Origin of the sequence: Streptomyces sp. NPDC085900 (genome assembly GCF_044540925.1) — a bacterium.
Taxonomy (GTDB): Bacteria; Actinomycetota; Actinomycetes; order Streptomycetales; family Streptomycetaceae; genus Streptomyces; species Streptomyces gilvifuscus.
Genome location: NZ_JBITSP010000015.1, coordinates 1 through 57,671, shown reverse-complemented (window position 1 = coordinate 57,671; position 57,671 = coordinate 1). Strand labels below are relative to the sequence as shown.

Below are 57,671 nucleotides of genomic sequence, written 5' to 3'. Positions count from 1 at the left end.
CGTGCGCGGCGTGGGCACCCCAGCCGAGGAGCTTCTCCACGAAGAACGACGGCGACAGCGACACGACGGCGCAGTATCCGCCCTGCCGTCGGATCGACGCCCAGACCTCCCTGATCCGCTCCAGCCACGGGGCCCCGTCGAAAGCGGCCGTCACATGGGCCTCGGTCAGTCCCGACCAGAGCGCGTGGACCTGGGCCGCGTACTCCGGTGGCCCTATCAGCCCCGCCGAGATCGCTTCGTCGAGCGCCCGGGCCTCGGCTTCCAGTCCCAGTTGCCGTGAGATCTCCACAGGCGACGTCGTGCCACGCAGCAACGTGCCGTCCAGGTCGAAGAGATGAAGTCTCGCCATGAGGCATGAGGCTAATCGCCGGGGTTGGTACGCCCGATGGCCGCGGCCCGATCCGCCGAGCGGGGGTTTCACGTGAAACGAACAGCAGCTGTCGACCTCCTGTGCAGTTGGCCACGACATGGCCAAAAGCTTCCTCGTCCCACCGGAAAGAGGTGGACGGCGAGGGCAGCGGTCGGACAGCCTGACCTGCGTGCCGACGCCTTCCCTCACCGCCCTGCCCATCCGCCGTCTGACGCTCCGCGATCTCGCCGCCTGCGCCGACCTGTCCGAGGACCGGGGGTGGCCACGCGAGGAACACAAATGGAGCCTCCTCCTGACGGCCGGGAAGGGGTACGGCATCGACGACCCCGACGGCGGCCTCGTCAGCGCCTGCGTCGTCACCGAGTACGGACGGCCGGACCGCCCCGACCTCGCGGCCATCGGCATGGTGCTGGTCGCCGAACGGCATGCCCGTCAGGGTGTCGGACGGCATCTGATGCGGCACATCGTCTCGGCCACGGGCACCACCCCGCTCACCCTGCACGCGACGCCGAACGGCCGTCCGCTGTACGAGGAGCTCGGCTTCAAGGTGACGGGCCGAGCCGAGATGCTGCGCGGACGGTTCGTTCCCGACGGGACCGAGCCCGATACCGTCACCCGCGCCGCGACCGCGGAGGACCTCACGGCCGTCCTCAGGCTGGACGAGGAGGTCTTCGGCACCGACCGCACCCACGTCATCGCCCGGCTTCCCGCCTTCGCCGACCATCTGCGGGTCGCCGAGGAGAACGGCCGGCTCATCGGACACGCGGCCGTGTGGCCCAACATGGACACCCATGTCGTCGGTCCGCTGATCGCGCGCGACACGGCGACGGCGAAGGCCCTCATCACCTCACTCGCGGCGCTCACCGACCGCCCCCTGCGAACCGACATCGACGTACGCCACGAAGAGCTGCTGTCCTGGGCGAAGGAACGGGGGCTGGCCTCCGTCGCCTTCAACTCGGTCATGACCCACCGGGTCCCGGACCTCCCCGGTGACTGGACCAGGCGCTTCGCTCCTCTGACGGTCGCGGCGGGCTGAGGTCTCCCGCCGGTCGGCATAGGGTGCCTGCCATGGGAGATCTTGAGATACGGCCCGCCACGGCCGACGACGTCCCCGAGATCGTCGCGATGCTCGCCGACGACCCGCTCGGTGCCCAACGCGAGTCACCGGACGATCTGGCTCCCTACCTCGCCGCGCTGGAACGGCTGACGTCCGATCCGAACCAGCACCTGGTCGTCGCCGTACGCGAGCACCGTGTCGTCGGCACCCTTCAGCTCACGATCATCCCCGGGCTCTCCCGGCACGGCGCCACCCGGTCGATCATCGAAGCCGTTCGCGTCCACGCGGACGAGCGGGGCAGCGGGCTGGGCACGCAGCTCATCGAGTGGGCGATCGACGCATCCCGTCGGGAGGGCTCCCAGTTGGTGCAGCTGACCTCAGACAACACCCGCACCGACGCCCACCGCTTCTACGAGCGACTCGGCTTCACGGCCTCACACGTGGGCTTCAAACTCCCCCTGTGAAGCCCTTGGTGAGGCCGAGCGGCGACGGGACGGAACGCGTGGGGAGAAGGCCCTGTTTCACGTGAAACAGGGCACGACACCACGCCGCCGCACTATCCGATCCCCCGCCATCCGTCCGGGTCCACCCCACCCGGCACGGAAGTCTCCTCGTCGTACGGCTGACGGGTGAACACGAAGGAGCCGAGGTCCAGGTGGCTCACGGTCCCGTCCGGCCGCCGTACGGCCTTCAGGGGCTCTCCGGCGTAGTAGCCCTCCAGGCCGGTCCAGGTGCCGTCGCCGTTCGGCCGGAAGCGTGAGCGGCGGCCGGTGCCGGACAGCGGCTCCAGCGAGACGAGCCCGTCGGCCGTGAGCCGCAGGGCGAAGCCGTATGTGCCCCAGTACCACTGGCCGGCCAACTCCAGTACGTCCGGGTCGACTTCACGCATCGGCCGCCACGGCTCGGGGATACGCGGTTCCGCCTCGGCGACGATGCGCACGAGATCGGCGCCCACGGTGGACACCAGCGGACCGGAGGTGCAGTTGGCCAGCACGACGGCCGCGACGTCGTCTTCGACGCTGATGGTGAGATTCGCGAGGAAGCCCGGCAGCGAGCCCGAGTGGCCCACGAGCAGCCGGCCGTGCCGCCCCTGGATCTGCATCCCGAGGCCGTACGACGTCCCGTCCATGACGTCCGCGGCCTCCGCCGGTGCCGCGGGCGTCCGCATCTCGCGCACGCTCCCGGCGTTCAGCACCCGGTCGTCCCCCTGCGTCAGGAACACCGCGAACTTCGCCAAGTCTCCGGTGGTGGACCAGAGTTGGCCGGCCGCCGCCATGCGTCCCAGGTCCTCGCTGGGCTCGGGCAACATGACGTCGGCCCAGGGGTGCACCGCCCAGCCGCCCGCGTGGGGCGCCCGGGGGTGGACGGTCGTACGGTCCAGCCCCAGGGGTTCCAGCACCTCGCGCCGGAGGACCTCTTCCCAAGGTGCCCCGCGCAGCTTCTCGACGAGTGCCCCCAGCAGGGTGTAGCCGGGGTTGGAGTAGTGGAAGCGGCGGCCCACCGGATGCGGCAGCGGGCCTTCGCCCAGCACATCGGCGAGTTCCGGCCGCAGGGATCCCGGTGTGCGCTCCCACCATGGCCCGGGCGACTCGGCGGCCAGCCCGCCCGTGTGGGCCAGCAGATCGGCGACGGTCGCCTCCCCCGCGCCGGTGCCGGGCAGATGCTTCTCCAGCGGGTCACCGAGGTCGAGAAGCCCCTCGTCGCGCAGGCGCAGCACCAGAACGGCGGTGAAGGTCTTGGTGATCGAGCCGATGCGGTACTGCACGTTCTCGTCCGGCCCGTGCCCGTCCACCGACGTTCGCGCACCGTGCCACACGGGCCGCCCGCCCCGCACCACCGTCGCCACGAGCGACGGCGCACGTCCTTCGGCCTGGGCCACGGCGATGCGGTGCAGCAGCGCCCTGCGCGTGCCGGGGAGCAGCTCTTCCTGGGGTGTCGTCATGGCCCCAGTCCATCCCGCGGGACGCCTGGTAGTCGAGTTCATTTGCGCCCGGGCGGCGCCGGTCAGGTCTGCGCCATGTCCACGAACCGCGAGTAGTGACCCTGGAAGGCGACGGTGATCGTAGCCGTGGGACCGTTTCGGTGCTTGCCCACGATGATGTCGGCCTCGCCCGCGCGCGGCGACTCCTTCTCGTAGGCGTCCTCGCGGTGCAGCAGGATCACCATGTCGGCGTCCTGCTCGATGGAGCCGGACTCACGCAGGTCGGAGACCATCGGCTTCTTGTCGGTGCGCTGCTCGGGGCCACGGTTGAGCTGCGAGAGCGCGATCACCGGGACCTCCAGCTCCTTGGCCAGGAGCTTGAGGTTACGGGACATGTCCGAGACCTCCTGCTGACGGCTCTCCGAGCGCTTGGAACCGCCGGACTGCATCAGCTGCAGGTAGTCGATGATCACGAGCTTGATGTCGTTGCGCTGCTTGAGCCGGCGGCACTTGGCGCGGATCTCCATCATCGACAGGTTCGGGGAGTCGTCGATGTAGAGCGGCGCGGAGGACACCTCGGGCATCCGGCGGGCCAGGCGCGTCCAGTCCTCGTCGGTCATGGTGCCGGACCGCATGTGGTGCAGGGCCACGCGCGCCTCGGCCGACAGCAGACGCATCGCGATCTCGTTGCGCCCCATTTCGAGGGAGAAGATGACGCTGGCCAGGTTGTGCTTGATCGAGGCCGCGCGCGCGAAGTCCAGTGCGAGCGTGGACTTACCCATCGCGGGACGGGCCGCGATGACGATCATCTGGCCGGGGTGCAGACCGTTGGTGAGCGAGTCGAGGTCCGTGAAGCCGGTGGGCACACCGGTCATCTCGCCGCTGCGGGAACCGATCGCCTCGATCTCGTCGAGGGCGCCCTCCATGATGTCGCCGAGCGGCAGATAGTCCTCGCTGGTGCGCTGCTCGGTGACCGCGTAGATCTCGGCCTGGGCGCGGTTGACGATCTCGTCGACGTCGTCGTCGGCCGCGTATCCCATCTGCGTGATGCGCGTGCCGGCCTCCACCAGCCGGCGCAGGACCGCGCGCTCGTGCACGATCTCCGCGTAGTACTCGGCGTTGGCCGCCGTCGGCACCGTCTGGACGAGGGTGTGCAGATACGATGCGCCGCCGACCTTGTTGATCTCGCCGCGCTTGGTGAGCTCGGCGGCGATCGTGATGGGGTCGGCGGGCTCGCCCTTGGCGTAGACGTCGAGGATCGCCTGGAAGATCGTCTCGTGGGCGGGCTTGTAGAAGTCGTGGCCCTTGATGATCTCGACGACGTCGGCGATGGCGTCCTTGGACAGCAGCATGCCGCCGAGCACGGACTGCTCGGCGTCGAGGTCCTGCGGCGGGACGCGCTCGAAGGCCGTGCCCCCGCCGTCCCAGCCGCTCTCGTCCCGGCCGTGGTCGTGCTGTTCGCCGCGACTCCGGCCGCCGTCACCGCGTCGGCGGGAGGCGGGCAGACGATCGCTGGGACCGCTGTCGGCCCACGGGTCGTCCAAGGGCTCGGAAATACTCACCGAGCCACCTCCTCCCGTCCGCCGAGCGGACCTAGCCGTGCCCATAGTTCTACGGCACGGCACTGACAAATGAGAGGCCCAACTCCGGTTCTGGCGCGTCGGTTTTGTGCTGCTTTCCCGGCCGACGCACGGAGTGGGCGCCGGACCACGGTAGGCCCGCGGGCACCGTCAGCCAATCTGGTTATCCACAGGCCATGTGGACGACGGCCCGGATGCTGTGGAGAACTCCGCGAAACCTGTGCACGACACGGTGGACAGCCCTGTGAACAAGCTCGCGCCCCGTCCGCCGTAACCCTTCTGACCTGCCCATTTGCCGTCCACCGGCTGTGCAGAAGAAAAACTTCCCCAGTCGGGCCAAGATCGTGTCGAACGGCGCGCGAATGAGCGCACGAAGAGACGGGAGGTAATGGTCACTCACGCTTTGCATCTCTTACCTGTGGACGATTACATTGGTGCACATGACACAGGCTCCCGCGACCTCCAGGGGCACCCGGCGACAGCACGACCGAGAGATCGTCGCCCTGGCCGTCCCGGCCTTCGGCGCACTCGTCGCCGAGCCTCTCTTCGTCATGGTCGACAGCGCGATCGTCGGCCACCTCGGCACGGCCCAGCTCGCCGGCCTGGGGGTCGCCTCGGCCCTCCTCACCACCGCGGTCAGCGTCTTCGTCTTCCTCGCCTACGCCACCACGGCGGCGGTCGCGCGACGCGTCGGCGCCGGTGATCTCCCAGCGGCCATCCGCCAGGGCATGGACGGAATCTGGCTGGCGATCCTTCTCGGTGCCCTCGTGATCGCCGTCATCCTTCCCACCGCACCGGCCATCGTGGACCTCTTCGGCGCCTCCCACACAGCGGCCCCCTACGCGACCACATACCTGAGGATCTCGGCCCTCGGCATCCCGGCCATGCTCGTCGTCCTCGCCTCGACCGGCGTCCTGCGTGGACTGCAGGACACGAAGACCCCGCTCTATGTCGCCGTCGCGGGCTTCGTCACCAACGCCGTCCTCAACGCGGGCCTCGTCTACGGCGCCGGCCTCGGTATCGCCGGCTCCGCCTGGGGCACGGTGATCGCACAGTGCGGCATGGCGGCCGTCTACTTGGCGGTGGTCGTCCGCGGAGCCCGCAGGCACGGAGCCTCCCTGCGACCAGACACGTCCGGCATCAGGGCTTCGGCTCAGGCCGGCGCACCTCTCCTGGTCCGCACGCTCTCCCTCCGGGCGATCCTGATGATCGCCACCGCCGTCGCCGCTCGTCTAGGGGACGCCGACATCGCGGCACATCAGATCGTGCTCTCCCTGTGGAGTCTGCTCGCCTTCGCTCTGGACGCCATCGCCATCGCCGGCCAGGCGATCATCGGGCGCTATCTCGGCGCGGACGATGCCGTGGGCGCCCGTCAGGCGTGCCGTCGCATGGTGGAGTGGGGCCTCGCGGTCGGCGTCATCCTCGGAGCGCTGGTCGTGCTGGCCAGGCCGGTGTTCCTGCCGCTGTTCACCAGCGATTCCACCGTGAAGGACGTGGCGCTGCCCGCTCTGGTGATCGTGGCGCTCTCGCAGCCCATCTGCGGGGTCGTCTTCGTCCTCGACGGCGTCCTGATGGGCGCGGGAGACGGACCGTACCTGGCGAAGGCCATGCTGGTCACGCTGGCGATCTTCGCACCGGTCGCGCTGCTCGTCCCCGTAATGGGCGGTGGACTGACCGCGCTGTGGGCCGCCATGACGCTGATGATGACGGTGCGGATGCTGACCTTGTGGCTGCGAGCCCGCTCCGGGCGCTGGCTGGTGACCGGGGCGACTCGGTGACGGTTTCACGTGAAACATCGCAGGGTCTGCCTCACTGACCGTTTCACGTGAAACATCACGCCCATGCAGAAGGGGCCGTACCCCACGGGTACGGCCCCTTCCCAGCTCTACAGCCGAAGCTGCTCAAGCCGAGCGCAGCGTCACGCCGCGACGACCTCGATGTTGACCTTGGCGGCAACCTCGGGGTGCAGACGCACGGACGTCTCGTGTGCGCCCAGGGTCTTGATGGGAGCGGTCAGCTCGATGCGGCGCTTGTCGACCTCGGGGCCACCGGAAGCCTTGATCGCGGAAGCGATGTCGGCCGGGGTGACGGAACCGAAGAGACGACCGGCGTCGCCGGAGCGGACGGCCAGACGGACCTTGACGGCCTCGAGCTGGCCCTTGACCTGGTTGGCCTGCTCGATGGTCTGGATCTCGTGGATCTTGCGAGCGCGACGGATCTGCTCGACGTCCTTCTCGCCACCCTTGGTCCAGCGGATAGCGAACTTCCGCGGGATCAGGTAGTTGCGAGCGTAACCGTCCTTGACGTCGACGACGTCGCCCGCGGCACCGAGGCCGGAGACCTCGTGGGTCAGGATGATCTTCATGCGTAAGTCACCCTTTCCTTAACGCGCGGTGGACGTGTAGGGCAGCAGCGCCATCTCACGGCTGTTCTTGACGGCCGTGGCGACGTCACGCTGGTGCTGCGTGCAGTTGCCGGTCACGCGGCGGGCACGGATCTTGCCGCGGTCGGAAATGAACTTCCGCAGCATGTTCGTGTCCTTGTAGTCCACGTACGTGACCTTGTCCTTGCAGAAAGCGCAGACCTTCTTCTTCGGCTTGCGCACAGGCGGCTTCGCCATGGTGTATCTCCTGTGTGATCAAGAAGTTTGGGTAACGACCCGCCCTCGACCCAACAGGCCCGGAGATCCGGACCCGAAGGGCTAGAAGGGGGGCTCGTCCGAGTAGCCGCCGCCACCGCCGCCGGAGTTTCCACCCCAGCCACCGCCGCCGCCCTGGTTGCCACCGGCGGGAGCGCCGGTCGCCCACGGGTCGTCGGCGGGAGCGCCGCCGCCCTGCTGGCCGCCACCGGAGCCGCCGCCCCAGCCGCCGCCACCCTGGCCGCCGCCACCGCCGCTGTAACCGCCCTGGCCCTGCCCACCGCGACCGGCGGTCTTGGTGACCTTGGCCGTGGCGTTGCGCAGGCTGGCGCCGACTTCCTCGACGTCCAGCTCGTAGACCGTGCGCTTGACACCCTCACGGTCCTCGTAGGACCGCTGCTTCAGCCGGCCCTGCACGATGACGCGCATGCCTCGCTGGAGCGACTCGGCGACGTTCTCCGCCGCCTGACGCCAGACCGAGCAGGTCAGAAAGAGGCTCTCGCCGTCCTTCCACTCGTTCGTCTGACGGTCGAAGGTGCGGGGGGTGGACGCGACACGGAACTTCGCGACCGCCGCACCGGAAGGGGTGAAGCGCAGCTCGGGGTCATCGACAAGATTGCCGACGACCGTGATGACGGTCTCGCCTGCCATGGGGGAACCTCTCGGCGGGTTTGCTGCTGGCTGCTTGTGCTGCTACTCGAATCCCGAGATCGGCTGAGCGGAAGCTCAGTGGGTCTCGGGGCGGAGGACCTTGGTCCGGAGGACCGACTCGTTCAGGTTCATCTGGCGGTCGAGCTCCTTGACGACCGCAGGCTCGGCCTGCAGGTCGATGACCGAGTAGATGCCCTCAGGCTTCTTCTTGATCTCGTACGAGAGACGACGACGGCCCCAGGTGTCGACCTTCTCGACCTTGCCGTTGCCCTCACGGACGACGGAGAGGAAGTTCTCGATCAGGGGGGCGACAGCGCGCTCCTCCAGATCGGGGTCGAGGATGACCATCACCTCGTAGTGACGCATGTGGAACCCACCTCCTTTGGACTCAGCGGCCACGGTCGTTCCGTGGCAGGAGGGTCGTGATGCGTACGCAACGGTATCGGCCGCCACTGACAATCGGGGTGACCTCGCGGTTTACCCGATCGGGGCTGGGCAGACACCAATGCAGACGGTACAGACTACCCGTACACCGGCTTCCGGTTGAAATCCGGCCCGGGAGCCCGTCAGTCTGTACACATCGGGTGTGTATGGCGCTACGATGCGCCGCCTTTCGCAGGAGGTGCCCCATGGCACAGGCATTGCGACCCAACACCGCCGGAGGCCTCTTCGCCACGGACGGAAAGCCCCACCCCATCCAGGACACGCTGACGGCGGTCACCCTGGTGCTCGGTGTGACGGCGTTCGTGACGGGCTTCTTCGACCAGCTGCACCTGCTGGCCTCCTGGGCCGGCCTGGTGGGCATCCTCACCGGTGCGTACGGCCAGTGGATCTCGGAGACGACACGCGAGCGCTTCGGACTGATCCTGGGTCTCGGCGCCTCCGGCGTGGGCTTCTTCCTCGGCATGGCGCACGGTGGCCTCTTCGGCGGACTCATCGGCGGCTGACGCCAGGGACACCGGCTCCCCAACTCGACACAAAGCACCACGCAACGCCCCGGCGGCCCATGAGCCGGGGCGTGGGTTCCGTACGCCCAGCCGGGGCGCGCGCAAGGCGCAGTAGGCTTCGGCCCCAGAGCCGGAGCCCCTGTACCCATGGGGACACACCAGCCCGAGGAGCGCCCCGACATGAGCCTGACCCTGAGGACGATCAGCCGCGAGCAGCATCTGGCGTACATCCAGAGCCTGCCGGCGGCGAGCCACATGCAGGTCCCGGCCTGGGCCGATGTCAAGGCCGAGTGGCGGTCCGAGAGCCTGGGTTGGTTCGACGAGCGGACCGGTGAGATGGTCGGCGCGGGTCTCGTCCTCTACCGCCAGCTGCCGAAGATCAAGCGCTACCTCGCCTACCTGCCCGAGGGCCCGGTCATCAACTGGTTCGCGCCGAATCTGACCGAGTGGCTGGAACCGATGCTCGCCCACCTCAAGCACCAGGGCGCCTTCTCGGTGAAGATGGGCCCGCCGGTGATCATCCGCCGCTGGGACGCCAACTCCATCAAGCAGGGCATCCAGAGCCCGGACGTGAAGCGGCTGCGGGACATCGAGGCCGACTTCATCGAGCCGCGGGCCTTCGAGGTGGCCGACAAGCTGCGCCGCATGGGCTGGCAGCAGGGCGAGGACGGCGGCGCCGGCTTCGGTGACGTGCAGCCCCGTTACGTCTTCCAGGTACCGCTGGCCAACCGCTCCCTGGAAGAGGTCCACAAGAACTTCAACCAGCTGTGGCGCCGCAACATCAAGAAGGCCGAGAAGGCCGGCGTCGAGGTCGTCCAGGGCGGCTACCAGGACCTCGAGGAATGGCAGCGGCTGTACGAGATCACGGCCGTGCGCGACCACTTCCGGCCGCGCCCGCTGTCGTACTTCCAGCGCATGTGGACGGCCCTCAACACCGAGGACCCCAACCGCATGCGGCTGTACTTCGCCCGGCACAACGGCGTGAACCTGTCGGCGGCGACCATGCTGATCGTCGGCGGGCACGTCTGGTACTCCTACGGCGCCTCCGACAACATCGGCCGCGAGGTCCGGCCCTCCAACGCGATGCAGTGGCGGATGCTCCGCGACGCCTACGCGCTCGGCGCGACGGTGTACGACCTGCGCGGCATCTCCGACTCGCTGGACGAGACCGACCACCTCTTCGGCCTGATCCAGTTCAAGGTGGGCACGGGCGGCCAGGCCGCCGAGTACCTCGGCGAGTGGGACTTCCCGCTCAACAAGCTGCTCCACAAGGCGCTCGACATCTACATGTCACGCCGCTGAATCCCCGTGTCGCGCCGCTGAGGCCGCGTCCTTCGCTTCAATAGCTCTCATACCTCTGCTACACCGCAGCCACCAGAAAGGTTCCAGGTCCGGCCATGGCGCTCACGCTCTACGTCGACACCGCGCGCTGGCGGGCGCACCACAAGCAGGTGCAGGAGCAGTTCCCGGGCCTCGTCCCGGTCTGCAAGGGCAACGGCTACGGCTTCGGGCACGAGCGCCTGGCGGAGGAGGCCACGCGGCTGGGCTCGGACGTCCTCGCCGTCGGCACGACGTACGAGGCCGCGCGCATCAAGGACTTCTTCGGCGGAGACCTGCTGGTGCTGACGCCGTACCGGCGTGGCGAGGAGCCCGTGCCGCTGCCGGACCGGGTCATCCGCTCGGTGTCGTCCATCGACGGCGTGTACGGCCTCGTGGGCGCCCGGGTGGTCATCGAGGTGATGTCCTCGATGAAGCGCCACGGCATCAGCGCCCAAGACCTCCCGCAGCTGCACGCCGCCATAGAGAACGTGCGCCTCGAAGGCTTCGCCATCCACCTGCCGCTGGACCGCACGGACGGCTCGGACGCCGTCGAGGAGGTCATCGGCTGGATGGACCATCTGCGCGCGGCCCGGCTGCCGTTGCACACGATGTTCGTCAGCCACCTCAAGGCCGACGAACTGCACCGGCTGCAGCAGCAGTTCCCGCAGACCCGCTTCCGCGCCCGGATCGGCACCCGGCTGTGGCTGGGGGACCACGACGCCACCGAGTACCGCGGGGCGGTCCTGGACGTCACGCGCGTCGCCAAGGGCGACCGCTTCGGCTACCGCCAGCAGAAGGCGGCCTCGGACGGCTTCCTGGTGGTCGTGGCGGGCGGTACGTCGCACGGGGTGGGCCTGGAGGCCCCCAAGGCGCTGCACGGCGTCATGCCGCGCGCCAAGGGCGTCGCCAGGGCCGGCCTGGCCACGGTGAACCGGAACCTTTCTCCGTTCGTCTGGGCGGGCAAGCAGCGCTGGTTCGCCGAGCCGCCGCACATGCAGGTCTCCATCCTGTTCGTGCCGGCGGACGCGCCCGAGCCGAAGGTCGGCGAGGAACTGGTGGCCCATCTGCGGCACACCACCACGCAGTTCGACCGGATCGTCGACCGCTGACCGGCATACGGCGGTCGGGAGACCGCTGAGCAACAGACCCGGAGCAGCCGAAAGGCCGTACACGAGCACTTCGTGTACGGCCTTTCGTGTGGCCCTTCTACGACGTGTTCGCTCAGAGCGAACCGTCCGTCGGGGACGCCGTCCCCTGGCCGCCCCACTCCACCTGCTGTCCCTCGAAGTGGGCCGCGTGCCGCGGGGGATGGGCCGCCGCGCCGACCACGAACACGTCCTCGGCACCGTCCAGCACGCCCCCTGAGGGGTCGTCGTCGCCCGCCCTGCGCACGGGGTCCCGCTCCGGCATGAGGATGTCGCGTACGACGACGGCGCACAGGTAGAGCGTCCCCAGCAGGTGTACGCCGACCGCCCACTGGTAGCCGACCTCCGGCAGGCCCTTGTGGGCGTCCCCGCTGGTCGTGTACGCGAGGTACATCCAGATCCCGAGGTAGTACACGACCTCGCACGCCTGCCAGATCAGGAAGTCCCGCCACTTGGGGCGGGCCAGGACGGCCAGCGGGACGAGCCACAGGACGTACTGGGGCGAGTAGACCTTGTTGGTGACGATGAACACCGCGACGATCAGGAACGCGAGCTGGGCGAAGCGCGGTCGACGGGGGGCCGTCATGGTGAGCACCGCGATGCCGACGCAGCAGAGCACCACCAGTGACGTGGCGATGTTGTTGACCGTGTCGGTGGACAGCGGGTCGGTGGAGTGCTGGGCCAGGATCAGCCAGAAGGATCCGAAGTCCACGCCCCGGTCGTGGCTGAACTTGTAGAACTGCACCCAGCCGTCCCAGGCGAAGAACATCACCGGCAGGTTCACCACGAGCCAGGAGACGACCGCGCCGCCCAGCGCTCTGCCGAAGTCCCGCCACTTGCCCGCTCGCCAGCACAGCAGGAACAGCGGGCCCAGCAGGAAGACGGGATACAGCTTGGCGGCCGTGGCAAGGCCCAGGAGGACGCCGAAGGCGAGGGAGCGGCCCCGGGACCACATCAGCATCGCCGCGGCCGTCAGAGCGACCGCCAGCAGGTCCCAGTTGATGGTGGCGGTCAGCGCGAAGGCGGGCGCCAGGGCGACCAGCAGGCCGTCCCAGGGCCGACGGGCCTGCGTACGGGCCACACAGACCGCGATGACCGCCGCGCACACCATCAGCATCCCGGCGTTGACCATCCAGTACCACTGTTCCTGGTCCTGGATGCTGCCGCTGCCCGGCGTGAGCCATGCGGCGACCTCCATGAACACACCGGTCAGCACCGGGTATTCGAGGTACGGCATGTCGCCGGAGAGCTTGTCGAAGTACGGCACGAGCCCGTCGGCGAAGCCGCGTCCCTGGTAGAGGTGCGGAATGTCCGAGTAGCAGGCCTTCGTGTACTGCGAACTGGCACCGAAAAACCAGGCGCTGTTGTAGCAGGGCGCCTTCTGGATCATTCCGAGGGCGAACATGCCGATCGCGACGAGCGCGACGACCCGGACGGGGGTCCACCAGGACATTCCGAGCAGGGCCCGTCGGCCGAGGGGGCCGCCGATCAGCTCACTGCCGGACCGGGCGACCGGGTCCTCCCTGGTCGGACGCACCGTGTCCGGCTCGTGCACGCTCGCTTGCGTCGATTCTGCGCTGGGCATGTCGCACATCCTGCCGTACATGTCTGGGAATACGCCGAGGGCCGCCTCACCCTCTCAGGTGCGGCGGCCCTTGTTTCACGTGAAACACATTTGCGTGTTTCACGTGAAACACCCGTGCTGGGCGTTTTGGCGGCTAGCCGCCCGAGCCCCCGAAGAGGCCTCCGTTGCCGTTCCCTCTCGTGTTCCCGGTCCCTGAGGTGTCCGTGGCCGTCGGTGTCGGGGTCACGCCTCCGTCCGTCCCGCCGGTGTCCGTGCCGCCGTTGGTGCTGCACTGCCAGCTGAACTTGCAGGACTCGCTCGGCGAGGGCGAGGGGCTGGTCAGCGTCTCGCTGGGCGTCGGACTCGGCGTCGGGCTCGTCGCCGTCTCGCTCGGCGTGATGCTCGGCGTCGGGCTGGGCACGTCGTTGACGATCTCACCGATGGGCTCCGGCGTCGGGAAGTCCTTCGCCGGCCGGCCCTTCAGCGCCTGCTCCATGTAGTCGTGCCAGATCTCGGCCGGGAACGAGGCACCGTGGATCTTCTCCTGGCCGCCGGTCCCGTACATCTCCAGGAACTCGCGCTGCTTGTTCTTCTCGTTGTCGTCCAGCCGGAACATGGTGATCGCCGTGGACAGCTGCGGGGTGTAGCCCACGAACCAGGCGGACTTGTTGCCGTCGGTGGTACCGGTCTTGCCGGCCACCTGCCGACCCGTAAGCCGAGCGCTGGTACCCGTTCCCTTGTCGACCACGGTCTTCAGGACGTCCGTGACGTTGTCGGCGACCTGCGGCGTGAACGCCTCCTTGCTCACGACCTTGTGGCTGTAGACCGTCCCGTCTCTGCTCGTGACCCTTTGCACGGAGTACGGATCACGCTGCTCGCCACTGGACGCGAACGTGGCGTACGCGCCCGCCATCCGGATCGCGCTGGGATCGGAGATACCGATGGAGAACGACGGGAAGCTGGTACCGGCGAGGCTGCCCGGCAGGATGCCCGCGTCCTCCGCGGACTCCTTGACCTTGTCCAGGCCGACGTCCATGCCCAGCTGGACATAGGCGGAGTTCACCGAGAACTGCATCGCCTCGCGGAGGTCGATCCGGTAGTCCGGCGGGTTGCCCAGCGACTCGTTGCCGTCATTGGTCTGGAGCCACTCCTTGCCCTTGTCGTCCTTCCAGAAGTCGCCGTTGTACTCCTTGATCTTGAGCTTGTTCTTGCCGCTGTAGAGGCTCTTGGGCGAGACCTGGGTGCGCTCGTCCTGCGGCTGCTCCTCCGGGCCCTCAGGGTCGCGCACGCCCCACTTCATGGCCGCCGCGAGCACGAACGGCTTGAAGGTCGACCCGACCTGGGCACCGGTCGAGTCGGCGTTGTTCGTGAAGTGCTTGGTCGCGTCCCCACCGCCGTAGATGGCCTCGATGGCCCCGCTCGTCGGATCCACGGAGGCTCCGCCGAACTGGACGTGCGTGTCCGTCTTCGGGCGCTGCTTGGGCTTGATGTTGGCCTTCTGGATGTTCGTGACCGCGGTCTGGAGCTGCTTGACCTTCTTCTTGTCGAAGGTCGTGTAGATCGAGTAGCCGCCCGTCTCCAGTTGGTCGGAGGTGAGGATCTTCTTGTTGACGAGATACGCCTTGGCGAGGTCGACGAGGTAGCCGACCTGACCGCTCAGCTTGTTGTTGGAGCGAGGGTTCTGCCACTTGGGGAGCGTGGTGAACTTGGCCCGTTCCGACGCACTCAGATGGCCGTACTGGACCATCTTGTCCAGGGTGTTCTGCATCTGTGCCAGGGCCCGCTTCTGGTTGGCCTGGGGAGTGGCGGCCTCGTCGAAGGACGTCGCACCCGCCGGGTCGTAGTACGTGGCACCCTTCAGCATCGCCGCCAGGAAGGCGCACTGGCCGGCATCCAGGTCGACGGCGTCCTTGTTGAAGTACGCGCGCGCGGCCGCCTGAATGCCGTAGGCCCCGCGCCCGTAGTACGCGGAGTTCAGGTAGCCCTGCATGATCTCGTCCTTCTTCATGGTGGAGCCCACCTTGATCGAGACGAGGATCTCCTTGAACTTCCGCGAGACCGTCTGGGACTGGTCGGCCAGCATCGCGTTCTTCACATACTGCTGGGTGATGGTCGAGCCGCCCTGCGTCTCACCGCCACGGGCCATGTTGAACAGGGCGCGGGCGATGCCCTTGGGGTCGATGCCGCTGTCCGTGTAGAAGGTCTTGTTCTCCTGGGAGATGACGGCGTACTGCATCTCCTTCGGAATTTGCGAGAGGTTGACGATCTGACGGTTGGTCTCGCCACCCGTGGCGACCATCTCGCTGCCGTCGGACCAGTAGAAGACGTTGTTCTGGGCCGTGGCGGTCTTGGCGAGGTCCGGGACGCCCACCATGGCGTAGGCGATGCCCGCCGCGGCCACCATGCTGCCGAAGAACCCGATGAAGAGCCCGGTGACGAGCTTCCACGACGGCACCCAGCGCGCCGCCCCGTACTTGCCCGCGCGCGGATAGTCGATGATCCGCTTCTTGCCGGGAGGAGCCGCGCGGCCCCTGCCCGGCCCGCCGGGCGGCGCACCGCGTCGACCTCCGCGGGCGGGCTCGGGCGCCCTGCGGCGACTTCCTGTACTTCTCTGTGCCGCGCGCCGGGCCTCGGCGCGGCCGCTGTACGACCGCTCCTCCTCAACCGGCTGCTGTCCCAGCCCGTAATCGGCCGGGGACCCGGTGGCGCCTCGCGGTGCCGCGCGGCGGCCGGAGGACGAGCCGGACTGGCCGCGTCGGGCCGCGGCACGTCCGCCTCCCTGCGGCTGCGGCGGTTTGCGACGGTGCTCGCTCATCGAACGACTACTCCTCGGGCAGGCGCACCCTTGCGCGCCTGGAAACGGCGGCTGGTTTCCGGTCCCCCCGAAGTACGGATGTGGTCGATCCCGCATTCATCCGTACCGACCCCGGAAAGCCGACGCCCCCATTCGTCACTCGGCTCCCGGTGGTGTCCATGGCGCACAGACTACGCACCGTCAAAACCCGCCGAGCACACAAGTTCACCCCAAATCAGGCAACTTGCCCCTGATGAATAAGTGATGTGATCCCGTTCACCGTCTCCCCACTTGTCGCATCCGGAAGGCCGTTCTATCGTCTTGATGTATCGAGTCGATACATCGGAGCGAGATAAAGCGAGGAGGCGAGCGGATGAGCCGGCGTTCCGGCATCCTCGAGTTCGCCGTCCTCGGCCTGCTCCGCGAGTCCCCGATGCACGGCTACGAGCTGCGCAAACGGCTCAACACCTCGCTGGGTGTGTTCCGTGCGTTCAGCTACGGAACCCTTTACCCCTGCCTCAAGACGCTGGTCGCCAACGGCTGGTTGATCGAGGAGCCGGGGACCTCTCCGGAGGACGCCCTCGCCGCAACACTCGCAGGGCGTCGCGCCAAGATCGTCTATCGGTTGACGGCGGAAGGTAAGGAGCACTTCGAGGAGCTGCTCTCGCAGACCGGTCCGGACGCGTACGAGGACGAGCACTTCGCCGCCCGGTTCGCCTTCTTCGGACAGACGTCGCGCGACGTACGCGTGCGGGTGCTGGAAGGCCGCCGCAGCCGGCTGGAGGAGCGGCTGGAGAAGATGCGCACCTCCTTCGCACGCACCCGGGAGCGACTCGACGACTACACGCTTGAGCTCCAGCGCCACGGGATGGAGTCCGTGGAGCGCGAAGTGCGCTGGCTGAACGAGCTCATCGAGAGCGAGCGGGCCGGACGGGACCTTCGTGGTTCCGACTCCGGGGGGCCCGCTCAGCAGGACACCACACATGGATCGACGGGCGGCCTGCCCCGTTCCGGGGACAACCCCGGCGCGGATACGCCCGACGACACCGCCACGTGAGCGCCCAGTCAGGGCCTCACTCGTACACACAGGGAGCAGCCGGAATGGGTTCGGTTCGCGTAGCCGTCGTCGGCGTGGGCAACTGCGCCGCGTCGCTGGTTCAGGGAGTCGAGTACTACAAGGACGCCGACCCGGCGTCGAAGGTTCCCGGCCTGATGCACGTGCAGTTCGGTGACTACCACGTGCGCGACGTGGAGTTCGTCGCCGCGTTCGACGTCGACGCCAAGAAGGTCGGCCTCGACCTCGCGGACGCGATCGGCGCCTCCGAGAACAACACCATCAAGATCTGCGACGTGCCGAACACCGGCGTGACCGTCCAGCGCGGCCACACCCTCGACGGCCTCGGCAAGTACTACCGCGAGACCATCGAGGAGTCCGAGGCCGAGCCGGTCGACGTCGTCCAGATCCTCAAGGACAAGCAGGTCGACGTACTCGTCTGCTACCTCCCGGTGGGTTCGGAGGACGCGGCGAAGTTCTACGCCCAGTGCGCCATCGACGCCAAGGTCGCCTTCGTCAACGCCCTTCCGGTCTTCATCGCCGGCACCAAGGAGTGGGCCGACAAGTTCACCGAGGCGGGCGTCCCGATCGTCGGTGACGACATCAAGTCCCAGGTCGGCGCCACCATCACGCACCGCGTCATGGCGAAGCTGTTCGAGGACCGCGGTGTCATCCTCGACCGCACCATGCAGCTGAACGTCGGCGGCAACATGGACTTCAAGAACATGCTCGAGCGCGAGCGCCTGGAGTCCAAGAAGATCTCCAAGACGCAGGCCGTCACCTCCCAGATCCCCGACCGGGACCTCGGCGAGAAGAACGTCCACATCGGCCCGTCCGACTACGTGGCCTGGCTGGACGACCGCAAGTGGGCCTACGTCCGCCTCGAGGGCCGCGCCTTCGGTGACGTCCCGCTGAACCTGGAGTACAAGCTCGAGGTCTGGGACTCCCCGAACTCGGCCGGCGTCATCATCGACGCGCTGCGCGCCGCGAAGATCGCCAAGGACCGCGGCATCGGCGGCCCCATCCTGTCGGCGTCCTCGTACTTCATGAAGTCCCCGCCGGTGCAGTACTTCGACGACGAGGCCCGTGAGAACGTCGAGAAGTTCATCAGGGGAGAGGTCGAGCGCTAACCACGCGCCCCCGCACTGAAAACGCTCCTGCCAGGGCTCCGAGGGTCCCCGGGTACTCCACCCGGGGACCCTCGCCTGTGTGAGGCTGTGCTCCATGGCCGTCGTCCGTGACCTGCGCGTCCTGCTCCGCTTCCGGTACTTCCGGCGCCTGCTCGCCGTACGGCTGCTCTCCCAGGGCGCGGACGGCGTCTACCAGGTCGCGCTCGCCGCCTACGTCGTCTTCTCGCCAGAGAAGCAGACCTCGGCCGCCGCCATCGCCTCCGCCATGGCGGTCCTGCTCCTGCCGTACTCCCTCGTGGGCCCTTTCGCCGGCGTCCTCCTGGACCGCTGGCGCCGCCGCCAGGTCTTCCTCTACGGCAACCTGCTGCGGGCCCTGATGGCCTCCGCGACGGCCCTGCTGATCCTCGGTCACGCCCCGGACTGGCTCTTCTACGTCTCCGCCCTGTCCGTCACCGCCGTCAACCGCTTCGTCCTGGCGGGCCTGTCCGCCGCCCTGCCACGTGTCGTGGACGCCGAACGGCTCGTGCTGGCGAACTCCCTCTCCCCGACCGCCGGCACCCTCGCCGCGGCCGCCGGTGGCGGACTCGCCTTCGTCGTACGGCTTGTGGTGGCCGACTCCGACGCCGCCGTGGTCCTGCTGGGCGCGCTTCTGTACCTGTGCGGGGCGCTCGCGGCCCTGCGCCTCGGGGCCGAACAGCTAGGCCCTGATCCGGAGTTGATCCAGCCCCGCCTGGCCGCGGCGCTCACCGGCACCGCACGCGACCTGGCCGGGGCGATACGCCACCTCGCCGCCCCGCCCCGCCGGGAGGCGGCCTGGGCTCTCGTCGCGATGACCCTGATGCGGTTCTGCTACGGGGCCCTGCTGGTGATGCTGCTGATGCTGTGCCGGTACGCCTTCTCCTCGACCACCGAGGAGGGACTGCGCCTGCTGGGGCTGGCGCTGGGGACGTCCGCCGCCGGCTTCTTCGCGGCGGCCGTGCTGACGCCCTGGGCGGCGGGGCGCCTCGGCCCGGGCCGCTGGATCGTCGTCTGCGCCGCCACGGCGGCGCTCCTGGAACCCGCTCTCGGCCTGCCGTTCGCCATCGGTCCGATGCTGGTCGCGACGTTCGTCCTCGGAGTGACCACGCAGGGAGCGAAGATCGCGACCGACACCGTGGTGCAGTCCTCGGTCGACGACGGCTTCCGCGGCCGGGTCTTCTCCGTCTACGACGTCCTGTTCAACGTCGCCTTCGTGGGCGCCGCCGCGGTGGCCGCCCTGATGCTGCCGCCGGACGGCCGCTCAGCCCCGCTGGTGATCACGGTCGCCGTCATCTACACGGCGGTTGCGGCGGCTATGGCCCGCTTTGGCCTTCGGTAAGTGTCACATCAAGGCCACAGAGTCCCTCCCGGTGACAGGAGTGTCAGTGGTGGCCGGTAACTTACCTGCGTCTTACGCCGCTCTTATACAGAGCATTCACCAACTCTCCAGGGGGAACCCACCGTGTCCACTCCGCCCCAGGGTCAGAACCCGTTCGCACAGGGACAGCAGCCGCAGGGACAGGCTCCGTACCCGCCCCAGGGCGGCTACCCGCAGCAGCCGGGTCAGCCTGGGTTCCCCCCGCAGGGCACCGCGCCGTACGCGCCGATTCCCCCGCAGCGGAGCCGCAAGCTCAGCTTCAAGGCGATCCGTATCATCCTGGTGATCGCCGTCGCCCTGGGCTTCGGTGCTTACAAGTTCATATCCGGCCAGGACGACGCCGACACGGCCAAGGTCGGTGACTGCATGCACCGCGGCAGCGCCAACGACACCAACCCGGACCTCGAGGTCGTGAAGTGCAGCGACACGAAGGCCCAGTACGTGGTGCTGGCCAAGATCAGCGGCAAGTTCGGCCAGACCGAGGCCGAGACGAAGTGCACCGCCGCCGCGAAGGACTTCCAGTACTCCTACACCCAGAGCGGTGACGGTAGCGACTTCCTGCTCTGCCTGAAGGACTACAAGAAGTAGGTCGAGCAGACCGAGGGGCGGTGTTTCACGTGAAACACCGCCCCTCGGCTCATCCCGGGGTCATGTTTCACGTGAAACATGACCCCTTTTTCGCGCCCTCAGCTCTGCTCGGCCCACCACTCCTTGAGTGCTCGCGTGGCGGCTTCCTCGTCCATGGGGCCGCTTTCCAGACGCAGTTCCAGCATGTGCTTGTACGCCTGGCCGATGACGGGGCCCGGCCCCACTCCGAGGATCTGCATGATCTGGTTGCCGTCGAGGTCCGGGCGGATCGCGTCCAGTTCCTCCTGCTCCTGGAGCTGGGCGATGCGCTCCTCCAGGCCGTCGTAGGCGCGCGAGAGCGCCGCCGCCTTCCGCTTGTTGCGGGTCGTGCAGTCGGAGCGGGTGAGCTTGTGGAGGCGGTCGAGGAGCGGGCCGGCGTCTCGGACGTAGCGGCGGACGGCGGAGTCCGTCCACTCGCCGGTGCCGTATCCGTGGAAGCGCAGGTGGAGTTCGACCAGACGTGAGACGTCCTTCACCAGTTCGTTGGAGTACTTGAGCGCGGCCATCCGCTTCTTCGTCATCTTCGCCCCGACCACCTCGTGGTGGTGGAACGAGACCCGTCCGTCCTTCTCGAACCGGCGCGTGCGCGGCTTGCCGATGTCGTGCAGGAGCGCGGCCAGGCGCAGGGTCAGGTCGGGTCCGTCCTTCTCCAGGGCGATCGCCTGCTCCAGGACGATGAGGGTGTGCTCGTAGACGTCCTTGTGACGGTGGTGCTCGTCGCTCTCCAGACGCAGGGCCGGGAGCTCGGGCAGCACGTGGTCCGCGAGACCGGTGTCGACGAGCAGCGTCAGGCCCTTGCGCGGGTTCGCGGACAGGATCAGCTTGTTCAGCTCCTCCCGCACTCGCTCGGCCGAGACGATCTCGATGCGCGCGGCCATCTCCTTCATGGCCGTCACGACCTCGGGAGCCACGTCGAAGTCGAGCTGCGCGGCGAACCGGGCGGCCCTCATCATCCGCAGCGGGTCGTCGGAGAAGGACGCCTCGGGGGTGCCCGGGGTGCGCAGCACGCGCCTCGTCAGGTCGGCACGCCCGTCGTGCGGGTCGATGAACTTCTTCTCCGGGAGCGCGAGAGCCATCGCGTTCACCGTGAAGTCACGCCGGACGAGGTCCTCCTCGATGCAGTCGCCGTACGACACCTCGGGCTTGCGTGACGTCCGGTCGTAGGCCTCCGACCGGTAGGTCGTGACCTCGATCTGGTAGCCGTCCTTCTGCGCGCCTACGGTCCCGAAGGCGATACCGACCTCCCAGACGGCGTCCGCCCACGGCCGCACGATCTTCAGGACGTCCTCGGGCCGCGCGTCGGTCGTGAAGTCGAGGTCGTTGCCGAGCCGGCCGAGCAACGCGTCCCGAACCGAGCCGCCGACCAGGGCGAGCGAGAAGCCTGCCTCCTGGAAGCGACGGGCGAGGTCATCGGCGACGGGAGCCACCGACAGCTGCTCACTCGACATGCGGTGCGGCACCTCACTCTGGGCACGGGGGTTGTCTTCGTTGGCGTTCGGCACAACAGAAGAGAGTACGTGTCCCGGGGGACCCGGGGCGCCTCCATTGATCGCGCACAACTCGGCCGGGGACGTCTGCTTCGATAACCGCCCAAGACCGTTGGTGGTGACCTACGACACCGTTCCCCTCTATACATGCATATACAGGGCAGCTCGGCGCCGCCGGCCGATCTTGTGGAGCGGACCGCGGCACTTACCCTCAGCGCGCATCGTTACCATGCGTGGACGCACATTGCGACGACCACTGACGACGACGAGGGACGGGCGAGCGCGTGGCCGAAGCGGCAGACTTCCAGGGGACCACTCCCTCACCTGCCCGCCGGTGGCTGCGGCGCTCCGGAGCACTGCTCGCCGGAGCGCCCCTACTGGCCGGTCTGCTGCAGCTGCCCGCGAGCGCGGCCACGCAGGCCTCTGTGCAGGACGCCTCCGGCGCCGGCTCGGTGTCCGTGGCCCTGGACTCCCTCAGTCCCTCCGCTCCCGCGGACGGCGACACGCTGACCGTGTCCGGCACGGTGACCAACAACGGCAAGCAGACCGTCACCGGCGCCCACGTGGGGCTGCGGGTGGGCCCCGAGGTCAGCACCCGCTCGGGCATCGACGACATCGCCCGCAGCAGTGACAGCGTCCCGGGCGCGAGCGGCGCGGAGGTCGGCGGCAAGTACGCCGAGAAGTTCGCCAAGCTCACTCCGGGGGTCGCCGAGCACTTCAGCATCTCGGTGCCGGTCGACAAGCTCGACCTCGGCGGTGACGGGATCTACCAGTTCGCCGTCGCGCTGTCCGGGCAGACCGCGGCACAGCCCTGGGTCCAGACCCTCGGCGTCCAGCGGACCTTCCTCCCCTGGCAGGCCGAGGCGGCGGACACGAAGACGAAGACGACCTTCCTCTGGCCGCTCGTCTCCACCGTCCACCTGACCGCCGAGACGGGACCGAACGACCAGCAGACGCCGGTCTTCCTCGACGACGACCTCGCCAAGGAGATCTCCCCCGGCGGCCGCCTGGACGAGATGCTGACCCTCGGTGAGGGTCTCGACGTCACTTGGGTGCTCGACCCCGACCTGATCGCCTCCGTCGACGCGATGGCGCGCAGCTACAAGATCAAGAACGAGGACGGGACCACCACGGTCGGGACCCACCAGGCGGTCGCCAAGCGGTGGCTCGACGAGCTGCAGAAGGCGGTGGCGGACCAGGAGGTCGTCGCTCTGCCCTTCGCCGACCCGGACCTCGCGTCCCTGGCGCACAACGGCACGGGCGTCACCGGCTCCCTGAACCACCTGAACGAGGCCACCGACGTGGCGGCCACGACGGTCAGGACCGTGCTGCATGTGACGCCCGCCACAGACTTCGCCTGGCCCGTGGACGGTGCCGTCGACCCGTCGATCGTCAAGGTCGCCACCTCCGCCGGTGCCGACAAGGTGATCGTCCGCAGCGACAGCCTCCAGGAGACCGGCGGTCTGTCCTACACGCCCTCCGCGGCCCGTCCGATCGGCGGCGGCACCACGGCGGTCGTCGCGGACGCCCGGCTGTCGACGGCCTTCCAGGGCGATCTGACGAAGGCCTCCTCCTCCACCCTCGCCGTACAGCGGTTCCTGGCCCAGAGCCTGGCGCTCAACACCCAGACGGACAAGCAGCGCAGCATCGTCGTCGCACCCCAGCGCATGCCCACCACGTCCCAGGCGCAGACGATGGCGGACGCGCTGTCGGCCCTGCAGAGCGGGAACTGGTCGCAGACCCAGAAGCTCTCCGCGGCCGCCAAGGCCAAGCCGGATCCGGGCGCCACCACCAGGCTGCCGTCGGCCTCCGCCTATCCTTCCTCGCTGCGCCGGCAGGAGCTGCCGCGTTCCGCCTTCGAGCAGATCGCGCGAACACAGGACACCCTCGACAACTTCAAGGGGATCCTGACCAACGACTCGCGCGTGGTGACCCCCTTCGGGCGGGCCATGAACCGCGACATGTCCACTTCGTGGCGAGGTCGCGCGAGCGCCGCGGAGAGTTTCCGCACCAGTGTGGAGAACCACCTCGGCGAGCTGACCCGTCAGGTCCAACTGATCGAGAAGTCCGACACCAAGCTGTCCGGACGCAGCGCCACGATCCCGGTCACCGTCCGGAACAACCTGGTGCAGGGCGTCCAGCACCTGGTGCTGCGCCTCACCTCGACCAGCCCCAACCGCCTCAAGATCGGCGACTACGCCTTCGACGAGCAGCGCATCACGGTCTCCGGCGGCCACAGCCAGACGGTGAAGTTCACCACTACCGCCAAGGCCAACGGCCAGGCGACGGTCGTCGCCCAGCTGTACACGGAGGACGGTCGGAAGTACGGCGACCCCGTCAGCTTCGACGTCAAGGTCACCGAGTTCACGGCCACGGTCATGCTGGTCATCGGCGGCGGCTTCCTCCTGCTGGTCCTGGCCGGCTTCCGCATGTACACGCAGCGCAAGCGGGCCGCCCGCCAGGCCGAGGAGAACGGCCCCGCCGACGAGACGGACGGGACGGACGAGGGGAACGAGGAACCCGAGAACCCGGAGAGCCCCGCAGCACGTCTCAAGGAGGAGTCCGGTACCGATGCCCGGGCAGGCGACCCTCAGCAGCCGAGTGACCCGACACCGGACACCGCAGCGGAAAGCGCCGACCCCTCGGCCACGGGTGAGAGAGTGGACCGTTGAGCGATGTCGTGGCCGGTGGGCCCGGGACGATGAGGTGGGGTAACCATGAACGCGCCGTACGACGGTGACCGCGGCCAGGCCGCGGGCAGCTCGGGGCACCCCGAGGGCCCGCCGCCCGAGCCCGGACAGGTGCCGCCGCAGCCGCCCGCCGACATGTACCTCCAGGACGCCTACGACCAGGACCCGTACCGGGAGCAGGACCTCGCCGCCCAGGACCCGGTGGCCGAGGCCCTCTACGACCGCGCCGCGCACCCCCCGCCGCCCCCCGGCACGTACGAGCCGCAGCAGCCCCAGTACGGCCGCCCGCCGCAGTCGGCGTACGCCCCGGACCCGCACGTGTGGGCCCAGACCCCTGCGCCGGAGCCGGACGGCCCGACCCAGTACCTGCCCTACGGCGACAACCGGCGCACGGCCCAGTACGTGGGCGTCGACGATCTGGTGACCCAGGCCGGCGAGGAGCGCCACGAGCCGGACGCGTTCGCGCACCTCTTCCGGGACCAGCAGCAGGGCAGCGGCCGCCCGACCGATCCCCCGTCGGTGCCGAGCCCGGCCGCCGCCCCCGGTGGGTCCGCCCCGGCGGCGCAGTACTCGCAGCCGACGGCTCCCGTGCCCGCGGCCGACCAGACGATGAACCTCACCGCCACGGCCGGCGCCGACCAGACGCTGAACCTGGGCGCTGCTCCCATCGCGGCCCCCGAGGCCCCCGCCCCTGCCGCGAAGAAGGGCGGGAAGGCCGGCGGACTGCTCAAGTCGAGCGCCGTGATGGCGGCGGGCACGATGGTCTCCCGCCTCACCGGCTTCGTCCGCTCGGCGCTGATCGTCTCCGCGCTGGGCACGGCACTTCTCGGTGACACCTTCCAGGTCGCCTACCAGCTGCCGACCATGATCTACATCCTCACCGTCGGCGGCGGTCTCAACTCCGTCTTCGTGCCTCAGCTCGTGCGGGCCATGAAGGAGGACGACGACGGCGGCGAGGCCTTCGCCAACCGGCTGCTCACCCTGGTGATCGTCGCTCTCGCGGCGCTCACCGCGGTCGCGGTCCTCGCCGCGCCGGTGCTCGTGCGGGTGCTGTCGGTGAAGGTCGCGGGCGACCCGCCCGCCAACGAGGTCGCCGTCACCTTCACCCGCTACTTCCTGCCCTCCATCTTCTTCATGGGCATCCATGTGGTGATGGGCCAGATCCTCAACGCCCGCGGCAAGTTCGGCGCGATGATGTGGACCCCGGTCCTGAACAACATCGTCATCATCGTGACGCTGGGCATGTTCCTGTGGGTCTACGGCACGTCGGCGCACTCGCACATCACGGTCACGAGCATCCCGCCGGAGGGCCAGCGGCTCCTCGGCATCGGTGTTCTCCTCGGGCTGGTCGTCCAGGCCCTGGCGATGATTCCCTACCTGCGCGAGACCGGGTTCCGGCTGCGCCTGCGCTTCGACTGGAAGGGCCACGGCCTCGGCAAGGCCGCGATGCTCGCCAAGTGGACGGTGCTGTTCGTCCTCGCGAACCAGGCGGGCGCCCTCGTCGTCACTCAGCTGGCGACGGCGGCCGTCAAGGACACGAACATCGCCGGCACCGGCTTCAGCGCCTACGCCAACGCCCAGCTGATCTGGGGCCTGCCGCAGGCGATCATCACCGTCTCCCTGATGGCGGCGCTGCTGCCACGCATCTCGCGTTCGGCCGCCGAGGGCGACAGCGGCGCGGTCCGCGACGACATCTCCCAGGGCCTGCGCACCACGGCCGTGGCCATCGTGCCGATCGCCTTCGGCTTCCTCGCCCTCGGCATCCCGATGTGCACGCTCATCTTCGGCACCTCGGGCACCGGCGCCGCCACCAACATGGGCTACATGCTGATGGCTTTCGGCCTCGGCCTGATCCCGTACTCGGTGCAGTACGTCGTCCTGCGCGCCTTCTACGCCTACGAGGACACCCGGACGCCCTTCTACAACACGGTCATCGTGGCCGCGGTCAACGCGAGTGCCTCGGCGCTGTGTTACTTCCTGCTGCCGGCCCGCTGGGCCGTGGCAGGCATGGCAGCCGCGTACGGCCTCGCCTACGCGATCGGCGTCGGCGTGGCCTGGAACCGGCTGCGCAAGCGCCTGGGCGGCGACCTGGACGGCGCCCGTGTGCTGCGGACGTACGCCAGGCTCTGCATCGCCTCGGTGCCGGCCGCCGCCCTCAGCGGCGTGGCCTGCTACGGGATCGGCACCACGCTCGGCCAGGGCGTCGTCGGATCCTTCGCGGCGATGCTGGTCGGCGGGGCGGTACTCCTCGGAGTCTTCTTCGTCGCCGCCCGCAAGATGCGTATCGAGGAACTGAACTCACTGGTCGGCATGGTCCGCGGGCGTCTGGGGCGCTGACGCGGGGGTACGCGCACAACCATCGTCCGCCACCGCGTGTCGTGCATAGCGGCGGACTGTGGGCACAATTGGTTTCGGCGTCGGACGGCGCGCACGGAAGTCGGTCGGCGCGCGATGGATGGGGAGGCAGGGACGACGGTGGCGGAACGGAGCACGGCTGCCGTCGACGTGGCAGACAACAGCGGCGATGAGCCGCTGACCGCGGAGGCGGACCAGTCCACGGCCGACGGGGTGGCCCAGAACCGGGAGCGGGACACGGACATCGACGAGGCACAGGGGAGTGGCGGGACCGAAGGTTCCGGGAAGGCCTCAACGCCCGAGCTGCACAGCGGGCACAAGCTCGCCAGACGGTACCGGCTCGAGGAGTGCGTCACCCGTCTGGACGGATTCAGCAGTTGGCGGGCCGTCGACGAGAAACTGCGTCGCGCCGTCGGCGTTCACATCCTGCCCGCGGACCACGCGCGGGCGCGTTCCGTCCTCGCCGCCGCCCGTTCCGCGGCACTCCTCGGCGACCCGCGCTTCGTCCAGGTCCTCGACGCCGTCGAGGAGAACGACCTCGTCTACGTCGTCCACGAGTGGCTGCCCGACGCCACCGAGATGACCGCGCTCCTGGCCTCCGGGCCGCTGGAGCCGTACGACGCCTACCAGATGGTCAGCCAGATCGCCGCCGCCATGGCCGCGGCGCACCGTGAGGGCCTGGCGCATCTGCGCCTGAACCCCAACGCCGTGCTGCGGACGTCGAGCGGCCAGTGGCGCATCCGCGGCCTCGCCGTCAACGCCGGCCTGCGCGGCATCAGTTCCGAGACCCCGCAGCGCACCGACACCGAGGCCATCGGCGCGCTGCTGTACGCGGCGCTCACCCAGCGCTGGCCGTACGAGAGCGACGCCTACGGTCTGGCCGGGCTGCCCAAGGACGTCGGCCTGATCGCGCCCGACCAGGTGCGGGCCGGTGTCCACCGCGGCCTGTCCGAGCTCTCCATGCGGGCCCTCGCCAACGACGGGGCGACCGCCTCCCGGCACGAGTCCGCGTGCACGACGCCGGAGGAACTGGTGAAGGCGATCGGCGAGATGCCCCGCATCCGCCCGCCGGAGCCGACGTTCACCGCACCGCCGGAGTACCAGCGCACGACGTACCAGCAGGGCACCTACGGTCGGCCGGCACCCCACCCCGGAGCCACCCAGCCCGTCCCGACTCCCCCGGCGCCCCTGCAGAGCCGCACCGGCAAGGCACTGAAGTGGGCTGTCTCGGCCCTCCTCATCGCCGCACTGGGTCTTGGCAGTTGGCAGCTGGCCGAAGTCCTCATGGACAACGGCAGCAAGAACGACGACACCAACAAGACGCAGACGACGGACGGGAACGACAAGAACAGCGGCAAGGCCAAGCCGGTCAGGACGCTCAAGATCCAGAGCGCTCAGGAGTACGTCGCCAAGGGCGACGCCCAGCACCCGGGCGACGTCGGGAAGACGTACGACAGCGACAGCTCCACGTACTGGCGCACCGCCAGCTACAAGGACGGCCCGGACATGAACCCGGTCTTCAAGCCGGGCGTCGGCATCGTCTACGACCTCGGCTCGGAGCAGGAGGTCTCGGGCGCGTCGATAGGGCTTCTGTTCGGCGGGGACCACACGACGGTCACGCTGTACGCCACGGATTCGATGAGCTCGTCGGTTCCGCTCACCCAGATGAAGAAACTGGGATCGGTGAAGACCACGGCCACCACCGCCAAGGTGACGGTCGCCAAGCCGGTGAAGAGCCGGTACGTGCTGGTGTGGTTCACCGCGCTGCCGTACGCGCAGGGCGACAACTACAGCAGCGCGGGTTACAAGCAGGCCATAACAGACCTCAAGTTCACCGGCTGAGCAGTCCAGGGGGAGGGGGTCCGATGGCAGATGACACCGCATACGGCGACGCGAGCGATCAGGATCTCCTGGCCCGCCATGTGAATGGCGACCCGGACGCCTTCGGTGAGCTCGTACGGCGGCATCGTGACCGTCTCTGGGCGGTCGCCCTGCGAACGCTGGGCGACCGCGAGGAGGCCGCTGACGCCGTCCAGGACGCCCTCGTCTCCGCCTACCGGGCCGCCCACACCTTCCGCGGCCAGTCGGCCGTCACGACCTGGCTGCACCGGATCACGGTGAACGCCTGCCTCGACCGCGCCCGGAAGGCGGCCTCCCGCAAGACCTCCCCCGTTGACGACACCGAGCGGCTGGAGCAGCTGCTGGAGCCGCACGAGGAGGCCTCGGCACCGGCCGAACGCAACGATCTGCACCGTCAGCTGCTGGAGGCCCTCGGCACTCTGCCGCCCGACCAGCGTGCCGCCCTCGTTCTCGTGGACATGCAGGGATACCCCGTCGCCGAGGCCGCCCGTGTCCTCGACGTCCCCACCGGCACGGTGAAGAGCCGCTGCGCCCGCGGCCGAGCCAGACTCCTGCCGCTCCTCACCCATCTGCGACCGGAAAGCGCCGGTGGCGGAAAGGAAACGGGTGTGGAGCGGAACCGGACTCAGGGGACATCCGTCCCACCGGCAGCGGGACCGCCGACTGTCGGCCCCCGTGATACCGGGCCGAGCGATCCAGCTGCTGTGAAGGGCGGAGGTGGGCGAGCGTGACATCCACGACGGACATGGCCGGGCACCCGGACGTCGCCGAGATCTCCGACCTCGCCGAGGGGCTGCTCCCGCCGTCCCGGACCGCCGACATCCGACGGCATCTGGACGAGTGCGAGCTCTGTGCCGACGTACACGCCTCGCTGGAGGAGATCCGGGGGCTGCTCGGCACCCTGCCCGGACCGACCCGCATGCCCGCCGACGTCGCCGGGCGCATCGATGCCGCGCTCGCTGCCGAGGCACTGCTGAACGCCACGGCGCCCGCGGCGGAGGACTTCACCTCGCCCGTCACCGCATCCCGCTCGGATGCCGACGTCGACGACAGCGCTCATGTTTCACGTGAAACATCGGTGGCTGCCGACCGCCCGTCCGGCCACGCGCGCTCGTCGTCGACCGGGCCGGGCCGCAAGGACCGCAACCGAGGCGGGCGTCGCAGGATCGCCGTCCTCGGCGGCGTCTTCGCCGTCGCCGCTCTCGGGCTCGGTTCGGTCCTGGTCGCGACCTTCGACGACGGCAAACCCAGCGGGGAAAGCGGTCGGCAGACCGCCGCGGCGGACACCTTCTCCGACAAGAAGCTGGGGCAGCAGGTCTCGGACCTTCTCGCCAAGGGGCAGAAGTCCGGGCGGGGTTCCGTCGCCCCGCACAACAGCGTCGGTATCCAGGGCGGTCCCAGCATCGTGTCACCGAAGCTGGATCGGGCACTCACGGTGCCCTCCTGCGTCCTGAGGGGGATCGGACGCAACGACGCCGCGCTGGCCACCGAGGAGGGCGTCTACAAGGGGACCGACGTCCTGCTGGTGGTGCTCCCCGACCCGTCCGACAGCAACAGGGTGAACGCGTACCTCGTGGAGACGTCCTGCGTGACCCACCCGTCCTCGGCCAAGGCCAAGGTTCTGCTGACGCACTCCTACACCAAGCCGTAGAGGCCGACGCTTCGGCTCCGCCCCGCGTGGCAGCCGGTACGGAGGCGTGTCCGGAGCACACCACGGCTCCGTGCTGCGTGTGCCCGGACACAGCGGGAATGCGCGCCCCTTAGGATCCGTTGGGTGGGGTGAGAGCTTCGAGAGGGGCTCCCTCCGGTCAGACGACGCAGTCCAGAGACGAGGAATCAAGCCGTGAGCGACGTCCGTAACGTGATCATCATCGGCTCCGGGCCCGCCGGCTACACGGCGGCGCTCTACACCGCGCGGGCGTCGCTGAAGCCGCTGGTCTTCGAGGGCGCAGTCACCGCCGGCGGTGCGCTCATGAACACCACCGAGGTGGAGAACTTCCCCGGCTTCCAGGACGGCATCATGGGCCCCGAGCTCATGGACAACATGCGCGCCCAGGCCGAGCGCTTCGGCGCCGAGCTCATCCCGGACGACGTCGTCTCCGTCGACCTGACCGGTGACATCAAGACCGTCACGGACACCGCCGGCACCGTGCACAAGGCGAAGGCCGTCATCGTCACCACCGGTTCGCAGCACCGCAAGCTCGGTCTGCCGAACGAGGACACGCTCTCCGGCCGCGGTGTCTCCTGGTGTGCCACCTGTGACGGCTTCTTCTTCAAGGACCAGGACATCGCCGTGATCGGCGGCGGCGACACCGCGATGGAGGAGGCCACCTTCCTCTCGCGCTTCGCCAAGTCCGTGACGATCGTCCACCGTCGCGACACCCTGCGCGCCTCCAAGGCGATGCAGGAGCGTGCGTTCGCCGACCCGAAGATCAAGTTCGTGTGGGACAGCGAGGTCGCCGAGATCCAGGGCGAGCAGAAGCTGTCGGGCCTGAAGCTGCGCAACCTGAAGACGGGCGAGCTGAGCGACCTGGCGGTCACCGGCCTGTTCATCGCGATCGGCCACGACCCGCGCACCGAGCTCTTCAAGGGCCAGCTCGACCTGGACGAGGAGGGCTACCTCAAGGTCGCCGCCCCCTCGACGCGCACCAACCTGACCGGGGTGTTCGCCGCCGGTGACGTCGTCGACCACACGTACCGCCAGGCGATCACCGCTGCCGGTACCGGCTGCTCGTCCGCTCTCGATGCCGAGCGCTTCCTCGCCGCCCTCGCGGACGAGGAGCAGGCCGAGCCCGAGAAGACCTCTGTCTGATCCCCGTCCACCCCGCCCCACCGCACACCAGTAAAAGGAGCGCCCGCTGTGGCCGACCTGAAGAACGTGACCGACGACTCCTTCGAGCAGGACGTCCTCAAGAGCGACAAGCCCGTCCTGGTGGACTTCTGGGCCGCCTGGTGCGGTCCGTGCCGCCAGATCGCTCCGTCGCTCGAGGCGATCGCCAAGGAGTACGGCGACAAGATCGAGGTCGTCAAGCTCAACATCGACGAGAACCCGGGTACGGCAGCCAAGTACGGCGTCATGTCCATCCCGACGCTGAACGTCTACCAGGGTGGCGAGGTCGCCAAGACCATCGTCGGCGCCAAGCCGAAGGCCGCGATCGTCCGCGACCTCGAGGACTTCATCGCCGAGTGACGTTTCACGTGAAACATGAAGGGGCCGACCCGTCGGGGTCGGCCCCTTCGCGTTGAAGAGAGTCGGTCAGAGAGGCCGGAGAGCCGGTTCCTTCTGCACGGCCCCCAGCAGCCGGTCGAGCGCCATCTCCACGTCTTCCTTCCAGGAGAGCGTCGTCCGCAGCTCCAGCCGCAGGCGCGGGTGGACGGGGTGCGGTCGCACGGTCTTGAAGCCCACGGCCAGGAGGTGGTCGGCCGGCAGGACGCACGCGGGCTCTTTCCACCGCGCGTCCCCGAAGGCTTCGATCGCCTTGAAGCCCCGGCGCAGGAGATCCTTGGCGACGGTCTGCACCATCACCCGACCCAGCCCCTGGCCCTGATAGCCCGGCATGATGGACGAGGTGATCAGCTGTACCGCGTCCGGTGACACGGGGCTGGTGGGAAAGGCCGTGGAGCGGGGCACGTAGGCGGGCGGGGCGTAGAGCACAAAGCCCACGGGCGCGTCATCGACGTAGACGACCCGGCCGCAGGATCCCCAGTCCAGCAGGACGGCGGAGATCCACGCTTCCTTCTCCAGGGCGGCCGTGCCGGCCCTTACCGCGGCCTCTCCGCTGACTGGGTCGAGCTCCCAGAAGACGCACGACCGGCAGCGGTTGGGAAGGTCCTGAAGGTTGTCCAGCGTGAGCGGTACGAGCCGACGCCCCATGAAGGCTGTTCCTCGCTTCCTTCGCTCGCGGCGCCGCGAGCGGCTGTCAGAGAGCTCCGTTCCCTCAGCAGGCTGCCGACGAAGCCGCCGACCGCCCCCAGCCCCAGGGCCGCGCTCATCAATCCGGTCCGGCTCACCGTTCCCATGGGCCCCTGCCTCCCCTCAGAGGTTGCCTGGCGGATGTGCCACACCCGATCGCATCGTATCCACGATGCGATTCCATCGATACCGACTGAAAGCAAAGAGCGGGCCGTGTTCCGGTACACACCGGACACGGCCCGCCTGGCCGGTCACCGGCCCACAGAGGGGGCGGCGGCCACACTCTTACGCCTCGGACTCCTGGGAGTCGCCGTCGTGGAGACCGTGCTGAAGCACCGGTCCCTCTCCGGGAGCGAGGGTGCCGAGGATTCGCTCCAGGTCCTCCATGGACGCGAACTCGACGGTGATCTTGCCCTTCTTCTGCCCCAGGTCGACCTTCACCCGGGTCTCGAAACGGTCCGAGAGCCGGGTGGCGAGGTCCGTCAGCGCCGGGGAGACCCGGGTGCCGGCTCGTGGCCCCTTGGCGCGCTGAGCGCTCTGCGGCCGCGAACCCATCAGGGTCACGATCTCCTCGACGGCCCGGACCGAGAGCCCCTCCGCGACGATGCGGTGGGCCAGCCGGTCCTGTTCCTCCGAGTCATCGACGGAGAGCAGGGCCCGTGCATGACCGGCCGACAGCACCCCGGCCGCCACCCGGCGCTGCACGGCCGGCGAAAGCTTCAGCAGGCGCAGCGTGTTGGACACCTGCGGGCGAGACCGGCCGATGCGGTCGGCCAGCTGGTCGTGGGTGCAGTTGAAGTCCTTCAGGAGCTGGTCGTAGGCGGCGGCCTCTTCCAGCGGGTTCAACTGCGCACGATGCAGGTTCTCCAGGAGGGCGTCCAGGAGGAGCTTGTCGTCGTCCGTGGCCCGCACGATCGCCGGGATCGCGTCCAGGCCCGCCTCACGGCTGGCCCGCCAGCGCCGCTCACCCATGATGAGCTCGTAGCGCGAGGGGCCGACCTGACGTACGACGACCGGCTGGAGAAGGCCGACCTCCTGAATGGAGGTCACCAGTTCCTGCAGCGCGTCCTCGTCGAAGACCTCACGGGGCTGGCGCGGGTTCGGGGTGATGGAGTCGAGGGGGAGCTCCGCGAAGTGAGCGCCCATGGGGGCCGCAGGAATCTCCTCGCCGTTGTTCTGCGACGGCACCTCGGTTTCATGTGAAACCGGCGGCAGCGTTGTCACCTTCGCCGCGGCCACTCCGCGGTCGGTCGTCAGCACCGGGACCGACGACGGGGACGCGGCACTCGCGCCTCCCACCGCGGCCGATGCCGGCGTCTTCTCCGTCGGGGCAGCGGGGATCAGTGCGCCGAGTCCACGGCCCAAACCCCTCCGTCGCTCGCTCACTGAATACCCTCCACCATGCTCGGGTTGCTCTGGGCGCCGATATGGGCCTGCGTCGGGTCGTAACTGACGCCGACACCCTTCAGCGCGATTTCTCGTGCCGCCTCAAGATAGGACAACGCACCGCTGGACCCCGGATCGTAGGTCAGCACCGTCTGTCCATAGCTCGGCGCCTCGGAGATACGGACCGAGCGGGGAATGCTCGTCCGCAGCACCTCGTCGCCGAAGTGGGTGCGCACCTCTTCCGCGACCTGCGACGCGAGTCGCGTCCGGCCGTCGTACATGGTGAGCAGGATCGTCGATACGTGCAGGGCGGGGTTGAGGTGCCCCCGCACCAGGTCGACGTTGCGCAGCAGCTGGCCCAGACCCTCCAGCGCGTAGTACTCGCACTGGATCGGGATGAGGACCTCCGCACCGGCGACCAAGGCGTTGACCGTCAGCAGACCGAGCGAGGGCGGGCAGTCGATGAGGATGTAGTCCAGTGGGTGCTCGTAGGCCTGGATCGCACGCTGGAGTCTGCTCTCACGTGCCACCAGCGACACCAGTTCGATCTCCGCACCGGCGAGATCGATCGTGGCGGGCGCGCAGAAGAGTCCCTCGACATCCGGGACGGGCTGAACGACGTCGGACAAGGGCTTGCTGTCGATCAGAACGTCGTAGATGGACGGCACTTCGGCGTGGTGGTCGATCCCCAGGGCCGTGGACGCGTTGCCCTGCGGGTCGAGGTCGATCACGAGGACCCGGCCTCCGTGGACGGCCAGCGAAGCCGCGAGGTTGACCGTCGTCGTCGTCTTACCCACGCCACCCTTCTGGTTGGCGACCACGATGACGCGGGTCTGCTCGGGCCGCGGCAGGCCCTCGCCTGCGCGGCTCAGGGCTTCCACGGCCAGTTGGGCAGCACGACCGATCGGAGTGTCGTCCATCGGGGGCGGTGTTTCACGTGAAACATCCTCCCCCATCGACTCGGTACGGGGACCGGGGACCGGATCGGTCATCGGTCCCGCGATGTTGGCGTCGGACCGCAAGGATTCACTCTCCTCGACTTCAGGCTCGCAATGAACAGAGCCTCCCATGCCTTCGGGGTCGTGAACCAGTGAGGCCTGGGGTTCTGTGGAGAAATCCACCTCTGTGGACAACTCGGTTCCCTCATCGAGTGAACCGAGAGGCCTGCGGTCGCGGGGTTCGGCCGCAGCGCGGCCCCGGCTGATGATGCCGTGCAGCAGTGAGCGACGTTTCACGTGAAACACGATGCAGCGCAGCGGCGATCGAACTGTCGCGACACTCCGGGATGCATAGGTTTGGCAGCTTGTGTGGAGTAAGTCTCGTCGTCAGGACGGGTCACCGACGCCGGCGAGTCCTGCCCGTGCGGGCCGCCTTGGCTCGCTTGGCCGCGAAGCGCACACCGCCCGGGCTCTCGCCGACCTCCACCCGCACCACGGTGGACAGGGGATCGACCACGCCCTCACCGACGTGCAGGATCGACGTCTCCACGGCACCGAGCTTGCTCAGGGCCGTGGCGGCTGCCTTCAGCTCCTCCTCGGCCGTGTCCCCCTTGAGGGCCAGCATCTCCCCGTAAGGACGCAGCAGCGGAATGCCCCACGCGGCCAGCCGGTCCAGCGGCGCCACGGCCCGTGCGGTCACGACGTGCACCGCCGGCAGCTTGCCCATGACCTCCTCGGCCCGGCCCCGCATGACCGTCACATGGTCCAGGCCCAGCAGCTCCACGACCTCGGTGAGGAAGTTCGTGCGCCGCAGCAGGGGCTCCAGCAGCGTGATCTTCAGGTCCTCACGGACGAGCGCCAACGGGATACCGGGCAGACCTGCGCCCGAGCCCACGTCGCACACGGTCACGCCCTCGGGCACGACCTCCGAGAGCACGGCGCAGTTCAGCAGGTGCCGCTCCCACAGGCGGGGCACTTCGCGTGGCCCGATGAGACCGCGCTGCACACCCGCCTCGGCGAGCAGCTCCGCGTAGCGAACCGCGTCCGCGAAGCGCTCACCGAACACCTCACGCGCCTGCTCGGGCGCAGGGGGGAGCTCCGCTGCCTCCGTCACGGGGACCGTCCTTCCGTACCGCATCGGCGCATCACCGCGCCGGCCACCAGAACTACCAGGCTGACAAAGTCCGGCCCCGTCTGCGCTACAGACGGGGCCGGAGGAACGTATGGATCCGATCAGGCGGGAAGCACGACGACGAAGCGCTGCGGCTCTTCGCCCTCGGACTCGCTGCGCAGGCCCGCGGCCTTGACCGCGTCGTGCACGACCTTGCGCTCGAACGGCGTCATCGGCTTCATCTTCACCGGCTCACCGGTGTTCTTGACCTCGGACGCGGCCTTGGCGCCCAGCTCGGAGAGCTCGGCGCGCTTCTGGGCGCGGTAGCCGGCGATGTCCAGCATCAGACGGCTGCGGTCACCGGTCTCCCGGTGCACGGCCAGGCGCGTGAGCTCCTGGAGCGCCTCCAGCACCTCACCATCACGGCCGACCAGCTTCTGCAGGTCTCGGCTCCCCGTGTCGCTGACGATCGAGACAGCGGCGCGATCGGCCTCGACGTCCATGTCGATGTCGCCGTCGAGATCGGCGATGTCCAGCAGACCCTCGAGGTAGTCCGCCGCGATCTCGCCCTCCTGCTCCAGGCGGGTCAGGGTGTCTGCACCCTCGGCAGCGGCGGAGGTGGTGCCTTCCGTCACGGGATGGGCTCCTTCTTACTTCTTGGACGGGGACTTGGGGCGCTGCTGGCCCTTGCGCTGCCCGGACTGGGCCTTGCTGCGGGTGCCGCTGCCGGGCTGCGAGGCGGCCTTCTTGGCAGCGGAGGCAGGCTTGGCATCCTCGGGCTTGGCGTCCTCGGGCTCGTCGGACTTGCTCAGCGACGTGGTCGGTCCGGACTCGCCCGGCTTGGTCGGGCCGGACTGACGCTGGGCCTTGGTCTGGCGCTTGGGCTGCTGGCGCTTGGGGGCGGCGGTGCCGGTGGCCGGCGTACCGTCCTCGGTCTGCGTGGCCACGACGGCGTCGCTCTTCACCACGGTGCCGTCGGCCTGGGCGGCGAGGCCCGCCTTGTTGAGACCGTTGATGAACTTGCGCTCGAACTCGTTGCGGTCGCGGCCCTTGGCGACGATCGCCTTCACGATGGTCTTCTCGCTGCGCCGGCGGACCTTGCCGTGCTGGGTGACGTGCTTGGTCAGACGGTCCAGGTAGGCGGCCTGAGCCTTGGAACCCGGGGTCGGGTTGTTGTGGATGACGTACATCTGCTGGCCCATGGTCCACACGTTGGTGGTCAGCCAGTAGACGAGGACACCGACCGGGAAGTTGATGCCGAAGACGGCGAACATGACCGGGAAGACGTACATCAGCATCTTCTGCTGCTGCATGAACGGCGTCTTGACCGTGGTGTCGACGTTCTTCGTCATCAGCTGGCGCTGCGTGTAGAACTGCGACGCCGACATCATGACGATCATGATCGCGGTGACGACCCGGACGTCGGTGAGGGTGGCGCCGAGGGACTCCACCTTCGCCGAGCTGTCGGTGAACTTCGCCGCCAGCGGGGCGCCGAAGATGTGCGCCTTACGGGCGCTGGCGAGCAGCGACTCGTTGATGACGCCGATCGTGGAGCCCGTCGCGATGCCGTTGAGCACGTGGTACAGGGCGAAGAAGAACGGCGACTGCGCCAGGATGGGAAGGCACGAGGAGAGCGGGTTGGTGCCCGTCTCCTTGTACAGCTTCATCATCTCTTCGGACTGACGCTGCTTGTCGTTCTTGTAGCGCTCCTGGATCTTCTTCATCTCGGGCTGGAGCGTCTGCATCGCCCGAGTGGCCTTGATCTGCTTCACGAAGAGCGGGATCAGGCAGATCCGGATCAGGATCACCAGGGACACGATGGACAGGCCCCAGGCCCAGCCCGTGTCGGGGCCGAAGATCTTCCCGTACACGGAGTGGAACTGGACGATGACCCATGAGACGGGTGTCGTGATGAAGCTGAAGAGGCTGGCAATCGTGTCCACTAATCATGCTCCTTGGGCATGGGACGAGGTCTCTGCGGCCGGGCTCGAAGGAGGATTCTCTTCGGTGCTCGAAACAGGATTCTCTTCGGGGGCCGTTGCGGCGGCGGAGGACCCGCCCCTGCGTTCACGCCACGCGTCACGCAGCATTTCGTGCCATCGCGGGCGCTTGCGGGGCGGTACATGGTCCACACCGCCCAGCGACCACGGATTGCACCGCAGGATGCGCCAGGCGGTGAGCGCCGTGCCCTTGATCGCGCCGTGCCGGTCGATGGCCGTGTAGCCGTAGTGGGAACACGACGGGTAGTACTTGCACACCGGCCCGAGCAGCGGACTGATCGTCCACTGGTACAGCTTGATCAGAGCCAGCAGTGGGTACTTCATCGCGCGCCCCCTCCCAGCAGCCGCTCGATGGCGGCATCCAGGTCTTGGGCCAGTTGTGCATGGTCGGCATCGCCCGCGCCGGGCAACGCTCGTACGACTACCAGGCTACCGGGGGGCAGGAGAGCCACCCGCTCGCGCATCAGATGACGCAGTCTGCGCTTGACCTTGTTGCGTACGACCGCACCACCCACGGCCTTGCTCACGACGAAACCCGCACGCGTCGGGGGAGCGCTCTCCCCAGGCGCGTGCGGGTCCATGGCACCGCTACGAAGATGGACGACGAGGGACGGGCGTCCGGCCCGGCGCCCTCGTCGTACCGCGGTCGCGAAGTCCTCGCGCCGCCTCAGCCGGTTCTCGGTGGGCAGCACGACGGCATGACCTGACCGGGATCAGGCGGAAAGGCTGGCGCGACCCTTGGCACGACGGTTCGCGAGAATCGCGCGGCCGGCACGGGTCCGCATCCGCAGACGGAAGCCGTGGGTCTTGGCGCGACGACGGTTGTTCGGCTGGAAGGTGCGCTTGCTCACTCGGGGGCTCCAGAAATCAAATCGGTGGTTGCGGGTGCCGTGCTGGCTGTCACCGTGCGCCCACGAGTAGCTCGCAGTTACGCCCGAGTGCACCGCTTCCCGATCACCTGACGCGATCTGTGCCCTTCGGAGGCAGGCGGCAGCAGCCATCGACAACTCGACCTGGTTACGGTACGCGGGGCTACGCCATCCGGTCAAACCAGGGATCACGGAGAGACACTATCCACAGGCTGGGGACAACAACTTGAACCGCACCCGTCGCCCTGACTACCGTGGCTGAACTCCGATTCGTTCCCTTGAACCCTTGTTCATGGCTCCACCCCATTTGAATCCCGACCCGTCCCACAACCACACGTTCGTGGGACTCGTGAGAGAGCGTGCCCTGTGGCTGACGTACCTGCCGATCTTGCCGCAGTGTGGCCACGAGTACTCGAGCAGCTCCTGGGTGAGGGCCGGGGGCAGGGTGTGGAGACGAAGGACGAGCACTGGATCCGTCGCTGCCAGCCCCTCGCGCTGGTCGCCGACACCGCGCTGCTCGCCGTACCGAACGAGTTTGCGAAGGGTGTGCTCGAAGGGCGACTCGCTCCGATCGTCAGCGAGACCCTGAGCCGCGAGTGCGGCCGTCCGATCCGGATCGCGATCACCGTCGACGACTCCGCGGGCGAACCCCCCGCCCCTCCGGCGCCCCCGGCCCGCGGCCAGCAGCGCTACGAGGAACCCGAGCTCCCCTCCGGCGGCTACGACAACGGCCAGTACGACGGCTACGGCCGCCACCGCGCCGACGACCACCGCCCCGGCCGGCCCGACCAGCTCCCCGGCGCCCCCGGCGACCAGCTGCCCACGGCCCGCCCCGCCTACCCCGGCGAGTACCAGCGCCCCGAGCCCGGCGCCTGGCCGCGCCCCTCGCAGGACGACTACGGCTGGCAGCAGCAGCGCCTCGGCTTCCCCGAGCGGGACCCGTACGCCTCCCCGTCGCAGGACTCCTACGGCTCCCCGCAGGACTCGTACAACCCCTCGCCCCAGGACTACCGCCCGCAGTCGATGGAGCGCCCCTCCTACGACGGCCCGCGCCCCGACTACGACCAGGGTCGCCCTGACTACGACCAGGGTCGTCCCGACTATGACCAGGGCCGTCCCGACTACGACAAACCCCGCTCCGACTACGACCGGCCGCGCTCCGACTACGACCACGGGCGTCAGGACCACGACCAGCGCGACGGCCGCCGCGAGCTGCCCGAGCCGCCGGCCGGCTCCGGACACGTGCACCGCGGCGGCCCCGTCGGATCCCAGCTGCCCGCCTCCAGCGGCGCCCCCGGCCCGCTGGCCGCGAAGCCCGCGCCGGCGACCGGCCCCGGCGAGCCCACCGCGCGCCTGAACCCGAAGTACCTCTTCGACACGTTCGTCATCGGCGCCTCCAACCGCTTCGCGCACGCGGCCGCGGTGGCCGTCGCCGAGGCTCCGGCGAAGGCGTACAACCCCCTGTTCATCTACGGGGAGTCGGGGCTCGGCAAGACGCACCTGCTGCACGCGATCGGGCATTACGCGCGCAGCCTCTACCCGGGCACGCGCGTGCGGTACGTGAGCTCGGAGGAGTTCACCAACGAGTTCATCAACTCCATCCGCGACGGCAAGGGTGACAGCTTCCGCAAGCGCTACCGCGAGATGGACATCCTGCTCGTCGACGACATCCAGTTCCTCGCGGACAAGGAGTCGACGCAGGAGGAGTTCTTCCACACCTTCAACACGCTCCACAACGCCAACAAGCAGATCGTGCTCTCCAGCGACCGGCCGCCCAAGCAGCTGGTGACGCTGGAGGACCGGCTGCGGAACCGTTTCGAGTGGGGCCTGATCACCGACGTCCAGCCGCCCGAGCTGGAGACGCGGATCGCGATCCTCCGTAAGAAGGCGGTGCAGGAGCAGCTCAACGCCCCGCCGGAGGTGCTGGAGTTCATCGCCTCCCGGATCTCGCGCAACATCCGTGAGCTGGAGGGCGCGCTGATCCGGGTGACGGCGTTCGCCTCCCTCAACCGGCAGCCGGTGGACCTGGGCCTGACCGAGATCGTCCTGAAGGACCTCATCCCCGGGGGTGAGGACTCGGCACCCGAGATCACGTCGACGGCCATCATGAGCGCGACCGCCGACTACTTCGGGCTCACCGTCGAGGACCTGTGCGGCACCTCCCGGGGCCGCGCCCTGGTCACCGCCCGTCAGATCGCCATGTACCTGTGCCGTGAGCTGACGGACCTGTCGCTGCCGAAGATCGGCGCGCTGTTCGGCGGCCGCGACCACACGACGGTGATGCACGCGGACCGCAAGATCCGCAATCTGATGGCCGAGCGCCGCTCGATCTACAACCAGGTGACCGAGCTGACGAACCGCATCAAGAACGGCTGACACGGGCCGGCTCACGACGCCGAGGGCGCCCCGGGGACGAGATCCCCGGGGCGCCCTTCTTCATGCCGCCGTAGCCGCCTGTTCGATTACCTGCCTGGTTACGGCCTCTCTCCACAGATTCGGTGACTTTCTTGCGTCCACATCCTGGGGACTGCGAAGTTGTCCAGATCATGGTCCACAGGCACGCTGTCCAAAGGACGTCGGGCCAGGTCAGCCGGTTGTGGATTCGTGGACGAAGGATCTCCACAGGCTGTGGACAGACGATTGATCCACAAGCTGTGCATGAAGTTGTCCACCGACAACCCACAGACCGCGGGCCGTTTTCCCCAGCGATCCCCAGCTTCTCCACATGGCTGTCCACTGTTCGGCAACGCGACCCGCCCGATCACCGGGCCGAGTGAAAGCCGTCACACGAAGGTGCCGGGTTGGGCTGTGGGAAAGGTGGGTAAAGCTGGGGACGACGCTGGGGAGAAGTCGCCTCAGCCTGTGCACGGTGTGTGCAGAACTTTCTGTTCTCCACAGAACCCCTGAGTTGTCCACCGCCTCCGCCCACAGGGCCCGTGGACAAAATCTCGCACCTGAGCTGGGAAAACAGGGTTATCCACGGTATCCACAGGCCCTACTACTACTCCCGACTAGAGAGAGCGAGAAGTCCGTTTCGAAGTGGGCCCTGTGCACAACTCGCCGTCCGGCTCCCGGCTGCCCCTCGTCACGACTTGACCCCGAGAGGCACCTACTGTCAGTGCCGTGCGTCAGACTGTTCCCCGGTGTCCTTCCCCGCACAGGGGGCCCACTACACCGGGACGAGCACCGAGACAAACGACGAAGCCACGCAGGCCGAGAAGCGCCGGCAACAGCAGGAGGCGGCAACAGTGAAGATCCGGGTGGAACGCGACGTACTCGCGGAGGCCGTGGCCTGGGCGGCGCGCAGCCTTCCGGCCCGTCCGCCGGCGCCTGTCCTCGCCGGCCTCCTGCTGAAGGCCGAGGACGGGGCCCTGAGCCTGTCCAGCTTCGACTACGAGGTCTCCGCGCGTGTGTCGGTGGAGGCGGAGGTCGAGGAGGAGGGCACGGTCCTCGTCTCCGGCCGGCTGCTCGCCGACATCTGCCGCGCCCTGCCCAACCGCCCGGTGGAGATCTCCACAGACGGTGTACGGGCGACGGTGGTCTGCGGCTCCTCGCGGTTCACCCTCCACACCCTGCCTGTGGAGGAGTACCCGGCCCTGCCGCAGATGCCCAACGCGACGGGCACGGTCCCCGGCGAGGTTTTCGCCTCGGCCGCTTCCCAGGTGGCCATCGCGGCCGGCCGTGACGACACGCTGCCCGTCCTGACCGGTGTGCGCATCGAGATCGAGGGCGACACGGTCACGCTGGCCTCCACCGACCGCTACCGCTTCGCGGTCCGCGAGTTCTTGTGGAAGCCGGAGAACCCGGAGGCGTCCGCGGTCGCCCTGGTGCCCGCGAAGACCCTCCTGGACACCGCCAAGGCGCTGACCAGCGGCGACAGCGTGACCCTGGCGCTGTCCGGCTCGGGCGCGGGCGAGGGCCTGATCGGTTTCGAGGGCGCCGGCCGACGCACCACCACGCGCCTGCTGGAGGGCGACCTCCCGAAGTACCGCACGCTGTTCCCGACCGAGTTCAACTCCGTCGCCGTGATCGAGACCGCCCCCTTCGTGGAGGCCGTCAAGCGTGTGGCCCTGGTGGCCGAGCGCAACACCCCGGTGCGGCTGAGCTTCGAGCAGGGCGTGCTCATCCTGGAGGCCGGCTCCAGCGACGACGCACAGGCTGTGGAAAGGGTCGACGCGCAGCTGGAGGGCGACGACATCTCGATCGCCTTCAACCCGACGTTCCTGCTGGACGGCCTGAGCGCGATCGACTCCCCGGTGGCCCAGCTGTCCTTCACCACCTCGACGAAGCCCGCGCTGCTGAGCGGCAAGCCGGCTCTGGACGCCGAGGCGGACGAGGCCTACAAGTACCTGATCATGCCGGTGCGGCTGAGCGGCTGACGCGGCCGAACGTCCGTCGGGTTGTCCACAGGACGTGGACAACCCGACGTCCCTCTGGGGAGAAGCCGCAGGTGGGGGCGTACGTATGAGCGCGTATGCCCACAGGTGTGCGCGAGCGTCCGGGTTTAGGCTCGGACACAGGTACGAACGTGCCTCACACGCCACACAGCGACCTAAGGAACAACTCTGATGGAGCTCGGTCTCGTCGGCCTCGGCAAGATGGGCGGCAACATGCGCGAGCGGATCCGCCGCGCGGGCCACACCGTCGTCGGATTCGACCGCAACCCGGACCTCGCGGACGTCCACAGCCTCAAAGAGCTTGTGGAGAGCCTCGCGGCGCCGCGCGTGGTCTGGGTGATGGTCCCGGCCGGTGCCGCCACCCAGTCGACGATCGACGAACTGGGCGAGCTGCTGCAGCCGGGCGACGTCGTCGTGGACGGCGGCAACTCCCGCTGGACGGACGACGAGAAGCACGCCGAGGAGCTCGCGGCCAAGGGCATCGGCTTCGTCGACTGCGGCGTCTCCGGCGGCGTCTGGGGCCTGGAGAACGGCTACGCGCTGATGTACGGCGGCGACGCGGAGAACGTCGCCAAGGTGCAGCCGGTCTTCGACGCCCTCAAGCCCGAGGGGAAGTTCGGCGCCGTGCACGCCGGCAAGGTCGGCGCGGGCCACTTCGCGAAGATGGTCCACAACGGCATCGAGTACGCGATGATGCAGGCCTACGCCGAGGGCTGGGAGCTGCTGGAGAAGGTCGACTCGGTCACGGACGTGCGCGAGGTCTTCCGCTCCTGGCAGGAGGGCACGGTCATCCGCTCCTGGCTGCTCGACCTCGCGGTGAACGCCCTCGAGGAGGACGAGCACCTGGACAGGCTGAAGGGTTTTGCACAGGACTCCGGTGAGGGACGCTGGACTGTGGAAGCCGCCATCGACAACGCCGTGCCGCTCCCGGCGATCACGGCCTCCCTCTTCGCGCGGTTCGCGTCGCGCCAGGAGGACTCTCCGCAGATGAAGATGATCGCGGCGCTGCGCAACCAGTTCGGCGGCCACGCGGTCGAGAAGAAGTAATCCACAGGGCTGTCGAGAACGGCCCACAACCTGGGGGAGGTCGGCGACCGACCATGCACGTCACGCATCTGTCGCTGGCCGACTTCCGCTCGTACGCCCGGGTCGAGGTCCCGCTCGACCCGGGTGTCACCGCCTTCGTCGGCCCGAACGGGCAGGGCAAGACCAACCTGGTCGAGGCCGTCGGCTATCTCGCCACGCTCGGCAGCCACCGCGTCGCCTCCGACGCCCCCCTGGTGCGCATGGGCGCCGACCGGGCGGTCATCCGGGCGCAGGTCAGGCAGGGCGAGCGGCAGCAGCTGATCGAGCTGGAGCTCAACCCCGGCAAGTCCAACCGGGCCCGCATCAACAGGTCCTCGCAGGTCAAGCCCCGTGACGTGCTGGGCATCGTACGGACCGTGCTGTTCGCGCCTGAGGACCTGGCCCTGGTCAAGGGCGATCCCGGTGAGCGGCGGCGTTTCCTCGACGAACTGATCACCGCCCGCTCGCCGCGCATGGCCGGCGTGCGCTCCGACTACGAACGGGTCCTCAAGCAGCGCAACACCCTGCTGAAGAGCGCCGCGCTGGCCCGGCGCCACGGCGGCCGCTCCATGGACCTGTCCACGCTCGACGTGTGGGACCAGCATCTGGCGCGCGCGGGCGCGGAGTTGCTCGCCCAGCGCCTGGACCTGATCGCCGCGATCCAGCCGCTGGCCGACAAGGCGTACGAGCAACTGGCCCCCGGCGGCGGGCCGGTCGCCCTCGACTACAAGCCGTCGGCCCCCGGTGAGGCGCACACCAGGGAGGATCTGTACGAGCAGTTGATGGCGGCGCTCGCGGAGGCGCGCAAGGGCGAGATCGAACGTGGCGTCACCCTCGTGGGGCCGCACCGGGACGATCTGCTGCTGAAGCTGGGTCAGTTGCCCGCCAAGGGGTACGCGTCGCACGGCGAGTCCTGGTCGTACGCGCTGGCGTTGCGGCTGGCCTCGTACGACCTGCTGCGCGCGGAGGGCAACGAACCGGTGCTGGTCCTCGACGACGTCTTCGCCGAGCTGGACACGCGCCGCCGGGAGAGGCTGGCGGAGTTGGTCGCGCCCGGCGAGCAGGTGCTGGTGACGGCCGCGGTGGACGACGACGTACCGCACGTACTGAGCGGAACGCGGTACGCGGTGGCGGAGGGGACGGTGGAGCGCGTATGACGAACCAGGAGCCCACGCCCGACAAGCCCGCCGAACCCAGTGGCGTCGACCTCGCGCGCGTGGCGTTGCGCGCGGCGAAGGAAGCCGCACGCGCGCGTGGGGACGCCGCGCAGCAGAAGAAGCAGGCGCGGCGCGGCGGGCTGCGTTCCGGTGCCCGGGCCGACGGGCGCGACCCGATGGCGTTCGGTGCCGCGATCAACCGTCTGATCACCGAGCGCGGCTGGGAGGCGCCGGCCGCGGTGGGCGGTGTGATGGGGCGTTGGCCGCAGATCGTCGGTGAGGACGTGGCCAAGCACTGTGTGCCGGAGAAGTACGACGAGGACGAGCGGGTACTCATCGTGCGGTGCGACTCCACGGCCTGGGCGACGAATCTGCGGTTGCTCGCGCCGACCTTGGTGGCGCGTCTCAACGAGGATCTCGGGCACGGCCGGGTGCGGGTGATCAAGGTTCAGGGCCCCGGCGGTCCGGCCCGTCGCTACGGCCCGCTGCGCGCTCCCGGCAGCACCGGACCCGGCGATACGTACGGGTGACAGACCTCACATCCACAGGCTGTGGGCGGTCCCGTCGCACGGCGGTCGGCCGTGCCGTCGTACGAGCGCGCGCGGTCGCAAATCGGGACCTGACTCCCAAGTAGCCAAGGGTTGACAGCCAGAAGCGCTGAATGCCTCTGTGAGCCTCTTGGAGCCCCGCTCCGTATATGGGGACCCGGCGGAGACCGGTTGAGGGCGGCACATGCGGACTCAGGTACCGGCAAACCCCCATCACTGTCGGCGCTACCGGTAGACTGGAAGCCAATCCCGCCCCAGTCGTGGGGACGCCCGGGAAAAGCTGAGCAACGCTGATCAAGGCTTACCAACGCAACATGCCGCAGCCGCTCCGGCAACCTGCCGACGAGCCCGGCTCGTGCTGTGCCAGAAAGGGCGCTTCGTGGCCGATTCCGGCAACCCCAACGAGAACATCCCGTCCACCGACGCCGGCGAGAACGACGCGGTGACTTCGTCGAACGGCGAGGTCACCGCCTCGTACGACGCCAGCGCCATCACCGTCCTCGAAGGCCTGGACGCGGTCCGCAAGCGCCCCGGCATGTACATCGGCTCGACCGGTGAGCGAGGACTGCACCACCTCGTGTACGAGGTCGTCGACAACTCGGTCGACGAGGCACTGGCGGGTCACGCGGACACCATCGACGTGACGATCCTGGCCGACGGCGGTGTGCGCGTCGTAGACAACGGCCGCGGCATCCCGGTCGGCATCGTGCCCTCCGAGGGCAAGCCGGCCGTCGAGGTCGTGCTGACGGTGCTGCACGCGGGCGGCAAGTTCGGCGGCGGCGGCTACGCGGTCTCCGGCGGTCTGCACGGTGTGGGCGTCTCCGTCGTCAACGCCCTGTCCTCGAAGGTCTCCGTCGAGGTCAGGACCGACGGCCACCGCTGGACGCAGGACTACAAGATGGGCGTCCCGACGGCCCCGCTCGCCAAGCACGAGGCGATCGAGGAGACCGGCACGTCGGTCACCTTCTGGGCCGACGGCGACATCTTCGAGACCACCGAGTACTCCTTCGAGACGCTCTCGCGGCGCTTCCAGGAGATGGCGTTCCTCAACAAGGGTTTGACGATCAAACTCACGGACGAGCGCGAGTCGGCGAAGGCGACCACCGGGGCGGACGAGGCCGGAGCGGACGTCAAGGACGAGGTCAAGACCGTCACGTACCACTACGAGGGCGGCATCGTCGACTTCGTGAAGTACCTCAACTCCCGCAAGGGAGAGGTGGTGCACCCCACCGTCATCGACCTGGAGGCGGAGGACAAGGACAAGAGCCTGTCCCTCGAGGTCGCGATGCAGTGGAACAGCGGCTACAGCGAGGGCGTGTACTCCTTCGCCAACATCATCCACACGCACGAGGGCGGTACCCACGAAGAGGGCTTCCGCGCCGCGTTGACGAACCTGATCAACAAGTACGCGCGTGACAAGAAGCTGCTGCGGGAGAAGGACGACAACCTCACGGGCGACGACATCCGCGAGGGTCTGACCGCGATCATCTCGGTGAAGCTGAGCGAGCCTCAGTTCGAGGGCCAGACGAAGACCAAGCTGGGCAACACGGAGGCGAAGACCTTCGTGCAGAAGGCGGTCTACGAGCACCTCAACGACTGGCTGGACCGCAACCCGGTCGAGGCCGCGGACATCGTCCGCAAGGGCATCCAGGCGGCCACCGCGCGCGTGGCGGCCCGCAAGGCCCGCGACCTCACCCGCCGCAAGGGCCTGCTGGAGTCGGCGTCCCTGCCGGGCAAGCTGTCGGACTGCCAGTCCAACGACCCCACGAAGTGCGAAATCTTCATCGTCGAGGGTGACTCCGCCGGCGGCTCGGCCAAGTCCGGTCGTAACCCGCAGTACCAGGCGATCCTCCCGATCCGCGGCAAGATCCTCAACGTGGAGAAGGCGCGGATCGACAAGATCCTGCAGAACCAGGAGATCCAGGCGCTGATCTCGGCCTTCGGCACGGGTGTGCACGAGGACTTCGACATCGCGAAGCTCCGGTACCACAAGATCATCCTGATGGCGGACGCCGACGTCGACGGCCAGCACATCAGCACGCTGCTGCTGACCTTCCTGTTCCGCTTCATGCGGCCGCTGGTCGAGGCCGGGCACGTGTACCTGTCGCGCCCCCCGCTGTACAAGATCAAGTGGGGCCGGGACGACGTGGAGTACGCCTACTCGGACCGCGAGCGCGACGCGCTGATCGAGATGGGCCGCCAGCGCGGCAAGCGCGTCCGCGAGGACTCCATCCAGCGCTTCAAGGGCCTCGGCGAGATGAACGCCGAGGAGCTGCGCATCACGACCATGGACCAGGAGCACCGCGTCCTCGGCCAGGTCACCCTCGACGACGCCGCCCAGGCCGACGACCTGTTCTCGGTCCTCATGGGCGAGGACGTCGAGGCCCGGCGCCAGTTCATCCAGCGCAACGCCAAGGACGTCCGCTTCCTCGACATCTGAGTCGGTCTCAGCTGACCGCACCAGGAAGGATCTTCACCAGCAATGGCCGACGAGAACACTCCCGTCACCCCTGAAGAGGGCGGCGACCTCGCGATGCGTGTCGAGCCCGTCGGGCTCGAGACGGAGATGCAGCGCTCGTACCTGGACTACGCGATGTCCGTCATCGTGTCCCGTGCGCTGCCCGACGTCCGGGACGGTCTCAAGCCCGTCCACCGCCGCGTCCTGTACGCGATGTACGACGGCGGCTACCGCCCCGAGCGCGGCTTCTACAAGTGCGCGCGCGTGGTCGGCGACGTCATGGGCAACTACCACCCGCACGGCGACAGTTCGATCTACGACGCGCTGGTCCGTCTCGCGCAGCCGTGGTCGATGCGGATGCCGCTGGTGGACTCCAACGGCAACTTCGGCTCTCCGGGCAACGACCCGGCGGCGGCCATGCGCTACACCGAGTGCAAGATGGCGCCGCTGTCGATGGAGATGGTCCGTGACATCGACGAGGAGACCGTCGACTTCACGGACAACTACGACGGCCGCTCCCAGGAGCCGACCGTCCTGCCGGCCCGCTTCCCGAACCTGCTGATCAACGGCTCGGCCGGTATCGCGGTCGGCATGGCGACCAACATCCCGCCGCACAACCTGCGCGAGGTCGCGGCCGGCGCCCAGTGGTACCTGGAGAACCCGGAAGCCTCGCACGAGGAGCTGCTGGACGCGCTCATGGAGCGCATCAAGGGCCCCGACTTCCCGACCGGCGCGCTCGTCGTCGGCCGCAAGGGGATCGAGGAGGCCTACCGCACGGGCCGCGGCTCGATCACCATGCGCGCGGTCGTCGAGGTCGAGGAGATCCAGAACCGCCAGTGCCTGGTGGTCACGGAGCTGCCGTACCAGACCAACCCCGACAACCTCGCGCAGAAGATCGCCGACCTGGTCAAGGACGGCAAGATCGGCGGCATCGCGGACGTCCGCGACGAGACGTCCTCGCGCACCGGCCAGCGCCTGGTCATCGTGCTCAAGCGGGACGCGGTCGCCAAGGTCGTCCTGAACAACCTCTACAAGCACACGGACCTGCAGTCGAACTTCGGCGCCAACATGCTGGCGCTGGTCGACGGCGTCCCGCGCACGCTCTCCCTGGACGCGTTCATCCGCCACTGGGTGACGCACCAGATCGAGGTCATCGTCCGCCGTACGCGCTTCCGGCTGCGCAAGGCCGAGGAGCGCGCGCACATCCTGCGCGGCCTGCTGAAGGCCCTGGACGCCATCGACGAGGTCATCGCGCTGATCCGGCGCAGTGACACCGTCGAGATCGCGCGCGGGGGCCTGATGGAGCTCCTGGAGATCGACGAGATCCAGGCGAACGCCATCCTCGAGATGCAGCTGCGCCGACTGGCGGCCCTGGAGCGGCAGAAGATCGTCCAGGAGCACGACGAACTCCAGGCGAAGATCAACGAGTACAACGAGATCCTCGCCTCCCCGGTCCGCCAGCGCGGCATCGTCAGCGAGGAACTCGCCGCGATCGTCGAGAAGTACGGCGACGACCGCAAGACGAAGCTGGTGCCCTTCGACGGCGACATGTCCATCGAGGACCTCATCGCCGAGGAGGACATCGTCGTCACCGTCACCCGCGGCGGTTATGTCAAGCGCACCAAGACGGACGACTACCGGGCGCAGAAGCGCGGCGGCAAGGGCGTGCGCGGCGCGAAGCTGAAGGAAGACGACATCGTCGACCACTTCTTCGTCTCCACCACCCACCACTGGCTGCTGTTCTTCACCAACAAGGGCCGGGTGTACCGGGCGAAGGCGTACGAGCTTCCCGACGCCGGCCGTGACGCGCGCGGCCAGCACGTCGCGAACCTGCTGGCCTTCCAGCCGGACGAGGCGATCGCCGAGATCCTCGCGATCCGCGACTACGAGGCGGCGCCCTACCTGGTCCTGGCGACCAAGGGGGGTCTGGTGAAGAAGACGCCTCTGAAGGATTACGATTCGCCACGTTCCGGAGGCGTCATCGCGATCAACCTTCGTGAGACTGCGGACGGTTCCGACGACGAACTGATCGGAGCGGAGCTCGTATCGGCCGAGGACGATCTGCTTCTGATCAGCAAGAAGGCACAGTCGATCAGGTTCACCGCCACGGACGATGCTCTGCGTCCCATGGGCCGGGCCACCTCCGGTGTCAAGGGCATGAGTTTCCGCGAGGGCGATGAACTTCTGTCGATGAATGTTGTTCGACCCGGTACGTTCGTGTTCACTGCCACAGACGGCGGGTACGCGAAGCGGACCGCAGTCGACGAATACCGCGTCCAGGGTCGCGGAGGCCTCGGTATCAAGGCCGCCAAGATCGTGGAGGACCGCGGTTCGCTGGTCGGCGCGCTGGTGGTCGAGGAGACCGACGAGATCCTCGCCATCACGTTGTCGGGTGGTGTGATTCGTACGCGAGTCAACGAGGTCAGGGAGACGGGCCGTGACACCATGGGCGTCCAACTGATCAACCTGGGCAAGCGCGATGCCGTGGTCGGCATCGCACGTAACGCCGAGGCGGGGCGCGAGGCGGAGGAGGTCGACGGTGACGACACCGTGGACGAGACCGTCGAAGGGGCCGCGACCACAGGCACGGACGAGGGTGAGTCGCCCTCGGCCGAGTAGCACGAGGAGTGAGTCATCGTGAGCGGAGCCACGGGCGCCGGATCGCCCGGTACCTCGACGGGTACGGATGCGGACGGCGGCGGCCGTGGCTCCGCCGCGCGTGCGGCGGATCCGCACACGACCCAACTTCGCAAGGTCGAGGCGGACCCGACCAGTCCGCCCTCGGCCGACTCGCAGGGATCCCAAGGGGGAACCGTGACGGACACCCGAGGTCCGCAGACGCAGCAGTCGGCCGGCGCGGCCCCGCCCGTGCAGGGCGACCGGCCCACGGCGCAGCCCTCGGCGCAGGCCGCCCCGCCGCAGCAGGCGGCCTCCCCGCTCCCGGGTGAGCGGGGACCGCAGCAGCCGGCCGGGCCGTACCACCCGCCGCAGGCCTACCCCAACCCGGCGGCCGCGGGGCCGGAGCGGACCTCGACCGGTGCCGTACGCCGTCCCCGTACCGGCGCGCGCACCACTCCCCGCATCCGCAAGGCCCGTCTGCGGGTGGCCAAGGCCGACCCGTGGTCGGTGATGAAGATGAGCTTCCTGCTCTCCATCGCGCTGGGCATCTGCACGATCGTGGCCTCGGTGGTGCTGTGGATGGTCATGGACGCGATGGGTGTCTTCTCGTCGGTGGGCGGCACCATCTCGGAGGCGACCGGCTCCAACGAGTCGAACGGCTTCGATCTGCAGTCGTTCCTGTCGCTGCCGCACGTGCTGATGTTCGCCTCGATCATCGCGGTCATCGACGTCGTCCTCGCGACGGCGCTGGCGACGCTCGGCGCGTTCATCTACAACCTCTCCGCGGGCTTCGTCGGGGGCATCGAGCTGACGCTCGCCGAGGACGAGTGAGCCCTGACGGCTATCGATTTTGGGACTGCCCACGTCGTGCGCTAATCTTCAGGAGTCAGCGCGCGGGACACACACCGCAGAGCGCGGCGGGGCTATAGCTCAGTTGGTTAGAGCGCATCCCTGATAAGGATGAGGCCACAGGTTCAAATCCTGTTAGCCCCACCAGCGTGAAGGCCCCCGATCCGATGGATCGGGGGCCTTCAGCGTTGTGATCATGTGTGCCTAGACTCTGCGAATGACCTTGCAATGGGAACAGGTAATCGTTCACTCGGCGGACCCCGCGGCGCTGGGGCAGTGGTGGGCCGACGCTCTCGGCTGGGTCGTCGTCCACTCCTCCGATGACGAGTTCGAGATCCGCCCGGCGCCGGACCGTATGCCGGGTCTGGACTTCGTCCGGCTCGAGGAGGCCAAGCAGTCCAAGAGCCGGCTGCACCTCGACTTCAGGCCCGACGACCAGGCGGCCGAGGTGGCGCGCCTCGAGGCCCTCGGCGCGAAGCGCGTCGACATCGGCCAGGGCGACCAGTCGTGGATCGTCATGGCCGACCCCGAGGGCAACGAGTTCTGCATCCTCGGCCAACTGCGCCCCGAGAGCGCCTGAGCGCCCATGAAAAGACCCGACCGCTGGCGACGGGGGATGCACCAGCGGTCGGGCTATGGCCAAGGGTAACAAGGCCCGTTGTCCGGCGGGAGCCAACTGTTCGGCCGGAACCGAGAGTTGTGATCCGGATCACGAGGTTCCGCACGGAGGGTCGTAGGAGAGCCGCGGCAGGTACTCGTGCCACTTCCGGGGTGTCAGCACGCCTCGCGTGGTCGAGCAGATGCGGCGGATGGCCACGTCCACGTCGAGGTTCCACAGGCGGATCGTGTCGGAGCCGCTGGAGACGCCGAGCATGTGCGTGGAGGGGCTGAAGGCGAGGAAGTTGCCCGTCTTGGCGTTGGGGCTCATCGACTGGCCGATGGGGTCGGCGTCGGACGGGTCGCCGACGTTCCACAGGCGGACCGTGCTGTCGTTGCCTCCGCTGGCCAGGGTGCGGCCGTCCCGGCTGTAGGTCAGCGAGACGACCGCCTCGGAGTGGCCGGTGAGCGGGGAACCGGCGGCACGCGCGCCGCGGGGGTCGGTGACGTCCCACAGGCGGACCGTGTCGTCGTCGCTGCCGCTGGCCAGCGTATGGCCGTCGGGGCTGTAGGCGAGCGCGTTGACCGGGCCGAGGTGACCCCTGAGCGGCTTGCCCAGCAGTCTGGCGCGGGCCGGCTCCGTCACATCCCACAGCCGTACGGCGCCGTCCTCGCTGCCACCGGCGAGCGTACGGCCGTCCGGGGTGAAGGCGAGGGAGTCGATGAACCCCTTGGGGCCGGAGAGCGGCTTGCCGAGTGGTTTCACGTGAAACGGATCGGCCATGTCCCACAGCTGGATGGTGCGGTCGTCGTAGGGCGTCGCCAGAATGCGGCCGTCCGGGCTGAAGACGATGGCCTTCGGGCCCATGAAGCGGGTCTTCAGGCGGATGTCGGGTCCCGCGGGAGCCGAGTGGGCCGGGTCGCCGACGTTCCACAGGGCCACCGAGCGGTTGCCCGTCAGTACGGCGAGGGTGCGGCCGTCGGGGGAGAAGGCCGGGGAGCGGTCGCTGCCGTCCGCGGCCATGAACGGCTTGCCCAGCAGCGCGGGCCGGGATGCGCGGCGCACGTCCCACATGCGGATACGTCCGTCGCTCCCGGCGGTGGCCAGGACCTTGCCGTCCGGCCGGAAGGTGCCGCGGTGGCCGATCAGGTCCGAGGTCGGTATCGACCACAGGCGGACCTTGCTGTCGCCGCTGCCGGTGGCCAGGGTCTTGCCGTCGGGACTGAAGCCCAGGGCGTACATCTCGCCGCTGCCACCCGCCAGCGGCTCGCCCACCTGGGAGGGGTAGGCCGGGTCGCTGACGTTCCACAGACTGGCCGTGCTGTCGGCGCTGCCCGCGGCGAGCATCGTGCCGTCGTGGTTGAAGGCCACCGACCAGACGGGACCGGTGTGGCCGGTCAGCGGGGAGCCGAGGGGCTTGGCCCGGGCGGGATCGGCCACGTCCCACAGTCGTACGGTGTCGTCGACGCTGCCGCTGGCGAGGGTGTGGCCGTCGGGGCTGAACGCCACCGAGTGCACGGTGCCCGTGTGCCCGGTCAGGGCCGGGCCGGTCCGCTTCGGACGGTGCCGGTCGCTCACGTTCCAGAGCATGACCGTGTCGTCGTCGCCCCCGGCGGCGACGGTGCGGCCGTCGGGGCTGAAGGCGAGGGAGCGCACGGCGGCGGAGTGGCCGGTCAGCGTGGTGAGCGAGCGGGGCCGCTTGCCGGTCATGTCCCACAGCCGGACGGTGTGGTCCTCGTTCGCCGTGGCCAGGGTGCGGCCGTCCGGGCTGAAGGCGATCAGATAGATCGTGCCGTCGTGGCCGGTCAGGGGCGTGCCGAGCGGCCTGGGGCGGTGCGGGTCGTGGATGTCGTACAGCCGGACCGTGCCGTCGTCCGAGGCGCTGGCGAGGGTGTGGCCGTCGGGGCTGAAGACCGCGCTGCTGACCCAGCTGGTGTGGCCGCTCAGGGGCCCGCCCAGCGCCTTGGGGCGGGTGCGGTCGGCCACGTCCCACAGGCGCACCGTCCGGTCGCCGCTGGCGGTGGCGAGGAGGCGGCCGTCCGGGCTGAACGTTGTCAGGTAGACGGCGCCCGTGTGGCCGAGGAGAGGGGTGGCCAGCGGCGCGTTGACGATCGATATCAGCCGGCTGTCGGTACCGGCGTCGTCCGAGCGCAGCCGGTGGGCGACCAGGTCGAGCTGGGCCGACAGCGAGGGGTCCGTGTACTGCACCCGGTCCGCCTCCGCGAGCACCTGCTCGAACACGGCGTCGTCGCGCTGCTGCCAGGCGATCACGGCCGCTCCGCCGGCCACCACCGCCAGCGCGACCAGGGCCGCGACCGCGCCGCGACCGATCCAGACCATGCGCCGGCGCAGCCGGACCGAGGCGGCCAGGAACTCCACCGCGCCGCGGGTGAGGAACGTGTCACCCGCCGACTTCGCCCAGCTGTGGGCCTGTCCCAGCCTCGACCCCCGGTACAGCAGGGAGGAGTCGCGGCCCGACTCCTCCCAGGCCCGGCCGTCCTCCTCCAGCCGCTGGCGCAGCAGATGGTCCCCGCGGTCCTCGTCGATCCACTCGCGCAGCCGTGGCCAGGCGTGCAGCAGCGCCTCGTGGGTGATCTCCACGGTCTCCGCGTCCAGCGTCACCAGCCGCGCGCGGACCAGCGCCTCGAGGGACTCCTCCGTCTTGTCCGGGTCCGCCGACTCCTGGGCCAGCTGCCGCCGGGTCCCCCGCCTGCGGGTCGCCTGGGTGTCCTCGCCGAGCCGCACGAGCCGCAGCAGCAGCACCCGGGCCGCCGTACGGGCCGCCGGGTCCAGGCCCGACCAGGCGCGCTCGGCGGTCGCCGCCACCGCCCCCTGGATGCCGCCCGCGGCGCGATAGCCCGCGACCGTCAGCCGGCCCGCCTTGCGCCGCTGCCAGGTGGCGAGCAGGGCGTGCGACAGCAGCGGCAGCGCGCCGGCGTCGTGCGCCCCGCGGGGGCCGTCGGCGCTCACCTCCCGCACGATCAGCTCCGCGAGACCGGGTTCGAGTTCCAGACCCACGGCCTTGGCGGGGCCGGCCACCGCCTCGCGCAGCTCCGTGGCGGTCAGCGGGCCGAGCACCATGTGCCGGTGCTGGAGGGCGTCGGCGAGTTCGGGGTGGGCGAGGCACTGCTCGTAGAAGTCGGCGCGGATGCCGAGGACGACCAGCACCGGGGCGAGGGTGTCCGGTCCGGGGGGTGAGCACGCGGCGTGCAGGACCCTCACGAACGTACGCCTGGTCGTCTCGTCGGCGCAGAGGGTGAAGGTCTCCTCGAACTGGTCCACGATCAGCACCGGACGGGCCGCGGAGGGCGTCTCCCGCCGTGCCCACGCCGCGACGGCCTCCCGCACCGCGCCCGGCTGCGCGCCGGCGGCGACGGCCTCGGCGAGCTCGGGGATGCGGCGGGTCAGCTCACCGAGCGGGTCGGCGCCGGGCAGGAGGTGCAGCACGGGCTGCGGTTCGTTCTCGCTGCCCAGGGCACCGCCGCGGACCGCGTTGACCAGGCCGGCGTTCAGCAGGGAGGACTTCCCCGCGCCCGAGGCGCCGACCAGCATCACCAGGCCGCCGCTCTTCTCCGCCGCGCGCAACTGCTCGACCAGGGCCCGGGTGCTGCGCTCCCGGCCGAAGAACCAGCGGGCGTCCTCCTGGCGGTAGGAGGCCAGACCGCGGTACGGGCACACCCCGCCCTCGGCCGGCGGGGCCTCCTCCGCTTCCGTGGCCGCGGGGCGCTCGCCGGCCGGGTCGGCCACGGCGCGCTCCCACAGGCGCTGCCACTGCGCCATGTCGTACAGCCCGGCGGACACCGGCGTGGGCCGCGCGCGCCGCGCCTGCGGGATCAGGATGTGCAGGACCGCGGCGAGGGCGGCGAACTGCGCCGGTACGTTCTTCGCCCGTCGCCAGTCGCTGATCCGCTGCGCGGAGACCCGTACGGGCCGCCCCCGCTCGTCCATCCGCTGCAGCTGTACGACGGCCTCGGCCACGCGCGCGAGGGGAGGGTTGCCGGCCTCCTTGTAGAGCAGCGCGAGGCGCTCCGCGAAGGCTGTGCGTGCCCCTGTGTCGGAACGCAAGGCCTCCACTCCTTACTTCCCCTGCCGTTGAACATCCGGACCGGAAAACTCACCTTATACGCCTGACCTGCGGATTAAGGGTCCGGAACCAGACCGGAATCTCCTCGGTTCAAGCCACAACTGGCAGGATTCAGCGCTGTAGCGCGCCCGTCACGCTTCGTCCGCGCAGGCCATCGGCTCAGCGCCCGTCGGAGCCCGTCCGAGCCCGACCGATCCGTGGAGAGAGTCCCGGCAGGGCTGCTCTCACGCCGACCACGAGATCCGGTCCTTCCTCCTTCCGCGTCATTGCGGCGCGTGAGGAGGCTGCCCGCAGCGTTCGGCGCCGGTCCCCACGAGGGGAGGGACCGGAGCCGGACGACGCGGGTCTCGCTCGGGACGTACGAGGGCGCGGGGCGTGCCAGAGCGCAGGGCGTGCGAGAGCGCGGCGCGTGAAAAGCGCAGAGGCGCGCACTGGCCATCTGACGGGTCGTCAGTTATGGTCCCCCCTGCCGTGCAGCTTTCGAAGGGGTGAGCGCAAGTGCCGACACGTCCCCAGAGTCCGCAGCCGTCAGGAACTCCCCGCTGGGTCGCGATGGTCTACCGGCCGTCCTCCGAGGCCTGGGCCGTGTGCGCGGAATCCCCGCACCGCTCACCCGTGCAGTACGCGCTGGCAGAGATGGCGCACACGGTACGCGCGCGTGGGGGCGACCTTGAGGTCGCCCTGTGGGGCCCGAGAGCGGGAGCGTGGGAACGGTTCGACGCCTTCGCCGCTACGACGGCCACGGCGCCCGTGTCGGCGGCCGAGGCCTCTTCCGAGGCCGCTTCCGGGGCTTCTTCCAACGGCCCGGAGCGGCCCAGCAGGCTCACGGAACGCATGGACGGCCGGCGTCGGCAGGTGCTCGTGGCGGGCCTGGGCAAGGCGGGCGTGCACGAGCTCGGCCCGGACGACTTCGGCGCGGTGGAGGCTCTCGCCGAGCGGCTCGACGAGACGACCGTACGCAGGGTGGCCCACTGGCTGGCGCTGGCGGCGGGCCGGCGCTAGGTCGTGTCTTCAATTGATCTTGAGTAGTGGATCATGGTCGGGTGATACGTCGCCATGAACTGTCCGATGAGGAGTGGGAGTTCCTCCGTCC

General features: G+C 69.0%; 47 protein-coding genes and 1 tRNA gene (1 of these 48 running past the window's edge). 28 read left to right on the top strand and 20 right to left on the bottom strand.

Features of this window, described 5'->3' with window-relative positions; translation table 11 throughout:
• A protein-coding gene (locus tag ACIGDI_RS37545; protein ID WP_399906526.1) for an HAD family hydrolase crosses the window boundary here: on the bottom strand, positions 1-349 show its 5' portion. 284 nt of this gene lie to the left of the window's left edge; only the first 349 of its 633 coding nucleotides appear in the window; the start codon lies at positions 347-349; its stop codon lies off the left edge, out of view.
• A gap of 190 nt (positions 350-539) precedes the next feature.
• Between ACIGDI_RS37545 and ACIGDI_RS37540 the strand changes: the two genes are divergently transcribed.
• Together ACIGDI_RS37540 and ACIGDI_RS37535 are read left to right on the top strand one after the other, a co-directional pair.
• A complete protein-coding gene (locus ACIGDI_RS37540; protein WP_399906524.1) occupies positions 540-1,406 on the top strand; it encodes a GNAT family N-acetyltransferase in 867 nt (288 codons plus the stop codon).
• Positions 1,407-1,438: 32 nt separating this feature from the next.
• Positions 1,439-1,891, top strand: coding sequence for a GNAT family N-acetyltransferase (locus ACIGDI_RS37535; RefSeq protein WP_399906522.1), 453 nt, complete (start codon positions 1,439-1,441; stop codon positions 1,889-1,891).
• A 92-nt stretch (positions 1,892-1,983) separates the two neighbouring features.
• Here the strand turns inward: ACIGDI_RS37535 and ACIGDI_RS37530 are convergent, their stop codons facing one another.
• Positions 1,984-3,369 carry a serine hydrolase domain-containing protein gene (locus tag ACIGDI_RS37530; RefSeq protein ID WP_399906519.1) on the bottom strand — a complete coding sequence of 462 codons (1,386 nt, stop codon included), beginning with the start codon at positions 3,367-3,369 and terminating at the stop codon, positions 1,984-1,986.
• Between the two features lie 62 nt (positions 3,370-3,431).
• The gene (gene dnaB / locus ACIGDI_RS37525) at positions 3,432-4,910 is read right to left on the bottom strand and encodes a replicative DNA helicase (RefSeq protein WP_142153544.1); all 1,479 of its coding nucleotides are present in this window, start codon (positions 4,908-4,910) and stop codon (positions 3,432-3,434) included.
• 458 nt (positions 4,911-5,368) lie between these two features.
• Between dnaB and ACIGDI_RS37520 the strand changes: the two genes are divergently transcribed.
• The gene (locus ACIGDI_RS37520) at positions 5,369-6,706 is read left to right on the top strand and encodes an MATE family efflux transporter (protein WP_399906516.1); all 1,338 of its coding nucleotides are present in this window, start codon (positions 5,369-5,371) and stop codon (positions 6,704-6,706) included.
• A 140-nt stretch (positions 6,707-6,846) separates the two neighbouring features.
• Here ACIGDI_RS37520 and rplI read toward each other — a convergent pair whose 3' ends face one another.
• The 4 genes from rplI to rpsF all read right to left on the bottom strand — a co-directional run bounded on the left by rplI (position 6,847) and on the right by rpsF (position 8,583).
• Positions 6,847-7,293, bottom strand: coding sequence for a 50S ribosomal protein L9 (gene rplI / locus ACIGDI_RS37515; RefSeq protein WP_142153548.1), 447 nt, complete (start codon positions 7,291-7,293; stop codon positions 6,847-6,849).
• 18 nt (positions 7,294-7,311) lie between these two features.
• The gene (gene rpsR / locus ACIGDI_RS37510) at positions 7,312-7,548 is read right to left on the bottom strand and encodes a 30S ribosomal protein S18 (RefSeq protein ID WP_003949403.1); all 237 of its coding nucleotides are present in this window, start codon (positions 7,546-7,548) and stop codon (positions 7,312-7,314) included.
• An 81-nt stretch (positions 7,549-7,629) separates the two neighbouring features.
• Positions 7,630-8,217, bottom strand: a complete 588-nt coding sequence (locus tag ACIGDI_RS37505; RefSeq protein WP_200703076.1) for a single-stranded DNA-binding protein — start codon at positions 8,215-8,217, stop codon at positions 7,630-7,632.
• Positions 8,218-8,292: 75 nt separating this feature from the next.
• A complete protein-coding gene (gene rpsF, locus ACIGDI_RS37500; protein ID WP_005482942.1) occupies positions 8,293-8,583 on the bottom strand; it encodes a 30S ribosomal protein S6 in 291 nt (96 codons plus the stop codon).
• Positions 8,584-8,846: 263 nt separating this feature from the next.
• Between rpsF and ACIGDI_RS37495 the strand changes: the two genes are divergently transcribed.
• From ACIGDI_RS37495 to ACIGDI_RS37485, 3 genes are all read left to right on the top strand, one after another.
• Positions 8,847-9,164: a hypothetical protein gene (locus ACIGDI_RS37495; RefSeq protein WP_399906511.1), complete on the top strand. Its 318-nt coding sequence runs from the start codon at positions 8,847-8,849 to the stop codon at positions 9,162-9,164.
• A 180-nt stretch (positions 9,165-9,344) separates the two neighbouring features.
• A complete protein-coding gene (femX, locus tag ACIGDI_RS37490) occupies positions 9,345-10,466 on the top strand; it encodes a peptidoglycan bridge formation glycyltransferase FemX (protein WP_200703078.1) in 1,122 nt (373 codons plus the stop codon).
• A gap of 95 nt (positions 10,467-10,561) precedes the next feature.
• Positions 10,562-11,593, top strand: coding sequence for an alanine racemase (locus tag ACIGDI_RS37485; protein WP_399906508.1), 1,032 nt, complete (start codon positions 10,562-10,564; stop codon positions 11,591-11,593).
• A 112-nt stretch (positions 11,594-11,705) separates the two neighbouring features.
• On the opposite strand, the gene ACIGDI_RS37480 is transcribed toward ACIGDI_RS37485, so the two are convergent.
• On the bottom strand, positions 11,706-13,214 hold the full coding sequence (locus ACIGDI_RS37480) for a glycosyltransferase family 87 protein (RefSeq protein WP_399906506.1): 1,509 nt from the start codon (positions 13,212-13,214) through the stop codon (positions 11,706-11,708).
• A 133-nt stretch (positions 13,215-13,347) separates the two neighbouring features.
• Complete coding sequence (locus ACIGDI_RS37475; RefSeq protein ID WP_399906504.1) at positions 13,348-16,008, bottom strand: transglycosylase domain-containing protein; 2,661 nt, start codon at positions 16,006-16,008, stop codon at positions 13,348-13,350.
• Positions 16,009-16,360: 352 nt separating this feature from the next.
• Here ACIGDI_RS37475 and ACIGDI_RS37470 point away from each other — a divergent pair, with 352 nt between their 5' ends.
• The 4 genes from ACIGDI_RS37470 (at position 16,361) to ACIGDI_RS37455 (ending at position 20,155) form a co-directional block, all read left to right on the top strand.
• A complete protein-coding gene (locus tag ACIGDI_RS37470; protein ID WP_399906501.1) occupies positions 16,361-17,044 on the top strand; it encodes a helix-turn-helix transcriptional regulator in 684 nt (227 codons plus the stop codon).
• Between the two features lie 44 nt (positions 17,045-17,088).
• A complete protein-coding gene (locus ACIGDI_RS37465) occupies positions 17,089-18,171 on the top strand; it encodes an inositol-3-phosphate synthase (protein ID WP_399906498.1) in 1,083 nt (360 codons plus the stop codon).
• 94 nt (positions 18,172-18,265) lie between these two features.
• A complete protein-coding gene (locus ACIGDI_RS37460; RefSeq protein WP_399906495.1) occupies positions 18,266-19,528 on the top strand; it encodes an MFS transporter in 1,263 nt (420 codons plus the stop codon).
• Positions 19,529-19,651: 123 nt separating this feature from the next.
• On the top strand, positions 19,652-20,155 hold the full coding sequence (locus ACIGDI_RS37455; protein ID WP_399906493.1) for a hypothetical protein: 504 nt from the start codon (positions 19,652-19,654) through the stop codon (positions 20,153-20,155).
• Between the two features lie 98 nt (positions 20,156-20,253).
• On the opposite strand, the gene ACIGDI_RS37450 is transcribed toward ACIGDI_RS37455, so the two are convergent.
• The gene (locus tag ACIGDI_RS37450) at positions 20,254-21,696 is read right to left on the bottom strand and encodes a CCA tRNA nucleotidyltransferase (protein WP_399906490.1); all 1,443 of its coding nucleotides are present in this window, start codon (positions 21,694-21,696) and stop codon (positions 20,254-20,256) included.
• Between the two features lie 269 nt (positions 21,697-21,965).
• On the opposite strand from ACIGDI_RS37450, the gene ACIGDI_RS37445 reads away from it, so the two are divergent.
• The 7 genes from ACIGDI_RS37445 to trxA all read left to right on the top strand — a co-directional run bounded on the left by ACIGDI_RS37445 (position 21,966) and on the right by trxA (position 31,776).
• On the top strand, positions 21,966-24,353 hold the full coding sequence (locus tag ACIGDI_RS37445) for a DUF6049 family protein (RefSeq protein ID WP_399906487.1): 2,388 nt from the start codon (positions 21,966-21,968) through the stop codon (positions 24,351-24,353).
• A gap of 45 nt (positions 24,354-24,398) precedes the next feature.
• Positions 24,399-26,708, top strand: a complete 2,310-nt coding sequence (gene murJ, locus ACIGDI_RS37440) for a murein biosynthesis integral membrane protein MurJ (protein ID WP_399906484.1) — start codon at positions 24,399-24,401, stop codon at positions 26,706-26,708.
• Between the two features lie 138 nt (positions 26,709-26,846).
• Complete coding sequence (locus tag ACIGDI_RS37435) at positions 26,847-28,568, top strand: serine/threonine protein kinase (protein WP_399906482.1); 1,722 nt, start codon at positions 26,847-26,849, stop codon at positions 28,566-28,568.
• A 23-nt stretch (positions 28,569-28,591) separates the two neighbouring features.
• Positions 28,592-29,317 (top strand): RNA polymerase sigma factor SigM, encoded by a 726-nt coding sequence (sigM, locus tag ACIGDI_RS37430; protein ID WP_399906479.1) that lies wholly within the window; start codon positions 28,592-28,594, stop codon positions 29,315-29,317.
• Positions 29,314-30,237, top strand: coding sequence for an anti-sigma factor family protein (locus ACIGDI_RS37425; RefSeq protein WP_399906477.1), 924 nt, complete (start codon positions 29,314-29,316; stop codon positions 30,235-30,237). Before sigM ends, ACIGDI_RS37425 begins: the two co-directional genes overlap by 4 nt.
• 192 nt (positions 30,238-30,429) lie before the next feature.
• Positions 30,430-31,398 carry a thioredoxin-disulfide reductase gene (trxB, locus tag ACIGDI_RS37420; RefSeq protein ID WP_399906474.1) on the top strand — a complete coding sequence of 323 codons (969 nt, stop codon included), beginning with the start codon at positions 30,430-30,432 and terminating at the stop codon, positions 31,396-31,398.
• Positions 31,399-31,446: 48 nt separating this feature from the next.
• Entirely contained in the window at positions 31,447-31,776 is a 330-nt protein-coding gene (gene trxA / locus ACIGDI_RS37415; RefSeq protein WP_058924306.1) for a thioredoxin, read from the top strand.
• Between the two features lie 66 nt (positions 31,777-31,842).
• On the opposite strand, the gene ACIGDI_RS37410 is transcribed toward trxA, so the two are convergent.
• The 9 genes from ACIGDI_RS37410 to rpmH all read right to left on the bottom strand — a co-directional run bounded on the left by ACIGDI_RS37410 (position 31,843) and on the right by rpmH (position 38,785).
• Positions 31,843-32,460 (bottom strand): GNAT family N-acetyltransferase, encoded by a 618-nt coding sequence (locus ACIGDI_RS37410; protein WP_390628556.1) that lies wholly within the window; start codon positions 32,458-32,460, stop codon positions 31,843-31,845.
• 324 nt (positions 32,461-32,784) lie between these two features.
• Complete coding sequence (locus ACIGDI_RS37405) at positions 32,785-33,885, bottom strand: ParB/RepB/Spo0J family partition protein (protein ID WP_399906470.1); 1,101 nt, start codon at positions 33,883-33,885, stop codon at positions 32,785-32,787.
• A complete protein-coding gene (locus ACIGDI_RS37400) occupies positions 33,882-34,955 on the bottom strand; it encodes a ParA family protein (protein WP_399906754.1) in 1,074 nt (357 codons plus the stop codon). The genes ACIGDI_RS37405 and ACIGDI_RS37400 overlap by 4 nt, the downstream gene beginning before the upstream one ends.
• Positions 34,956-35,220: 265 nt before the next feature.
• Entirely contained in the window at positions 35,221-35,937 is a 717-nt protein-coding gene (gene rsmG, locus ACIGDI_RS37395) for a 16S rRNA (guanine(527)-N(7))-methyltransferase RsmG (RefSeq protein WP_200703095.1), read from the bottom strand.
• A 119-nt stretch (positions 35,938-36,056) separates the two neighbouring features.
• The gene (locus tag ACIGDI_RS37390; protein WP_200703096.1) at positions 36,057-36,569 is read right to left on the bottom strand and encodes a R3H domain-containing nucleic acid-binding protein; all 513 of its coding nucleotides are present in this window, start codon (positions 36,567-36,569) and stop codon (positions 36,057-36,059) included.
• A gap of 15 nt (positions 36,570-36,584) precedes the next feature.
• Positions 36,585-37,877: a membrane protein insertase YidC gene (yidC, locus tag ACIGDI_RS37385; protein ID WP_399906467.1), complete on the bottom strand. Its 1,293-nt coding sequence runs from the start codon at positions 37,875-37,877 to the stop codon at positions 36,585-36,587.
• A gap of 3 nt (positions 37,878-37,880) precedes the next feature.
• A complete protein-coding gene (gene yidD, locus ACIGDI_RS37380; RefSeq protein ID WP_200703098.1) occupies positions 37,881-38,258 on the bottom strand; it encodes a membrane protein insertion efficiency factor YidD in 378 nt (125 codons plus the stop codon).
• Entirely contained in the window at positions 38,255-38,626 is a 372-nt protein-coding gene (rnpA, locus tag ACIGDI_RS37375; protein ID WP_399906464.1) for a ribonuclease P protein component, read from the bottom strand. The genes yidD and rnpA overlap by 4 nt, the downstream gene beginning before the upstream one ends.
• 21 nt (positions 38,627-38,647) lie before the next feature.
• Positions 38,648-38,785, bottom strand: a complete 138-nt coding sequence (gene rpmH, locus ACIGDI_RS37370; protein ID WP_015659252.1) for a 50S ribosomal protein L34 — start codon at positions 38,783-38,785, stop codon at positions 38,648-38,650.
• Positions 38,786-39,169: 384 nt separating this feature from the next.
• Between rpmH and dnaA the strand changes: the two genes are divergently transcribed.
• The 10 genes from dnaA to ACIGDI_RS37320 all read left to right on the top strand — a co-directional run bounded on the left by dnaA (position 39,170) and on the right by ACIGDI_RS37320 (position 52,476).
• Complete coding sequence (dnaA, locus tag ACIGDI_RS37365; RefSeq protein ID WP_399906462.1) at positions 39,170-41,179, top strand: chromosomal replication initiator protein DnaA; 2,010 nt, start codon at positions 39,170-39,172, stop codon at positions 41,177-41,179.
• An 872-nt stretch (positions 41,180-42,051) separates the two neighbouring features.
• Entirely contained in the window at positions 42,052-43,182 is a 1,131-nt protein-coding gene (gene dnaN, locus ACIGDI_RS37360; RefSeq protein ID WP_058924298.1) for a DNA polymerase III subunit beta, read from the top strand.
• A 189-nt stretch (positions 43,183-43,371) separates the two neighbouring features.
• Complete coding sequence (gene gnd, locus ACIGDI_RS37355) at positions 43,372-44,247, top strand: phosphogluconate dehydrogenase (NAD(+)-dependent, decarboxylating) (RefSeq protein WP_399906459.1); 876 nt, start codon at positions 43,372-43,374, stop codon at positions 44,245-44,247.
• A gap of 53 nt (positions 44,248-44,300) precedes the next feature.
• On the top strand, positions 44,301-45,422 hold the full coding sequence (gene recF, locus ACIGDI_RS37350; RefSeq protein ID WP_399906456.1) for a DNA replication/repair protein RecF: 1,122 nt from the start codon (positions 44,301-44,303) through the stop codon (positions 45,420-45,422).
• Positions 45,419-45,952, top strand: coding sequence for a DUF721 domain-containing protein (locus tag ACIGDI_RS37345; RefSeq protein WP_399906453.1), 534 nt, complete (start codon positions 45,419-45,421; stop codon positions 45,950-45,952). Before recF ends, ACIGDI_RS37345 begins: the two co-directional genes overlap by 4 nt.
• Positions 45,953-46,349: 397 nt before the next feature.
• Positions 46,350-48,410, top strand: coding sequence for a DNA topoisomerase (ATP-hydrolyzing) subunit B (gyrB, locus tag ACIGDI_RS37340; protein WP_399906450.1), 2,061 nt, complete (start codon positions 46,350-46,352; stop codon positions 48,408-48,410).
• Between the two features lie 42 nt (positions 48,411-48,452).
• Entirely contained in the window at positions 48,453-51,047 is a 2,595-nt protein-coding gene (gyrA, locus tag ACIGDI_RS37335) for a DNA gyrase subunit A (protein WP_399906447.1), read from the top strand.
• Positions 51,048-51,065: 18 nt separating this feature from the next.
• Positions 51,066-51,878, top strand: a complete 813-nt coding sequence (locus tag ACIGDI_RS37330; protein WP_399906445.1) for a DUF3566 domain-containing protein — start codon at positions 51,066-51,068, stop codon at positions 51,876-51,878.
• Between the two features lie 88 nt (positions 51,879-51,966).
• Positions 51,967-52,043 (top strand) — tRNA-Ile (locus ACIGDI_RS37325).
• 70 nt (positions 52,044-52,113) lie between these two features.
• A complete protein-coding gene (locus ACIGDI_RS37320) occupies positions 52,114-52,476 on the top strand; it encodes a VOC family protein (RefSeq protein WP_399906442.1) in 363 nt (120 codons plus the stop codon).
• 129 nt (positions 52,477-52,605) lie between these two features.
• Here the strand turns inward: ACIGDI_RS37320 and ACIGDI_RS37315 are convergent, their stop codons facing one another.
• The gene (locus tag ACIGDI_RS37315; RefSeq protein ID WP_399906439.1) at positions 52,606-56,568 is read right to left on the bottom strand and encodes an AAA family ATPase; all 3,963 of its coding nucleotides are present in this window, start codon (positions 56,566-56,568) and stop codon (positions 52,606-52,608) included.
• Positions 56,569-57,076: 508 nt separating this feature from the next.
• On the opposite strand from ACIGDI_RS37315, the gene ACIGDI_RS37310 reads away from it, so the two are divergent.
• Positions 57,077-57,580, top strand: a complete 504-nt coding sequence (locus ACIGDI_RS37310; RefSeq protein ID WP_399906436.1) for a hypothetical protein — start codon at positions 57,077-57,079, stop codon at positions 57,578-57,580.
• Positions 57,581-57,671: the final 91 nt, after the last annotated feature.

Excerpts from the sequence above, each read along its gene's own strand:
- ACIGDI_RS37410 (WP_390628556.1), bottom strand. The coding sequence starts at position 32,460 with ATGGGGCGTCGGCTCGTACCGCTCACGCTGGACAACCTTCAGGACCTT.
- rplI (WP_142153548.1), bottom strand. The coding sequence starts at position 7,293 with ATGAAGATCATCCTGACCCACGAGGTCTCCGGCCTCGGTGCCGCGGGC.
- murJ (WP_399906484.1), top strand. The coding sequence starts at position 24,399 with ATGAACGCGCCGTACGACGGTGACCGCGGCCAGGCCGCGGGCAGCTCG.
- ACIGDI_RS37530 (WP_399906519.1), bottom strand. The coding sequence starts at position 3,369 with ATGACGACACCCCAGGAAGAGCTGCTCCCCGGCACGCGCAGGGCGCTG.
- ACIGDI_RS37465 (WP_399906498.1), top strand. The coding sequence starts at position 17,089 with ATGGGTTCGGTTCGCGTAGCCGTCGTCGGCGTGGGCAACTGCGCCGCG.
- rpsR (WP_003949403.1), bottom strand. The coding sequence starts at position 7,548 with ATGGCGAAGCCGCCTGTGCGCAAGCCGAAGAAGAAGGTCTGCGCTTTC.
- ACIGDI_RS37345 (WP_399906453.1), top strand. The coding sequence starts at position 45,419 with ATGACGAACCAGGAGCCCACGCCCGACAAGCCCGCCGAACCCAGTGGC.
- ACIGDI_RS37320 (WP_399906442.1), top strand. The coding sequence starts at position 52,114 with ATGACCTTGCAATGGGAACAGGTAATCGTTCACTCGGCGGACCCCGCG.
- ACIGDI_RS37400 (WP_399906754.1), bottom strand. The coding sequence starts at position 34,955 with ATGGGAGGCTCTGTTCATTGCGAGCCTGAAGTCGAGGAGAGTGAATCC.
- sigM (WP_399906479.1), top strand. The coding sequence starts at position 28,592 with ATGGCAGATGACACCGCATACGGCGACGCGAGCGATCAGGATCTCCTG.
- recF (WP_399906456.1), top strand. The coding sequence starts at position 44,301 with ATGCACGTCACGCATCTGTCGCTGGCCGACTTCCGCTCGTACGCCCGG.
- rpsF (WP_005482942.1), bottom strand. The coding sequence starts at position 8,583 with ATGCGTCACTACGAGGTGATGGTCATCCTCGACCCCGATCTGGAGGAG.
- ACIGDI_RS37460 (WP_399906495.1), top strand. The coding sequence starts at position 18,266 with ATGGCCGTCGTCCGTGACCTGCGCGTCCTGCTCCGCTTCCGGTACTTC.
- ACIGDI_RS37535 (WP_399906522.1), top strand. The coding sequence starts at position 1,439 with ATGGGAGATCTTGAGATACGGCCCGCCACGGCCGACGACGTCCCCGAG.
- ACIGDI_RS37505 (WP_200703076.1), bottom strand. The coding sequence starts at position 8,217 with ATGGCAGGCGAGACCGTCATCACGGTCGTCGGCAATCTTGTCGATGAC.
- femX (WP_200703078.1), top strand. The coding sequence starts at position 9,345 with ATGAGCCTGACCCTGAGGACGATCAGCCGCGAGCAGCATCTGGCGTAC.
- ACIGDI_RS37495 (WP_399906511.1), top strand. The coding sequence starts at position 8,847 with ATGGCACAGGCATTGCGACCCAACACCGCCGGAGGCCTCTTCGCCACG.
- gnd (WP_399906459.1), top strand. The coding sequence starts at position 43,372 with ATGGAGCTCGGTCTCGTCGGCCTCGGCAAGATGGGCGGCAACATGCGC.
- ACIGDI_RS37480 (WP_399906506.1), bottom strand. The coding sequence starts at position 13,214 with ATGCCCAGCGCAGAATCGACGCAAGCGAGCGTGCACGAGCCGGACACG.
- ACIGDI_RS37470 (WP_399906501.1), top strand. The coding sequence starts at position 16,361 with ATGAGCCGGCGTTCCGGCATCCTCGAGTTCGCCGTCCTCGGCCTGCTC.
- ACIGDI_RS37520 (WP_399906516.1), top strand. The coding sequence starts at position 5,369 with ATGACACAGGCTCCCGCGACCTCCAGGGGCACCCGGCGACAGCACGAC.
- gyrA (WP_399906447.1), top strand. The coding sequence starts at position 48,453 with ATGGCCGACGAGAACACTCCCGTCACCCCTGAAGAGGGCGGCGACCTC.
- yidD (WP_200703098.1), bottom strand. The coding sequence starts at position 38,258 with ATGAAGTACCCACTGCTGGCTCTGATCAAGCTGTACCAGTGGACGATC.
- ACIGDI_RS37485 (WP_399906508.1), top strand. The coding sequence starts at position 10,562 with ATGGCGCTCACGCTCTACGTCGACACCGCGCGCTGGCGGGCGCACCAC.
- ACIGDI_RS37475 (WP_399906504.1), bottom strand. The coding sequence starts at position 16,008 with ATGAGCGAGCACCGTCGCAAACCGCCGCAGCCGCAGGGAGGCGGACGT.